The sequence below is a fragment of the Bradyrhizobium sp. CCBAU 21365 genome (genome assembly GCF_015291305.1).
In the GTDB taxonomy this organism is placed as follows: domain Bacteria; phylum Pseudomonadota; class Alphaproteobacteria; order Rhizobiales; family Xanthobacteraceae; genus Bradyrhizobium; species Bradyrhizobium elkanii.
In genome coordinates this window covers 2,680,655-2,737,526 of sequence record NZ_CP030036.1, presented here as the reverse complement: position 1 = coordinate 2,737,526, position 56,872 = coordinate 2,680,655, and the positions used below count along the sequence as shown (strand labels likewise).

General features: G+C 61.0%; 49 protein-coding genes and 3 pseudogenes (2 of these 52 cut by a window edge). 18 read left to right on the top strand and 34 right to left on the bottom strand.

Going from position 1 to position 56,872, the window contains the following annotated elements:
* The 5 genes from XI02_RS12540 to XI02_RS12520 form a co-directional block, all read right to left on the bottom strand.
* Positions 1 to 273 carry the 5' portion of an AlpA family transcriptional regulator gene (locus XI02_RS12540; protein ID WP_075968518.1) on the bottom strand. The gene continues 6 nt to the left of window position 1, outside the view, so 273 of the gene's 279 nt are visible here — the first part of the coding sequence; it begins with the start codon at positions 271 to 273; its stop codon lies off the left edge, out of view.
* 793 nt (positions 274 to 1,066) lie between these two features.
* Complete coding sequence (nopM, locus tag XI02_RS12535) at positions 1,067 to 2,809, bottom strand: T3SS effector NEL-type E3 ubiquitin ligase NopM (RefSeq protein WP_028343865.1); 1,743 nt, start codon at positions 2,807 to 2,809, stop codon at positions 1,067 to 1,069.
* Between the two features lie 138 nt (positions 2,810 to 2,947).
* Positions 2,948 to 3,760, bottom strand: a complete 813-nt coding sequence (gene istB, locus XI02_RS12530; RefSeq protein WP_018269937.1) for an IS21-like element helper ATPase IstB — start codon at positions 3,758 to 3,760, stop codon at positions 2,948 to 2,950.
* The gene (gene istA, locus XI02_RS12525; RefSeq protein WP_080650313.1) at positions 3,757 to 5,307 is read right to left on the bottom strand and encodes an IS21 family transposase; all 1,551 of its coding nucleotides are present in this window, start codon (positions 5,305 to 5,307) and stop codon (positions 3,757 to 3,759) included. Before istA (XI02_RS12525) ends, istB (XI02_RS12530) begins: the two co-directional genes overlap by 4 nt.
* Positions 5,308 to 6,482: 1,175 nt before the next feature.
* Positions 6,483 to 7,847, bottom strand: coding sequence for a hypothetical protein (locus XI02_RS12520; protein ID WP_016841760.1), 1,365 nt, complete (start codon positions 7,845 to 7,847; stop codon positions 6,483 to 6,485).
* Positions 7,848 to 8,201: 354 nt separating this feature from the next.
* Between XI02_RS12520 and XI02_RS45335 the strand changes: the two are divergent.
* Positions 8,202 to 8,388, top strand: a pseudogene (locus XI02_RS45335) (IS630 family transposase); the annotation flags it as partial.
* A gap of 12 nt (positions 8,389 to 8,400) precedes the next feature.
* On the opposite strand, the gene XI02_RS12510 reads toward XI02_RS45335, so the two are convergent.
* The 8 genes and pseudogenes from XI02_RS12510 to XI02_RS12475 form a co-directional block, all read right to left on the bottom strand.
* Positions 8,401 to 8,832, bottom strand: coding sequence for a hypothetical protein (locus tag XI02_RS12510; protein WP_018270293.1), 432 nt, complete (start codon positions 8,830 to 8,832; stop codon positions 8,401 to 8,403).
* Between the two features lie 141 nt (positions 8,833 to 8,973).
* Complete coding sequence (locus XI02_RS12505; RefSeq protein ID WP_028343864.1) at positions 8,974 to 9,897, bottom strand: DUF2493 domain-containing protein; 924 nt, start codon at positions 9,895 to 9,897, stop codon at positions 8,974 to 8,976.
* 337 nt (positions 9,898 to 10,234) lie between these two features.
* On the bottom strand, positions 10,235 to 11,335 hold the full coding sequence (locus tag XI02_RS12500) for a toprim domain-containing protein (protein ID WP_035633030.1): 1,101 nt from the start codon (positions 11,333 to 11,335) through the stop codon (positions 10,235 to 10,237).
* Complete coding sequence (locus tag XI02_RS12495; RefSeq protein WP_028343863.1) at positions 11,335 to 15,663, bottom strand: strawberry notch-like NTP hydrolase domain-containing protein; 4,329 nt, start codon at positions 15,661 to 15,663, stop codon at positions 11,335 to 11,337. Before XI02_RS12495 ends, XI02_RS12500 begins: the two co-directional genes overlap by 1 nt.
* Before the next feature lie 246 nt (positions 15,664 to 15,909).
* Positions 15,910 to 18,032 (bottom strand): annotated as a pseudogene (locus tag XI02_RS12490) (ParB/RepB/Spo0J family partition protein).
* Positions 18,033 to 18,449: 417 nt separating this feature from the next.
* Entirely contained in the window at positions 18,450 to 19,643 is a 1,194-nt protein-coding gene (locus tag XI02_RS12485; RefSeq protein WP_028343862.1) for a hypothetical protein, read from the bottom strand.
* Between the two features lie 135 nt (positions 19,644 to 19,778).
* Complete coding sequence (locus tag XI02_RS12480) at positions 19,779 to 20,330, bottom strand: hypothetical protein (RefSeq protein WP_016841709.1); 552 nt, start codon at positions 20,328 to 20,330, stop codon at positions 19,779 to 19,781.
* 314 nt (positions 20,331 to 20,644) lie between these two features.
* On the bottom strand, positions 20,645 to 20,965 hold the full coding sequence (locus XI02_RS12475) for a DUF736 domain-containing protein (protein WP_018270286.1): 321 nt from the start codon (positions 20,963 to 20,965) through the stop codon (positions 20,645 to 20,647).
* Between the two features lie 576 nt (positions 20,966 to 21,541).
* Between XI02_RS12475 and XI02_RS12470 the strand changes: the two genes are divergently transcribed.
* From XI02_RS12470 to XI02_RS12445, 6 genes are all read left to right on the top strand, one after another.
* A complete protein-coding gene (locus XI02_RS12470; protein ID WP_155258731.1) occupies positions 21,542 to 21,802 on the top strand; it encodes a hypothetical protein in 261 nt (86 codons plus the stop codon).
* 362 nt (positions 21,803 to 22,164) lie between these two features.
* Complete coding sequence (locus XI02_RS12465; protein WP_016843182.1) at positions 22,165 to 22,419, top strand: hypothetical protein; 255 nt, start codon at positions 22,165 to 22,167, stop codon at positions 22,417 to 22,419.
* A 941-nt stretch (positions 22,420 to 23,360) separates the two neighbouring features.
* Positions 23,361 to 23,528 (top strand): hypothetical protein, encoded by a 168-nt coding sequence (locus tag XI02_RS12460; RefSeq protein ID WP_155258730.1) that lies wholly within the window; start codon positions 23,361 to 23,363, stop codon positions 23,526 to 23,528.
* 613 nt (positions 23,529 to 24,141) lie between these two features.
* A complete protein-coding gene (locus XI02_RS12455) occupies positions 24,142 to 24,597 on the top strand; it encodes an Hsp20 family protein (protein WP_016843181.1) in 456 nt (151 codons plus the stop codon).
* Positions 24,598 to 24,674: 77 nt separating this feature from the next.
* Positions 24,675 to 25,172, top strand: coding sequence for an Hsp20/alpha crystallin family protein (locus XI02_RS12450; RefSeq protein ID WP_016843180.1), 498 nt, complete (start codon positions 24,675 to 24,677; stop codon positions 25,170 to 25,172).
* Between the two features lie 70 nt (positions 25,173 to 25,242).
* Positions 25,243 to 25,437: a hypothetical protein gene (locus tag XI02_RS12445; RefSeq protein ID WP_035633041.1), complete on the top strand. Its 195-nt coding sequence runs from the start codon at positions 25,243 to 25,245 to the stop codon at positions 25,435 to 25,437.
* Here XI02_RS12445 and XI02_RS12440 read toward each other — a convergent pair.
* Entirely contained in the window at positions 25,412 to 25,777 is a 366-nt protein-coding gene (locus XI02_RS12440) for a response regulator (protein WP_233475806.1), read from the bottom strand. The two genes, XI02_RS12445 and XI02_RS12440, sit on opposite strands and share 26 nt — an antisense overlap.
* Positions 25,778 to 26,069: 292 nt before the next feature.
* Here XI02_RS12440 and greA point away from each other — a divergent pair, with 292 nt between their 5' ends.
* Complete coding sequence (gene greA / locus XI02_RS12435; protein ID WP_028343859.1) at positions 26,070 to 26,549, top strand: transcription elongation factor GreA; 480 nt, start codon at positions 26,070 to 26,072, stop codon at positions 26,547 to 26,549.
* 88 nt (positions 26,550 to 26,637) lie between these two features.
* Here the strand turns inward: greA and XI02_RS12430 are convergent, their stop codons facing one another.
* From XI02_RS12430 to rpoH, 7 genes are all read right to left on the bottom strand, one after another.
* Positions 26,638 to 27,735 carry a trypsin-like peptidase domain-containing protein gene (locus tag XI02_RS12430; RefSeq protein ID WP_038375289.1) on the bottom strand — a complete coding sequence of 366 codons (1,098 nt, stop codon included), beginning with the start codon at positions 27,733 to 27,735 and terminating at the stop codon, positions 26,638 to 26,640.
* Positions 27,736 to 27,868: 133 nt separating this feature from the next.
* The gene (locus XI02_RS12425; RefSeq protein WP_016843176.1) at positions 27,869 to 28,201 is read right to left on the bottom strand and encodes a hypothetical protein; all 333 of its coding nucleotides are present in this window, start codon (positions 28,199 to 28,201) and stop codon (positions 27,869 to 27,871) included.
* 138 nt (positions 28,202 to 28,339) lie between these two features.
* Positions 28,340 to 28,795: an Hsp20 family protein gene (locus XI02_RS12420; protein WP_038375292.1), complete on the bottom strand. Its 456-nt coding sequence runs from the start codon at positions 28,793 to 28,795 to the stop codon at positions 28,340 to 28,342.
* Positions 28,796 to 29,322: 527 nt separating this feature from the next.
* Positions 29,323 to 29,655 (bottom strand): hypothetical protein, encoded by a 333-nt coding sequence (locus XI02_RS12415; protein WP_129964896.1) that lies wholly within the window; start codon positions 29,653 to 29,655, stop codon positions 29,323 to 29,325.
* Positions 29,656 to 29,852: 197 nt separating this feature from the next.
* Positions 29,853 to 31,475 (bottom strand): chaperonin GroEL, encoded by a 1,623-nt coding sequence (groL, locus tag XI02_RS12410; protein ID WP_016843172.1) that lies wholly within the window; start codon positions 31,473 to 31,475, stop codon positions 29,853 to 29,855.
* A 35-nt stretch (positions 31,476 to 31,510) separates the two neighbouring features.
* A complete protein-coding gene (gene groES / locus XI02_RS12405) occupies positions 31,511 to 31,825 on the bottom strand; it encodes a co-chaperone GroES (RefSeq protein ID WP_038375291.1) in 315 nt (104 codons plus the stop codon).
* A 561-nt stretch (positions 31,826 to 32,386) separates the two neighbouring features.
* Positions 32,387 to 33,277, bottom strand: a complete 891-nt coding sequence (rpoH, locus tag XI02_RS12400; RefSeq protein WP_016843170.1) for an RNA polymerase sigma factor RpoH — start codon at positions 33,275 to 33,277, stop codon at positions 32,387 to 32,389.
* A 457-nt stretch (positions 33,278 to 33,734) separates the two neighbouring features.
* On the opposite strand from rpoH, the gene XI02_RS12395 reads away from it, so the two are divergent.
* Both XI02_RS12395 and XI02_RS12390 read left to right on the top strand, forming a co-directional pair.
* Entirely contained in the window at positions 33,735 to 34,166 is a 432-nt protein-coding gene (locus XI02_RS12395) for a hypothetical protein (RefSeq protein ID WP_050999402.1), read from the top strand.
* A 602-nt stretch (positions 34,167 to 34,768) separates the two neighbouring features.
* Positions 34,769 to 34,987, top strand: a complete 219-nt coding sequence (locus tag XI02_RS12390) for a hypothetical protein (protein ID WP_051448167.1) — start codon at positions 34,769 to 34,771, stop codon at positions 34,985 to 34,987.
* Between the two features lie 324 nt (positions 34,988 to 35,311).
* On the opposite strand, the gene XI02_RS12385 is transcribed toward XI02_RS12390, so the two are convergent.
* The 3 genes from XI02_RS12385 to XI02_RS12375 all read right to left on the bottom strand — a co-directional run bounded on the left by XI02_RS12385 (position 35,312) and on the right by XI02_RS12375 (position 37,272).
* Positions 35,312 to 35,491 carry a hypothetical protein gene (locus XI02_RS12385; protein ID WP_016843164.1) on the bottom strand — a complete coding sequence of 60 codons (180 nt, stop codon included), beginning with the start codon at positions 35,489 to 35,491 and terminating at the stop codon, positions 35,312 to 35,314.
* A gap of 1,099 nt (positions 35,492 to 36,590) precedes the next feature.
* On the bottom strand, positions 36,591 to 36,758 hold the full coding sequence (locus XI02_RS12380) for a hypothetical protein (protein WP_016843161.1): 168 nt from the start codon (positions 36,756 to 36,758) through the stop codon (positions 36,591 to 36,593).
* A 241-nt stretch (positions 36,759 to 36,999) separates the two neighbouring features.
* Complete coding sequence (locus XI02_RS12375) at positions 37,000 to 37,272, bottom strand: hypothetical protein (RefSeq protein ID WP_075969288.1); 273 nt, start codon at positions 37,270 to 37,272, stop codon at positions 37,000 to 37,002.
* Positions 37,273 to 38,788: 1,516 nt separating this feature from the next.
* Between XI02_RS12375 and istA (XI02_RS12370) the strand changes: the two genes are divergently transcribed.
* On the top strand, positions 38,789 to 40,096 hold the full coding sequence (gene istA / locus XI02_RS12370) for an IS21 family transposase (RefSeq protein ID WP_050999401.1): 1,308 nt from the start codon (positions 38,789 to 38,791) through the stop codon (positions 40,094 to 40,096).
* Positions 40,096 to 40,953, top strand: a complete 858-nt coding sequence (gene istB, locus XI02_RS12365) for an IS21-like element helper ATPase IstB (protein ID WP_018269000.1) — start codon at positions 40,096 to 40,098, stop codon at positions 40,951 to 40,953. Before istA (XI02_RS12370) ends, istB (XI02_RS12365) begins: the two co-directional genes overlap by 1 nt.
* A gap of 344 nt (positions 40,954 to 41,297) precedes the next feature.
* On the opposite strand, the gene XI02_RS45330 is transcribed toward istB (XI02_RS12365), so the two are convergent.
* Complete coding sequence (locus XI02_RS45330; protein ID WP_028344470.1) at positions 41,298 to 41,597, bottom strand: cysteine hydrolase family protein; 300 nt, start codon at positions 41,595 to 41,597, stop codon at positions 41,298 to 41,300.
* Between the two features lie 1,173 nt (positions 41,598 to 42,770).
* On the opposite strand from XI02_RS45330, the gene XI02_RS12355 reads away from it, so the two are divergent.
* Positions 42,771 to 43,283 (top strand): ferritin-like domain-containing protein, encoded by a 513-nt coding sequence (locus XI02_RS12355; RefSeq protein ID WP_038379334.1) that lies wholly within the window; start codon positions 42,771 to 42,773, stop codon positions 43,281 to 43,283.
* A gap of 263 nt (positions 43,284 to 43,546) precedes the next feature.
* Positions 43,547 to 43,645 (top strand): annotated as a pseudogene (locus tag XI02_RS12350) (low affinity iron permease family protein); the annotation flags it as partial.
* Positions 43,646 to 43,950: 305 nt separating this feature from the next.
* On the opposite strand, the gene XI02_RS12340 reads toward XI02_RS12350, so the two are convergent.
* The 4 genes from XI02_RS12340 to XI02_RS12325 are packed head-to-tail and all read right to left on the bottom strand — an operon-like array spanning position 43,951 to position 46,634.
* A complete protein-coding gene (locus XI02_RS12340) occupies positions 43,951 to 44,661 on the bottom strand; it encodes a hypothetical protein (protein ID WP_028344472.1) in 711 nt (236 codons plus the stop codon).
* Positions 44,658 to 45,074: a phage holin family protein gene (locus XI02_RS12335; protein WP_038379332.1), complete on the bottom strand. Its 417-nt coding sequence runs from the start codon at positions 45,072 to 45,074 to the stop codon at positions 44,658 to 44,660. The genes XI02_RS12340 and XI02_RS12335 overlap by 4 nt, the downstream gene beginning before the upstream one ends.
* A complete protein-coding gene (locus XI02_RS12330) occupies positions 45,071 to 45,640 on the bottom strand; it encodes a hypothetical protein (RefSeq protein ID WP_016846832.1) in 570 nt (189 codons plus the stop codon). The genes XI02_RS12335 and XI02_RS12330 overlap by 4 nt, the downstream gene beginning before the upstream one ends.
* 10 nt (positions 45,641 to 45,650) lie before the next feature.
* The gene (locus XI02_RS12325) at positions 45,651 to 46,634 is read right to left on the bottom strand and encodes a hypothetical protein (RefSeq protein ID WP_038376411.1); all 984 of its coding nucleotides are present in this window, start codon (positions 46,632 to 46,634) and stop codon (positions 45,651 to 45,653) included.
* Positions 46,635 to 46,825: 191 nt separating this feature from the next.
* On the opposite strand from XI02_RS12325, the gene XI02_RS12320 reads away from it, so the two are divergent.
* A complete protein-coding gene (locus XI02_RS12320; protein WP_016846830.1) occupies positions 46,826 to 47,785 on the top strand; it encodes a sensor histidine kinase in 960 nt (319 codons plus the stop codon).
* 637 nt (positions 47,786 to 48,422) lie between these two features.
* On the opposite strand, the gene XI02_RS12310 is transcribed toward XI02_RS12320, so the two are convergent.
* On the bottom strand, positions 48,423 to 48,878 hold the full coding sequence (locus XI02_RS12310) for a TspO/MBR family protein (protein WP_050999403.1): 456 nt from the start codon (positions 48,876 to 48,878) through the stop codon (positions 48,423 to 48,425).
* Between the two features lie 192 nt (positions 48,879 to 49,070).
* On the opposite strand from XI02_RS12310, the gene XI02_RS12305 reads away from it, so the two are divergent.
* Both XI02_RS12305 and XI02_RS46365 read left to right on the top strand, forming a co-directional pair.
* Positions 49,071 to 49,274: a hypothetical protein gene (locus tag XI02_RS12305; RefSeq protein ID WP_307724583.1), complete on the top strand. Its 204-nt coding sequence runs from the start codon at positions 49,071 to 49,073 to the stop codon at positions 49,272 to 49,274.
* Positions 49,275 to 51,288: 2,014 nt separating this feature from the next.
* Complete coding sequence (locus tag XI02_RS46365) at positions 51,289 to 51,549, top strand: hypothetical protein (protein ID WP_035633761.1); 261 nt, start codon at positions 51,289 to 51,291, stop codon at positions 51,547 to 51,549.
* Positions 51,550 to 51,566: 17 nt separating this feature from the next.
* On the opposite strand, the gene istB (XI02_RS12290) is transcribed toward XI02_RS46365, so the two are convergent.
* The 3 genes from istB (XI02_RS12290) to XI02_RS46360 form a co-directional block, all read right to left on the bottom strand.
* Positions 51,567 to 52,376 carry an IS21-like element ISBj11 family helper ATPase IstB gene (gene istB / locus XI02_RS12290; protein WP_016842034.1) on the bottom strand — a complete coding sequence of 270 codons (810 nt, stop codon included), beginning with the start codon at positions 52,374 to 52,376 and terminating at the stop codon, positions 51,567 to 51,569.
* Positions 52,373 to 53,923, bottom strand: coding sequence for an IS21-like element ISBj11 family transposase (gene istA, locus XI02_RS12285; protein ID WP_172648935.1), 1,551 nt, complete (start codon positions 53,921 to 53,923; stop codon positions 52,373 to 52,375). Before istA (XI02_RS12285) ends, istB (XI02_RS12290) begins: the two co-directional genes overlap by 4 nt.
* Before the next feature lie 614 nt (positions 53,924 to 54,537).
* Complete coding sequence (locus tag XI02_RS46360; RefSeq protein WP_018270246.1) at positions 54,538 to 54,699, bottom strand: sigma factor-like helix-turn-helix DNA-binding protein; 162 nt, start codon at positions 54,697 to 54,699, stop codon at positions 54,538 to 54,540.
* Between the two features lie 309 nt (positions 54,700 to 55,008).
* On the opposite strand from XI02_RS46360, the gene XI02_RS12280 reads away from it, so the two are divergent.
* Positions 55,009 to 55,182: a hypothetical protein gene (locus XI02_RS12280; RefSeq protein ID WP_018270245.1), complete on the top strand. Its 174-nt coding sequence runs from the start codon at positions 55,009 to 55,011 to the stop codon at positions 55,180 to 55,182.
* Positions 55,183 to 55,561: 379 nt separating this feature from the next.
* On the opposite strand, the gene XI02_RS12275 is transcribed toward XI02_RS12280, so the two are convergent.
* On the bottom strand, positions 55,562 to 56,872 hold the 3' portion of the coding sequence (locus tag XI02_RS12275) for a glutamine synthetase family protein (protein WP_016841940.1). It continues 24 nt past the right edge of the window; only the last 1,311 of its 1,335 coding nucleotides appear in the window; its start codon lies off the right edge, out of view; the stop codon is at positions 55,562 to 55,564.

Sequence of the window (56,872 nt, the reverse complement as noted above, 5' to 3'; positions counted from 1 at the left end):
CCGCTCTTTACCCGCATAGGGAATTGGCGCATGCCGCTTTGCGGGCAGTACGGTGCCGGCACCGGGATCGGAGGTCGATTTCTTTCTGCCCAGTTTGGCCCAGGCTGTCAGGTCGGCTACTGAGTAGACCACACGCCCGCCGATCTTGTGGTATTCGGGACCGGTTCCGTACGTTCGATGTTTTTCCAACGTGCGGCCGGACAAACTCAGAAAGCGCGCGGCTTCGGACGTGCGAAGGTACCGCGGCGGTTTATCCGTGTTCAGGTCGGACATCTGAAAAGCTCCGTGATCGTCTGGAGCGCGAGCTAGGTTCGCCGCGCATCGACGGCCACAATCGCGGAGCAGCAGTGATTATGGGGATGCCGAAGATGACGGGGTCATTTTCGATACCCTCACGGAAGACGTATTGGTTCTCGCGCTCGGACCGCAGAAGCTTGCGACGAGATGCACAATCAGCCTCGAAATGTCTGCGAGCAGATCGCATATCGCGACATCGCATAGCTATCCGGCGTCTCGACCAAGAAGCAGATCAGCGTCGAATTCAACCAGAAAGAATTCCTCGACATCCGGCGGGCGAAGGAACAGCTTGAGTCGATCAAGGTCTGGGTCCAAGACCGCAGCCGGATGACGATCAAGCAAATCGGCAACGAGTTCCGAGGCGCCGGTATGGCCCGAAGCAGTTTTGCATCGGACCACTTCAAGCTAGTTGAGCCGGAACGGGAGCATTGGAACGTTGACCGGACCGTCTAATATGCGTCGGCCTACAGGAAGGATCTCGCCAAGGAGCTTGACGGTGTCGTCTGGCAACTTGCGCAGCTCACTCGTGAAGGCCAGCGCGGCGTTGAGACAGACAGGACCGTGTTGCCCCCAGCTGGAAATTCGGCAGCGGCGATATCTCCGGCGGCGGCCGTCGAGAACAGCGATTTTCGTCATCGGCCTGGCGATCCCCAAGATCTGGCTCCGCGACAACGAGCCGGAGCCGGCATCGGAAGACAATGCGAAAAGGAAGTGAGCAGCGCGATCGCTGGCGGAGGGAACGCAAGATGTTGCGGCGGTTTCGCAAGTCTCACAGTTCAAGGCCACGTTCTGCGAGCACATTGTGCATGACCTCGCGTTTGATCTCGCCGGCGACCTCGTTTCGAACCTGGGCGCCGAGCACGCGCTCGGCATCCGCATCGCCTAGCAGACCATGCTCGGCCAATCGCTGATCGAGCCGGCTCTCAAACTCCTCGCCCATGGCTTCGATCAACCGGTCTTGCATCGCTTCATATCGGTCCGGAGCGATGCGCCTCAGCACCGTCTCCCAGGGTTGCCAGCGGGCTGCCATGTAGTCGTTGAGCTGGTCCGCTTCCTGCTCCCGGACCAGGTCTAGCGCCCGCGCCGCATCGTCCTGGCTTACGTCAGAGACCGCCAGGAAGCTCATGTCGGGCGCGACGTGACTGAGCTCCAGCGGCTCGCGCAGCAGATGTTGGTAGGCCAGGTAGACTTCGACGTCGTCCACATTCGGATGGTCGCCGGCGAGCAGGTTGACCCTATCGCGCGCGATCTCGTCCAGCGCCTCCAAGCGGAACGCAATACGGCCGCGCTGAATCAGTTCGCCAAGCCGATCGTCATATACTCCCTCCTCGACGTCAGCGTTGAGGCGCGCAGTCTGCATGCCGTTCCAGTGCAAGGTAACACGATCGTCGCAAGTCTCGTTGGCCTCGGAAGCCTGTGCAAAAAACTGCTCGCGCAATCTCGGATTGGCCGCCGCCTGCCGCAGATCATCAGCCACTGCCTGCCGAAACTCGTCATTGCCGTAGTTCACGTTCCCTCGCAGCCTCCCCAGGAACCGTGCGTAGTCCTGGGCGCCTGCCTCATCCGCAAAGTGCTGCCATTCGGCCAGCGTCGCCGGGTCCTCGGCGAGCCAGTGCGCGGCAGCCTCATACAAAGACTGCTGAGCAAGCTGCGGTGGCGTTCCGACCGCCGCCAGATTAGCGAGGACATCGTCCGGCAGTGGGTTATCCTCCAACTCGAGGGTCTCCAAATGCGGGTAATTGAGACCAAGATGCGGTGCACTCTCGACGAGACCCTCAGGCAGGCTGGTCAGCTGGTTACCGCTAAGATTGAGCGATTGAAGCGTGCTGGGAAGGGTCGCCGGCAGGTTCGCCAATTGATTGCGGCTGACATCGAGTTCAATGAGACCCCATGGGAGAGATTCGGGGAGCTCGGTCAGCTGATTTCCACTAACCGCGAGCGAGGTGAGACGGCTCGGGAGAGCGTCGGGCAGGCTACTGAGTCGGTTGTCGTTTGCATTCAGCATCTCGAGCCCAGCCGGAAGGTTGGCGGGCAGACTGGTCAAGCTGTTATCGGCCACCTCTAGCCAGGAGAGGGTTGCCGGAAGAGCGTCCGGCAAACCCGTCAACCGGTTATGGCTAATGAGAAGATGCTGGAGACCGGGTGGGAGCATAGCGGGCAGGCTGCTTAGCTCGTTGTGCCTGGCGTACAGTTCCTGCAACCTTGGCGGCAGGGCAGTGGGCAAGGCGGTCAGGGACAGAGACGACAAATCTAGCGAATGCGAGCTCGTGTTGTCCGAAGCCCTAATTCGCATGCGCCCCTGTCGTCGGTTCTCGGCATCGCCCTGCCCCTCTTCGGCAACCCAGTTGTCCAGGATCCCCGCGCGCACGGAGGCGGGGGTCCGATACCCCGTCAAGACTTCGAACAAATTTGCCACGGCACGGTTGAAGCCGGCGAGGTAGCTTTCCTGCTCCTCTTCTTCAAAAGTGTCCGGATCTGAACGTGTGCTCCGCTGTGTCTGTCCTGTATCCATCAACTTTCTCTATAGCGCGACAATCTGGGTGGGAAGCGCACGACAATCAGGATGGCGAGTCGGTGTCGCGGCGAGGTGATGATTGCCGCGTTGATTGTCGCGCGCAAGAGTTTTTTGAACTCTGATTGTCGCGGAGCGTCAATCAGAGACGGTTTTGGGTGTCGCGTGTGACGGCGGGCGTCCAGGTCCGCGTTTTCGTTCGAGCGCGGTCCGCCTGCGATAGCTTTCGACGTTCATCTCGACGATGGTAGCGTGGTGGACAAGCCGATCGATGGCGGCGAGGGTCATAGCGGGGTCCGGGAAGACCCTGTTCCATTCGCCGAATGGCTGATTGGCTGTGATCAGCATCGAGCGTCGCTCGTAGCGTGCGCTGATGAGTTCGAACAGCACGCTGGTCTCGGCCTGGTCCTTGGTGACGTAGGCCAGGTCATCGAGGATCAGGAGATCGAAGCGATCAAGGCGGTTGATGGCGGCCTCGAGGTTGAGCTCGCGCCGCGCCACCTGGAGCTTTTGCACGAGATCGGTGGTTCTGGTGAAGAGAACGCGCCATCCGTTCTCGATCAGAGCGAGGCCGAGAGCACTTGCGAGATGGCTCTTTCCGCCACCGGGCGGGCCAAACAGCAGCAAATTGGCGCCCTTGCCCAGCCAGCCGTCGCCGGCGGCGAGCGCGGTGACCTGCGCCTTGGAGATCATCGGCACGGCCTCGAAGTCGAAGTTGTCGAAGGTCTTTCCGGCTGGCAGCCGTGCGTCGACGAGGTGCCGCTCGATGCGACGGCGGCCGCGTTCGGCGATCTCGTGCTCGGCAATGGTGGCGAGGAAGCGGGCCGCCGGCCAGCCTTCCTTGTCGGACTGCTCAGCAAATTGCGGCCACAGCACCTTGATGGCGGGCAGCCGCAGCTCGTTGAGCAACAGATTGAGGCGCGCGGTGTCGACGGTGTTGGCCGTGTTCATGCGGCACCTCCGATCTCGGCGGTGCCGATAAGGCACTCATAGGCGGCCAGTGGCGCGAGATGCACCACGACCTGCGGCACACGGGCAGGATCGGGCGCGAAGTGCGTGCGCAGCTGTCCGAGATCGGGCAGTTGGCCGGCGTCCAGGTCGGCGGCGAGCTGACCGGCGAGTTCGGCCTCGCAGCCGCGCTCGTGCGCCAGCGCAAGCAGATCGACCATGAGCCGGCAGGCTTTCTTGTCCGGCAGCCGTTCGCGCAAACGATCGAAGGTCTTCCGATAGGCATCGCGCGGGAACAGCCGATCACGGTAGACGAGATTGAGCAGCGCCATTGGCTTGCGCCGCAAGGAATGGATCACGTGCCGATAATCGACGACCTGGTCGTGCTTGCCGTTGGGATGCGGCCGCCCACGCGGCAGGGTGACGAGATGGGTGCCGCCGACGAACGTGTCGAGACGATCATCGTAAAGGCGCACCCGCAGCTGGTGGCCGATCAGGCGTGACGGCACGGTGTAGAACACCTTGCGCAAGGTGAAGCCGCCGCTTGACGTCACGCGGACAATCACCTCCTCGTAGTCCGAGGTGCGGCGATCTGGCAATGCCTGCAGGGTGGCGCGCTCGTGGTCGATGCGCTTGGCGTTGCGGGCATTGCGGCGGCTGACGATCTCGTCGATGAAGCCGCGGTAGGCCGCGAGATCATCGAAGTCGGCAGTGCCGCGCAATAGCAGCGCATCGGCGATCGTCCGCTTGAGATGGCCATGCGAGCTCTCGATCGCCCCATTCTCATGGGCGATGCCGCGATTGTTGCGGGAAGGCCGCATGCCGTAATGGGCGCAGAGGTCCTCGTACCGCCGGGTCAGATCGTCCTGAGCATTCCGGTCCAGATTGCAGAAGGCGGCCGACAGACTGTCGGTCCGATGCTCCCGCGGCGCGCCGCCGAGCGACCACAGAGCATTCTGCAGTCCTTCCGCCAAGGCGACGAAGCTCTCGCCACCGAGCACGACATGGGCGTGCTCAAAGCCGGAATAGGCCAGCCGGAAGTGATAGAGGCGATGATCGAGCGGCACGCCCGCGATGGTGACCCCGAGCTCGCCCATGTCGGTGAAGTCGGACAGGCCGACCTGACCCACTTCGTGGGTCTGACGGAAGATGACTTCCTGCTCCTCGCCGTGGATTGCCCGCCAGGCGCGGATCCGGCGCTCCAGCGTGCGGCGGATTCCAGCCCCGAGCTCAGGGTGGCGGCGTAACATCTCCTCGAAGATCGCGACAGCCCGCACGCCGGGGGCCGCCTTCAACATCGGCACGACCTCGGTCTCAAAAACACTGGCCAACGGGTCCGGTCGGCGCCGGCCGCGGGCTCCCTTCTTCTGCAATGGGAGCCTTCGATCCTTCTCAAAGCGATACGCGGTCGAGGTACTGAACGACGCCTTGGCGGCGGCCACTGGCGGGGTATCGGTCTGACGGTACTTCATGTAGAGCCTCATCTGGTGATCGGTAACGTGTCGGCCTGGCAAGCGAGTGATTCCTCTTGGCGGAAGAACCACTTGCACAACCAGCCGGCCGCGATCACCAGTCGGCGCGGTCCCCTGTGGATCGCGCCGACGCCGGGCTCGTAACTCCGGTCGGGCTACGCCCTCCCTGCGTCACGAGCCCGGCGAAGCTCTCTCATCCTGATTGACGCTCCACTGTCACCCTGATTGCCGCGCGGCATTTCTCCGCCTTTAGAAACTAAAGAGTACGCCTGCCACTTCGTCAGGCTCCGAAGGAGGTCGCTGCGCGCCAACGCAATAATTATTCGGGCGAGTGCCACGTGCGCTGCAGCGCCCACTCCTGGTCGAGGTGGTACAGCGTCACGCGAATCCCACAGCGGCCAATAGATCGAGTGCAGGACCCCTAACGTGGGAGCGTTCCGTCCTTTGCAGGCCTACCTGTCGATCAGCTGACGAGTATTGCCGTCGGGGCGACCCGTTCGCTCAACCGTTGGCACCGCTGGTGATCGAAGCCTTGCGATGATGGCCGTTTGCTTAACGGCTGGTCATATGCAACGCCGAATTTGACGCTTGATGGCGATTTCGACGTAAGGGCAATATGTGACTTTAAATCTGCGTCGGAAACGCCACGATTACAAATGACAGGAGGATCTGGCCGAGCGAGCGAGTTTATGCGCCCGTTACGACGGCGCCATCAAACCGCGGCGATGTCTCAGCAAGCGTCGCCATGCTCGGACAATTTGCTGAGCATTGGGATCGAACCGGGAGATCGGCTCGAAAGGCGCCGCGGCTTCGTACGCCGCCTCTCGCCAGCCGCGACGCGCCCCGCCGCCGATTCCAGTCAAAAACAACATGCTCTCTAAGCTCAGCCGACGCGTGTTCAATGGGGCGCCGGAAGCAGCCTCTTTACTCCCAGGATGCTTCCCCTGTCTCGGGGCTTGAGGAGGCCCCGATTAATGGCAGTGCTGTAAAACGCAACGGCAATAACACCGTAGGTGTTCTTCGCAGCTTTGGCCGCCGGCTCTTCGGAACGATCAAAGGGCGGTGGCCGTGCGGCTCAACGAGGAGCCGCATGGCGACGACGCGCGCAAGTTAATCGGGCCGGTAGCGCTCACCTGCACCGCCCGGAGCCGCGCCAAGCTCGCAAGAGTCGCTGGAGCAAGCTATGGTCCATTAACAAGTCCAATACCGGAGCTGTGTGGACGGGCTCCTAGCGTGCGATTGTCTCTCGGCATCTACATTCCCGGGTGATGAATGAGCCAAACGTCATTGGGGCCTCCAGGCCCCAAGCGGGCGGTGTAACGCTCGCCTCGAAGGTCGTATTCTTTTACCGGCTGCGTCTCGTCCGGCAAGAGGCCCCAGCGGCCGAGCTTCGAGAGCATCGTGTCCGGCGCGGGTTGGGTGCCGTGCGAAAAATTCTCGGGAACGGCGAATGATGCAGCATAAATCTCGCGGGCCGCGGGGGGCGTCCTCTCAGCCCTGGAGGACGCCGGAGCGGCATGCTCCATCGAACGTCCAAGCAGCGCTAGTGAGGCTCGATTCGCAGGCTGCGCGCTGGGCTGCGGAACGTGTTCCGGTCGAGATCCGAGAGGAATGGCAGCGCCTGGCGCATTGAGTGGGGTGCTTCGCCTCATCGCCGCCGCGGGCACGAATAGCGCCGTGTAGCGGTCATTGTGAACGATAAAGCTGTTGGGTCGGCTGTCCTGGCTCGGCGGGATGCTGCTACCGTCAAGCGCCGCCGACGCGTGCTGGTCGCCGTGCCGGAAGTTGAAGCGACGAACGACCGCTCCTAAATTCGGGGTCTGCTGATGGCGCGCGGTTGGCTCGAGAGACGATGATGGGCCGGCGTCTTCCACCATCGCCCACAGCTGATCCTGATCGTAACCTTCCTCAGGAAGGACCAATGGCGAGCCGACCGCTGGCCCGAGAGGCGACGGTGCTCCGGCGCTTTCCATCAGCACACGAGCCATTGAAGTGCCCGGCTCGCTCAGCTGGCGCTCAATGGCATCCAGTTCCGCATGGCTTAGCGTCCTCTGCCTCTTCGCAGGCCTCAGGTGCCCGCTGTAATCCTCACCCATGAGGGCCGCGTGACTTGAAGGGGGGGCGCTCCCGGTCAGCTCGTTCGGAGCCGGCTGGTATCCGTCGCTCCAATTGAAGTGACGAACGGCTAGTCCGGGATCCGGTGTTTGGTGATCGTGCGCGGTTGGCTTGAGAGACGATGCTAGGACGGCTTCGCCGATCATCCCTCGCGGCGAATCCTGATCGTGACCTTCCGCAGTCAGCCCGCTCGGCCAACTCGAAGCTCCCCGCGCGCTGTGCTGCGCAGCGACGTGCCCGACGCTTCTGGTGACTGCGTCTTCGGGATGAGGACCGCCGGCCCCAAGTTCCAACGCCTCGGTGAGTCTACGGTCTTCGCCAGGCAGATGAGGATAGTAGCGATCTGGAGAAACAGGAACCCCTGCGACGGCAGTGGTATCAAGCTGCGGCACTTCATCCAGGTACGGCTCAAACTCCGCTTGCTGCTGTTGCGGTTGTGTCACCGCAGCGTTGTAAGCAGCGAAATCCCGGTCGAACGGGTTGATGCTGTTAAATGGGTCCATATCCCCTCCGTTTGAGTCGGTTCGCAATCCTAAGCAGGTTCACTCTCTGGTTCTCCCTTTATTGGGATCAGCTGTCGACAAGCTGACGCGCTTAGAATTCCGACTTGGCTGTGATCGTCTCTGGAGTGCCGTTTGGACTTAGAGAGCATGTTGTTTTTGACTGGAATCGGGGTTCCCGGAGCGGGCGATTTCTGATTCAAGCTCCATGCTGGAGTGCGGAGGCCAGCACGGATGATGCGCCCCTATTCGAAAGACATCCGTGAACGCGCCTTGGCTCGCGCTGACGCGGGCGAGATGGTTCGGTCGATCGCAGAGGCGCTACAGAGCCCCTCGTACGCGCCAGACCACCGTATCTTCTTGCCGCCCTACAGCCCTGACCGCAACCCGATCGAGCACGTCTTCGCCAAACTCAAACATCTCGTGCGAGCCGCAGAGCCTCGTGACGTGGAGGCAACCTGGCGGAAGGTTGGTGAACTCCTCGATCTTCTCCCAGGAGGAGTGCACCAACTACTTCAAAAACCCAGGCTATGCTTCCGTGTAAATACATCATGCTCTAGCCGGCTCGAAGTGAAGGGTCACCGCGAGCAAGCACAGTCAAGCGCGTCCACGTCGTGCCGCCTACGCAAAGCGCGCCGAGGTAAGCGAAGGCCTCACGCCAGGCCAGCGACGGCACTGCGATCTGCGACAGCGCGAGCACCACATTGTAGCCGGCGATGGCAGCTGGGACAGCGAATATGGTCGCGATCATGACGCGCCGGGCCACGGATCGGCTACCAGCGAAGGTGATCTCACCGACGGCAAATGTCAGCACGCCAGCGGCAATTGCGACGAGCAGCGCGCCGATGACGCTGGCGCCACCATGGAACGCTATCATCCCGAAATTAAGTGCGACGAAAAACGGCAAGGCATACACTGCCAGCGCGAAAACCGCCCAGCAGAACAAACCGATGCCGAGTGCGTTGAGAACAAGCCCAAGGGCGGGCATGGTGGCGGCTCCAATTGCATGGATTTGCAAGTCGCGCCTTCCACCACCACCACGGCGCGACTTCGGATATAAGGTCTGAACGAGGCGGAGTTGCGGCGCGTACAACTCCGCTTTGATGGTTTGGAGGCGAGACGACGGCGCTCACGCGCCGCCGAATCTCCAAACGGGGATGCCGAAACGCCTCGCCTTGTCGGCGAGGTTGTCCTGGATCCCTGTACCCGGAAAGTGCATGACGCCGATCGGCAGCAGTTCGAGCATGGCGTCATTGCGCTTGAAGGGAGCCGCCTTGGCATGCTTTGTCCAGTCGGGCTTGAAGACGATCTGGGGTACCTTGCGGGTGGTCGCCCATTTGGAGGCGATCAATTCGGCGCCTTTGGGCGAGCCGCCATGGAGCAGGACCATGTCGGGATGCTTGGCGCGAACCTTGTCGAGGCGATCCCAGATGAGGCGGTGGTCGTTGAAGTCCAGCCCGCCGGTGAGTGCGATCTTCACTCCCGGCGGCAACATGTCCTCGCTCTCGGTACGACGCTTGGCGGCGATAAAGTCGCGGGAGTCGATCATCGCTGCGGTGAGCGTGCGGTGGTTGACCAGCGAGCCCGACCGAGGACGCCACGACGAGCCGGTGTGGACCTCAAATCGTTCGATCGCCTGATCGCGAAAGATTTCCAAGCAATTTCGGCGCTCGATCAGCGTGATGCCCTCGGCCATCAGGCGCTCAAGCTCGACCGATCGCACCTCCGACCCGTTCTGCTCCCGTTGGCTCTTGTGCTGAGCTTGTTCATTGTCGTCGAGCTGACGTTCAATGCGGTCGACGGCACGATGGAACAGGTTGACCGTCGACCAAAGGAGTTCGTCGAGGTCCGGCTCTAGCCGCGTATCGCTCAGCGTGGCGACCAGGGCGTCGAACATATCGACGATGGCACCGGCGATCGTTTTCGCCTCGGGAAGGGGTCTTGGATCTGGCTGGTCGTCGAAGGGACGATAGCCGAAGAGCTGCAATTCGCTCAGGACGTGGTCGGTTGGAGACGCCGCCTGCGCCGGTTCGATGTCGTCGTGGTCGGTCATGGGAAGAGGTCCTTTGCCGGATTGGCCGCGCCCATCGCGGCCTTCGTGGCGATCACTCAGACGGCGGGCGGAACGGGCCAGAACCCGGAGCGGCTTGTCCGCCGAAGCCCGCTAGGGCGCAGGCGGAAGCGGAGGGCCGAAGCGGCAGCGGAGGATGGCGAAGGCCGGCTATTTTGCTTCGCGATGCAAAGCGCGCCGGTCGGATCGCTGGCGTGCCTTCTCATCGCCTGCGCGCGGCGGAAAATAGCCGGACGCAGCCATTGCCGGCCCGAACCGCTTGGCGTCCGATCGCCCTCTAGAAGGCCGTGGTCGCGTGCCCTTCCGGCATTGGCCCAATCTACCACCGATCCATCGCGATCGATCGAACGATGTCGGCTTTTTCCGCGGCCGGCGGGAGCGAATGCAAGAAGCGAACGACATCTTCTGGTACGAGTTGAAGCCGCAACGCTGCTCGGAGCGCTTCAGGGCCTAAGATGTGCAGATCTTCATTGAAGTCGCCCAGCCGAGGCGACAACGCGATCGCTTCAACGCCGGCATCTTCCGCGCGCTGGGTAAGGTTAGCTTGTACGGCATCTCCGGCGGCATCGGCGTCGCGGGCGATATAGAGCCGACGTAGCCCAGACGGCAGCAACATGGCCGAGAGGTGATTGGCCGACAGCGCCGCTGTCATCGGCAGGCTCGGCAGGAGGTAACGCAGCGACAGCATGGTCTCGATACCCTCGCCGGCAGCGAGCACGTCGTCCGCCAGGCCGAAACGAACGGCATTGCCGAGCAGGTCACCCATGGCCCGTCGTGGCGTGTCGACAGGGGCCTTGCCGAGCCGGACGCGATCAAATCCGTCAGGATCGAGCCAGGTGCGATGCACGCCGGAGATCCGCCCGGCGAGGTTCGTGACGCAGGCGATCATCGCTGGCCATGTTTCGGTCGGCAAATGATCGTCCGGTCGATAGTAGCAACGTGGGTGGAAGCGCAAGCTGCCACCATGGTGGATGCGGGCTATTCCGCGACGTTGCAAATAAGCTTCGACCACAGTCCCGTCGATTGGGCTGGACATGGCAAAAAGGCGACGGGCGGCTTGCTGCGATCCGGCCAGCACGGCTGGACCCACCCGTTCCGGGGTAGGTTGCCGCTCGGAACGAGGTAGCTTCAGAAAGCGTCTCGCCTCCTCGGCCACCTCGCGAAAGTCTCGCAAGGCCAGACTTTCGCGGATGACGTCGAGGAGGTCACCATGTTCTCCGGTCGCGGCATCGGTCCATTTGCCGGCGGGTCCCTTCGGCGATTCCTGGAGCCGTACGAACAACGAACGGCCCGGCGTGTTGCGGACGTCGCCGACCACCCAGTACCGTCCGGCCCGCTTACCATTGGAGAGATAGTGCCTGCATACCGCCTCGGCCTCGCGCGCGAGGCGGCGTGCCAATTCGGAGGCGTCGCGGGGCATCACGCGGCCTCCCGTCCACCGACGCGCGCGACCGGATAGCTGTCGAGCACCTTCGCCAGGACCTCCACACCGCTTGCGTCCGTGGGCACGAACATGCGGAGCTTCCAGGAGATGATCTCCCCGAACAGACCATAAGCCCGCAGGCGATCGCGCATCGTGTCGTTGAGTCCCGACAGTTCGATGCGGGTTGCGCCCATCAATCGGACACGGCGAAGCTGGAGGTCTTCGGCAAGATCGAGGACGATCTGTCCCTCCATCAGCGCGGCAAAGGCAGCGTCCGGCGTCAACGTGGGCGCATCCGCGGCAAGGACGTTCGCGACCCAGGCGGCGGAGACCTTGCGGCCGATGATGCGTTCGCCCGCGTCGGTCTGGAGCCGATAAACTCGGCTTGATTCGTTCGGCAGCCGCTTCCAGATGGGTAACAGCAAGCCGGCCACGACGTGGATCGTACTCTCCGAGAACTCGGGTAGCTCTGCGAGTTCCGCCAGCCAGGCGGCGGCAAAGCGTTCGCGATCCGATTCGGCCCAATGGCTTTCCGCCATCATGTTGAGGGAGACGCTGTGCTGCTCCATCGGCCGTATCAAGCGGATGCGCCGCTCGATCTCGCCGTCGTCGAGCATGAAACTTGGCGCCGGGAGCTGCACGGCCGCACGGGCCGAGCGTTCATTGAACAACGGAATCGCGCGATGATCGGAAAGCCGAGCCAGAGCCTCATCGAGACTTAAGGGATGATTGCGCCAGCGCTGGGTCAGCGTAAGCAGGCGGGTCTGCGCCCCCGTGCCCGGATGGGTGTAGACCGTCCGCCGGTCGCAGACGACAAAGCTCTCGGCGCGGAGCGTTTCCAGCCCAATGTCATAGGTGCCGGAAGCAACCGCGCCCTCGATCCGAGCCATCAAGAGCTGTTCGAAGACGGTGAACAGGACGTTCTGTAAGTCGATGGTGAGCGCCAGCAAACGATTGAGGAAGGTCGTGATCGGCGGCAGCTCATCCCTCAGCCCATTGGCATCGGTCAGTTGCAGGCCGGTCGCATCCTCGAACCTCTCGAGCGAGCAGCCGTCGATCCTGCCGCGAACGAGCAATGTGTAGAGTTGACGCAAGGCATCACGCCCGTACCGGCTTTCGAGATTGTCCTCCGGCCGAAACAGGCCCTGCCCTCCAGTCTGGCGCTGACCGCGTGTGATCGCGCCCAGCGTGTCGAGCCGCCGCGCAATGGTGCTGAGAAAGCGTTTTTCGGCCTTCACATCCGTCGCGATGGGACGAAACAGCGGCGGCTGCGCCTGATTGGTCCGGTTGGTCCGGCCAAGCCCCTGGATCGCGGCATCGGCCTTCCAGCCGGGCTCGAGCAGGTAATGGACCCGCAACCGGCGATTTCGGGCCGACAGTTCGGCATGGTAGCTCCGTCCCGTGCCGCCCGCGTCGGAGAACACGAGGACGCGCTTGACGTCATCCATGAAGGCCGAGGTTTCCGCGAGGTTCGCCGAGCCCGCTCGGCTCTCGACCACCAATCGGCCATGCTTGCGAACGATGCGGCGCGAACGGCCGGTCACTTCGGCGACCATGTCGGTGCCGAAACGCTGGATGACCTGGTCCAACGCCCCAGGAACAGGCGGCAGCGAGGCGAGCTTTTCGATCAAGCGATCGCGGCGCAAGACAGCCTCCCGGCTCTCGACCGGTTGGCCGTCGCGATAGACAGGCCGCGAGCAAGGATTACCCTCTGAATCAGTGAAGGGCTCGTAGAGCTGCACCGGGAAGGAAAAAGCGAGATAGTCGAGGACATACTCGCGGGGCGTAATGTCGACCTGGACGTCGCCCCAGTCTTCGGTCGGAATTTCGGCCAGCCGACGCTCCATCAGCGCCTCGCCCGTTGAGACGATCTGAATCACCGCGGCATGGCCGGCGTCGAGATCACGCTCGATCGATCGGATCAGCGAAGGCGTCTTCATCGAGGTCAACAGATGCCCGAAGAAGCGCTGCTTGGCGCTTTCGAAGGCGGATCGCGCCGCCGATCTGGCCTGTCCGTTCAGCGTTCCGGTTTCGCCGGTGATGTTGGCGGCCCGCATCGCGGCGTCGAGATTGTTATGGATGATGCTGAACGCGTCAGCATAGGCGTCGTAGATGCGAACCTGCTCGGACGTAAGCTGGTGCTCGACGAGCTCGTACTCGACGCCCTCATAAGACAGCGAGCGGGCGGCATAGAGACCGAGCGCCTTTAGGTCACGAGCCAGGACCTCCATGGCCGCCACCCCACCCTCCTCGATCGCCTCGACGAACTCGGCGCGCGTGGCGAACGGGAAGTCCGCGCCGCCCCAGAGCCCGAGGCGTTGCGCATAAGCGAGGTTGTGCACTGTGGTGGCGCCCGTCGCCGACACATAGACCACCCGAGCATTCGGCAAGGCGTGCTGGAGCCTCAGGCCCGCGCGCCCCTGCTGAGAGGCCGCCCGGTCGCCGCGCTCGCCCTTGCCCCCGACCGCATTCTGCATGGCGTGGCTCTCGTCGAAGATGATCACTCCTTCGAAGTCGGAGCCCAACCATTCAACGATCTGGCTGACACGCGAAAGCTTCTCGCCGCGCTCGTCGGTGCGTAGCGTGGCATAGGTTGTAAATAGGATGCCTTCCGAAAGCCGGATCGCCGTCCCCTGGCGAAACCGGGACAGCGGCGTCACCAGCAGGCGCTCCATGCCGAGCGCCGACCAGTCGCGCTGGGCATCTTCGATCAGCTTGTCGGATTTGCTGATCCAGACCGCACGGCGGCGGCCCTTGAGCCAATTGTCGAGCAGGATTCCACCGACCTGACGTCCCTTGCCCGCGCCGGTGCCATCGCCCAAGAACCAGCCACGGCGAAAGCGGATGGCATTCTGAGCGTCCTCGCACGCGGCGGCCACAACATCAAAGGTCGGATCGACGGTCCAGGAGCCTGCCAGGAATTCGGAATGTGCTCCGCCGGCATAAATGACGCTCTCGAGCTGAGCGTCCGACAGAAGTCCATCTGTCACCACACGTGGCGGCAGATGCGGACGGTAGGTCGGCTTCGGTGGCGCGACGGATGCCATTGCCGCGGACTGCACGAGTTTGGTCGGATGTGGATGCGATCCGGAAATCCGGATCGACTGCAATTCGTACTCCTCATAAAGCGCATCGGTCAGTCGGGCGCTTTCCGGCGGAGACCAATCGACTGTCTCGTAGTTGAGCTCTACGCCTCTTGGCGCCACACGTCCCGACGTGGACGGTAGACACGGTACAGCGGCGGCGGTCGATCTCGCCTTCGCTGGACCACAACGAATAAGGTCGCGCCCAACCGGCGTAGTGACGACGGGTAGCCTCGACGGCACATGCCGGGCCACCCAGCCAAATAAGGTGGCGACATCGCTCGCCATGCCCGGTGAAGCGGGAAAGATTTTCGGATCAGGCGCAGGCAGCTTGTCGATCACAAGCAGCCTTGTGTCCGTTTGTGTCCCGTGCTTGGCGTAGACGGCGCCGTCAATGGCGGCAGAAAACGCAACCCGCCCGCGTTCCTGGAGACGAACAAAGGCTTCCGTCCATGCCGGATTATCCGGCGCAAGGCTCTTGCCGACGATGACGACAAGACGGCCGCCGTCGCAAAGGCGCGCCAAGGCTGAGGTGATGTGCCGGAGAGCTGCGTCCGGCATCGGTCGTTCGACATTCGCCACAGCCGAGAACGGCGGGTTCATCAAGACGACGCTCGGGGCAACCCTCGCCTCAAGGTGATCATCGATCTGGGCGGCGTCAAAGCGGGTGACCTTAACGTTGGTGAACAGCTGATCGAGCAATGTCGCGCGCGGCTCGGCCAACTCGTTCAACACCAGGGCGCCGCCCGAAAGCTCGGCAAAGATCGCAAGCAAGCCTGTCCCTGCCGAGGGCTCGAGAACGCGATCGGCAGGCGTAACGCCCGCCGCCACAGATGCAACAAGGCCGAGCGGAATCGGCGTCGAGAATTGTTGAAGTGCCTGGCCATCCTCGGAACGCCGCGTATGGGTCGGCAGACAGCTTGCGATCCTTGCGAGCATCGGCAGCATGGCAGCCGTCGAACCCGCCTTGGCGCGCATGGTCGGGCCGAACTTGCGAAGGAATAGAACGGTCGCCGCCTCGCAGGCGTCATAGGCGGTCTTCCAATTCCAGGCACCGGCCGCGTCCGAGCCGGCGAAGGCAGCCTCCATGGCGCTACGCAGGACAGCGGCATCGATGCGACGACCGCGTTCGAGCTCAATCAAGAGCTGCTGTGCAGCGCGGAGAGCCGCAGAGGTTAGACTTGCAGCGGCACGCATCGAGAGCGGCGCGGCGGCAGCGCCGCCGGTGAGAGATTCGGTCATGGCAGGATGTCTTTCGGAGAGCGGGAACGGGTCGAGCCGGCTGGCGCTCTCTCTGGACCGTGCCGGCTCAAACCCGTCTCGGCCGCTCTCTGCCTCTCAGGAGGCAGCCGCGCGCCCTCACGCCGCGCCACCACATTCGGCCGGGCGACAAGACGAAATCACTGCCGGACACGGCGTGGACGGGCGCGGGACGAGACGTGCGAAGGAAGGCGTACGGGACGGCCGGAGCCGTCCCGCGATGAGGCGTCATTCGGCGGCATCGAGCTGTGGTTCAGCCTCGTCGCCACCCTCCTCCTGCCCTTCGTTGGCGAGGAATTCGGGGAGCGAGCCAGCCTCCCCTTCCTGTTCGACTGGCGAGGCGGTGGCGTCGACCGGGCGCAGCAGCTCCGGCAACCAGCCCGAACCCTCGAGAAGACGCTCGGCCTCGCTGGCCATCTCGGACTTCTTCAGGTGATCGATCAATTGCGCGGACGATTCACCTCGCGCCTCCCGCACCGCCTCCAGGATACGCGGCTTGGTGACGCGGCCGAGATAATTGTCAACAGTCGGTCGCCAGCCGGACTGAACCATGTCGAGGCCGACAGCACGCGCCAGCACATCGGCCTGATCGAACCGAGAGCAGACGCCGTGAGCATAGACACGGCCCTGATTGTAACGGTTGGCCGGCTCATGGACGGCGTTGACCGCAAATGACGCACAGTGAGCGAACAGGGATGCCTGTGCGGCACCGTCAAGGGCCGTGAGCGCATCCCAGAGATCGTTCTCGCTCTTGGGCAGCCGGGCCTTCCAGGACTCGTGCCGGGCCTCAACTGCCTTGGCAGATGCGCTTTCCCTGAGCCCGGGGGCTTGAGCGGGAAAGGTCGGCGTACGAAGTCCGATCTCCAGACATGTGTTGGACGATCCGTACCGGTAAAAGGCCGTCAGCACGAAATTGTGCAGCACCGCCTGGAACGCGATTGCCGGATGTTCTGCCAGCGCGTCCCGTAATGCCAACGTACGATGCGCCTTTCGGTGATGAGTCGATCCGGCAACGGCCTTGCCGCATCCTCATCATGCTCCTCCGGCTCGGTCGATGCACCGGCGAGCGAAATCGCCGTGCGCTGGACCGAAGCACCGGGCTCCTGCCCTTCAGTCACCGCTACATCGGTGCCTCGCTCGCCTTCGACACCGGCCGCAGGCTCCTCGTCCTCCGGTCGGACATAACCCCGATTGACAGAAAGCCGTCCTTCGCAATCGATGCTGACGAAGACGCCGGCTCTGGCCATCTGGTCCGGCTCGAAGATGTCCGGCCGGTTGTTGAACGCTTCGAGCGCCTGCTCGAGTTCGCCGAGCCGCGCGTCCACCTCACCGGGCAGTTCGTCAGCGCCTTCAAATCTTGCCTCAAGCGCGTCGTATTCAACCTGGAGAGTATCGAAGCGCGCCTGCTCTTCGGCGGTGAGAGCCGCCGGATCTGCCTCGAGCCGGCGGAGCCCGTGGTCATGGCCGTAGGGAAAGCTGGCGGCGGTCACCTCTATCCACTTCCAGCCTTCGGCGGCGATCGCCTCAGCTTCTGCCCGCAACTTCTCAGCCACGAGACGCTCCAGCAGCGCAACGTCCTCGAGCCAGCCGCCGCCATCTTCTTCGAAGAGATCGCGCAGCACGCCGCCGCCGGCCGCTTCATAAGCGGCGAGGCCGACAAATCGGGCGCGCCTGTCGGAGACCCGCACCGCACGCTCGGTCAGGAGGCGCCTGATCTGATACGGCTCTTCATAACCCGACTTGTTGACGGTCTCCCAGACCTGTTCCTGCCGGCCGTGATCGGCGGTAACCGAGAACGCCATCAACTGTTCGAGCGACATGCCGTCGTCGGCGTAAACCTCGAGCAGCTTCGGGGACACCGCCGCAAGCCGCAGCCGCTGCTTCACCACGTTGACGGATACAAAGAAGATGGCCGCGACATCTTCTTCGGACCGCCCTTGCTCGCGCAGGGTCTGGAATGCGCGAAACTGGTCCAGGGGATGAAGCGCGATGCGGTGCACGTTCTCGGCGAGCGAGTCTTCTTCCGCGGTGATCACGTCAGCCATGTCACTGACGATGCATGGGACCGGCGCGGTCTTCGCCAGACGCTTCTGCTTGACCAGGAGCTCAAGTGCGCGATAGCGGCGACCTCCGGCCGGCACCTCGAACATGCCGGTTTCCCGGCCTTCGTCGTCGAGGACAGGCCGGACGTTGAGACTTTGCAGCAGGGAGCGCCGGGCGATGTCCTCGGCAAGATCCTCGATCGAGATGCCGGCTTTGAGGCGCCGCACATTATTCTGGCTCAAGATGAGTTTGCTGAAGGGAATGTCGCGCGACGACGACAGCTTGATCTTCTGAACGGCCTTTGCCATGTCAGTTTCTCCGAAACGGGCGGCCGGGAGCCTCTCTCTCGGCCTCCAACCCGTTCACGAACATGCCTGCCCCTCTCTCGCTCTCGCTTTCTTGCTGGCGCAATGGCGGTGGTTGGCGGCTGCCGCGCTATCGGAAAACTGAGTTGCCCGAGCTCGGATGCGATCCAGTTCACCTCTCGTTTCAGAAGTCGAGGTCACGTGGGTCGAAGCTGCAAGCGAGTATCGCGACACTTGGCGTGCATCTTTCGGTGCCGCGCCGGTTTTGGCGACGGCGCTACGGTCTCCGAGCCGCCGCGGAATTGCCGGCCCGCGACGGACATCAACGTCTCCCCGAGAGGCAGCGCCATCCCCGAACTGGTGAGCCGGAAGAGCGCAGACAAGCCAAGCCGGAGAACGGAATCCCCGGCTTGGCCGCAATTACGCCACGCGGTCGAGCAACTTCTTGGCCTTGGCCTCCATGTCCAGGCGGACATCCTGATGCGGCCTGTCGCGCGCGACGGCGGTGATGCCCTGCACGAAATCGAAGATGCTTTCAGGCGGGCGGCCTTCCTCCGCCAGCACCGCCTCAATCACCTTGCCTGTCTCGGCCTTGGAGAAGCCGCGGCGGCGCAGAAACTCGGTGCGATCCTCGTCGCTGCGTGCCACGATCCGCTCGCGGGCGGCCTTGATGCCGTTGACAAAGGGCATGGGTGAGGAGTCGGCGAAGTTCAACAGTGCCGGGGCTGCCTCGTGAGCAAAGCGGGAGGCTGCGTATTTGGAATGGCGGATGGTCATCTCCTCGAAATCTTCCACGCCCCACAGATTGCGATTCTGACAAACCGCACGAAGATAGAAGCTCGCCATGCCGAGCGTCTTCGCGCCAACTTCCGAGTTCCAGCAATAGAAGCCTCGGAAATAGAGGTCGGGCGAGCCGTCCCGGAGACGACCGGCCTCGATGGGATTCAGATCATCGACCAGAAACAGGAAAACGTCCCTGTCCGACGCGTAGAGGGTCGTCGTGTCCTTGGAAATGTCGACGCGGGGATTGTAGATGCCACTTGACCAGTCGAGCGCACCAGGCACCTTCCACCGTGTATCGCCTGTGCCATTGCCAGCGATGCGTTGTACGGCCTCAACCAGCTCGTGGTCGTAGATCCGGCCATAGTCGGGACCGGTGACAGCGCGAAGCTCGATGCGGCTACCCTCGGTCTCGAGCGTTTTGATCTGCTCGACCCGATTGTCGGTCAGGCCATATTGCAGGTTGATTGCTGCGAGTGCCGCGGGGAGCTGCCGCAGGTAGGTGGCCGGAGCGCCAACCTGGCTTGCAAGCTGGCCGAAGCTCCAGTGGGTCGGGGCGAGCGGCGTGTCCAAGCCGGGCAGCATCAAGGCCAGGCGCTCAGGATCGGCACGGTTTGCCTCGACATGGATGAGCGCGCTTTCGACCACGCGCGTCCGGCTGCGGTCCGCGCGATCGCGCACCGTGCAGGCCAGTTCGTTGAGCGACAGATAGCGCTCATCCGCCGGACGACAGAACCACTCCGAGGACACCCGACCAATGCGCTCGCCGCGGCTCACATCCACTCTGTAACCGAAACTGGCGTTGCGGCTGGCATCAACAATCTGCGTATTCATGGGAGCAATCTCCATGACGGGCGCCGGAAGACTCTCCTCCGACCCTCAACCCGTCATGGCCAAGGCCGCTCCCCTCTGCCTCTCCTGTATCATCGGTCGCCAACGGCAACGTCCAAGACGCGCGACCAAGGCCTTCTACCAAGACCCTTGACCAAGACCCTTGACCAAGACCCGCGACGGCGGCATCCGCCGCGTCGCAGCTTCCGTCAGGGATGGAAGCCCGAAGGGTGAAAACCCGGCGCAAGCCGGGGTTTCAGCGCCAGCCGACAGCCCGGTCCCGCAGGGAGGCGGCAATAACTCAGCCAACGCTTGACAAGACATTTTGAACACGAGTGGCCAAAAGTCTGACGTCCCTGGCAGATTGTTGCGGACGCGATGCCGTATCGAATTCTGCCCGGAGTTCGCGAACTGGAGTTCGGTATCGACGGCATCGACATAGGAGATTTTGTCCGCCGTGGGCAGATTGAGTTCGGGTCCCAACAGCCATTTATAGAGAAACCAGATGCGACGCGTGTAGAGCCCGATCGGCGTCTGCTTCACAAGCTCCGCAATCTCCTCCCGCACGGCGAGGAAAAGCCGCTTCAGGATGGCGAGCTCTATTGCTTCGTTCTTGAGCGCAAAAGTCAGATTTCTCTCAAGGGTCGCGGCAGGCGCATGACGCGGCGTGTAGATGCGCCATCTTCTCACAGTCGAGCGCGAGCGGCCGGCTGTTTGCGCTTTTGCAATTCGAGGACGAGAAGGTTCTTGCCCAAAGCCAGGCCCGCCTTCGCCGACTCGCTCCGCCTCGCAGAAGGCCGCGCTTATGCGCGCACAGGCGGCGACGAACGCCCCCGTGTTTGAGGCCGCTAAGACGCGCGCAAAACCTGGGCGGGGCGCCGGCGCCGGAGGAGCCGGCCCAGATCGATCCGTGCAACCTATCCAACAGCGAGATATTCTCGCTGGCTCGCGCAGAAAAACGAACCCCGCCCAATAGTCTGAGCGGGGCTCTGAAGGATCGAGGCTCACTCGCCGTTCTTGCGCGGGCGCGACCACAGCAGCGTGTAGCCCTCGCCGCCTTCGTCGTCGAACAGGTTCGCGTAGATCGGTGCGTTGAACGAGGGGTCGTCGAGCTTGAGCGAGAGGTAATCGCGGCCCTCTTCGGAGCGCTTCGACCAGGCTGCGCCGATCTCGGCCCGGCCTACATAGATTCGGTGGCTCGGAGCGTTGTCGTTGGAGCGGTTGGTCTCGGCGACGATGCGGACGCCCTTTGCCTGCAGGCTCAGGGTGACAATCTCGCCCTGGAAATCGTTGCCCAGCTTCTTGAAAGAACCGATGTTAGCCATGTCACTTCTCCTGTTGTGTTTCGAGCCCGCGACCACCGCGGCCTCGATGGCGATCTAAAGGCCGAGGACGATCGGCGACGCACCCGTTCGGGCCGGAGCGCAGCGGAGGACGGCGTTGAGGCGACTTTCTTGTCTCGCGAGGAATGGGCGAAGCCCAGGGGAAGAAAGTCGCATCAACGGCGTTGCGGCTCAGACGATCGAGGCGAAGCCGGTCTTCGGCCAGATCAAGCCATCAAAGAGGCCACGTGCGTCCGCGTGCTGAAGCGCAATTTCAAGGAGAAGATTGGCCAATTTCGGTTCAGCTGCACAAGATGTTGGAACGATTCAGCGAAGAAATAGAAACGATCTGCTGCAAAGGGCGGTATCGTCCGTGAACGAACATCGAGAGCGCGCAATCCGCCACCGCGACGAGTGGGCTAGGCCGAGATTGCTGCAGCCTGGTCGAAGCGCACCGAAGAGGCGGATTTGCTTCTCGTTCTCGTCATCTTGACCCCGCATTCAACGAACCGATCTACCCGAACTTGTTCGACGAGGAAGGAGACGAATGATCATCCCTCGCGTGTGGCGGCCGTGAGAATGGTTGAGACGGCTCCGCCAAGTCTAGCCGGCTCGAACGGACGGCTCACCGCAAGCAAGCACAGTCAAGCGCGTCCGCGTCCTGCCGCCAACACGAAACGCGCCGAGGCAAGCGAAGGCAGCCCGGCAAGCATTGCGATCTGGGGCAGGCAAAACATCTGCCTCTCGATGGCCATCTTCCGTTGGACGGTTTCGAATTCCGAGCATGAGCAGCTCGCCATTGCCCAGACCAACGAAAATCCACGTTGCCAGAGAAATTAGGCCTATTAGCCAGCGCGCTGAAAGACGCTTTCGTCAAGCCGCTTGAGCGACAGGCCCAGACCTGCACGATCCCGGAAGAGCAGCCTGATACCACATAAAAAACGGCCCCGGGAACGGCGGACTGATAGTCAAACTGCAGAAATCGCTTGAACCTCACGCCACGTCAGGGCGTAGCCTGGAAACCGTCGGCAGATCCTGATGACGCGAAGCATCGGATCGGGACGTCACACAACCAAATGACAGAGCTGGTTCGGCGTCATCGTGAGTATTGCGCCGTTCGTACCCCTCAACGCGAAGCGAACGGCGCAGCCGCATTAAGCCAAAATCGCTCCCTCGCAAGCAATTCGATCCAGGAGACATGGATGAAATTAGCGAAGACCTCTGTAATCGCATGCGGCATTTCCGCTTTCCTCGCATACTCCGTCATTGTGCAAAGCCTCGCCACCGACGCCAGGGCTCGCAAAGGCATGCAAGACAGGAGCGTACAGAGCGGCATGAGTGATGATGACGATTCTTTGCCCAAACTCAGGACCGCGGGCGGGAAAGTGGGCAGGAAATCGACCAAGGGCGCGAAGAGTGCAGCCGGCGGCAACGCACCGGACAAGGAGACTGATTGATCCGCAACCAGCAGCACACCGGTGGGTGGGAAGCGACTGACGCGAGGCCGTGTCCGGGTAACCCTCCACTCGCACCCGCTGGCCGGAGGTTCAGCCGCACCAAGATGAACTGTGACGGTCGTCGATCTTCAAGGAATACGACAAGGACGAAGGTTCAGCCATTTAACTCGCGCGTTTGCCGTGGCCGCCCGACGGAAGCCATGAAACTAACCCTGATCAATAGCAGCGCAACGGCCGCAATGCTCAACTGCCCGATCGAAGAGGAGCAGTTGCAAAGGCTGAACGGTGACCCGATGCGATCGTTGTGCACGATAGCATTGGGTACTGCCCTCCGATCTCGTACGACCGCGTCAGGTTACCGACATTCATGTTCGGAAGCCGCCCGAGGAGTTGGCTGGCGCGGCGTGAAAAAGCACAACTTTTTGGTCTCTCGTCGGTTCTTCACGGTCTGGCACGCCGGTTGCTGAGTGATGCACGGCTTGGTTGCTCAATCACGACCTCCTGAGGCCCAAGCCGCTTCGTAGCGCAACTCGTGCGGGCGGATCTCCCGCCGCCCGCACGTTTTTCATGGCTTCGACCTGGCGCCGCGCTTCATGAGCTTATGTTTGCCCCGTGAGGAGGCTGCGCGCGCCCGTCTGGCACGCGAGTTGCTCGGAGGAATACGGCTTGGCCCTCATGTATCGCGCCCCCCAGAGATGGCCAAGCTTCCACCCAGACTAGCGCGGGTGGTCCCCCAAGCCGCTCGCGCGACTTTCCATTCGCCGCGGGTCTGCCGAGATCGGGCCCGGCGAAACGCTGTGGAGATTATCGGCATGATCCGTGGAGAGCTTTAGAATCGCTAAAGCAAGCCGCTCATAGACCAGCCACTCACAGTTGCTCACGGAAACGCGTTGTGATGGAGAACGGAGTGGACGTCCGATGCATCTTAAGTATTCAATACCGTGGGCGCAGCAGCAGCATTAGCGATCGGCGCGCACGATGCTCTCGATGTTGCGCCGAACGTCGGCATCATGCTTGGCGCATTATTGATTGTCGCCTTTCCGGCATCGGTGATCGCTAGCCTTTTAAGTTGCTGTCAAACCGAACGGCGCGATGACAGAACCGGTTGATGATCGCCTATTACTCTTAGATTTCTGCCGGCTCGACCGACATGGCTCCGCCGGCGCAGCGCTATGCCCCCCGGCAGGAGCCTTCGTTCCGAGATCTCACGATGCGCGGCTCTCGTGACTGTCCGACACCAGGGCTATTTGTCGCGGTCTTCCGCTCAGCCGCGACCGAAGGTGGGAGTTTCATCTCCAGGAGCTGCGCGCGCGACATACCAAACCGGCCAGGAGATCCGATGGTGACGCCGAGCGCGGCGAAGCACGGCGGGTCACTCCCGAAAAATGATTCCAGAAGCGCCGTGTCGATCACGTCGTTTTGGACTGCTGCCATGGTCACTTTCGTTGGCGAGTACCTTTGGAGGAACCGGCTGAGACGCAGCAGGACGGCAGGAAGTCCTTCCACATTCGCCTCAGCCGGATCCGACAAAAACATGGGTGCGGCACTGCCGCTTTCGCAAGTGCCTGGAAGGCCTTGAAACGATACGCCCCCCTTCTAATTTTATGGGTAGCCACGCAGTAATTGCACGGCACAATCGGGCGCCTGCTACGGGGCGCGTGCAGGCACCCGGCAAGCGTCCTGGGTGCTCTTATCCATGTTGCTCAAAAGGAGGATATGGCTATGACCACGCTTGATCTCGCTCCCCTGTGGCGATCGACGGTTGGATTCGATCGTCTGTTCGACCTTCTCGCGGACTCCGGCCGATGGACCGGCGCGGACAATTACCCGCCCTACGACATCGAACGTGTCGGTGAGGACCACTACCAAATCACGCTGGCTCTTGCCGGCTTCCCGCCTGACACGGTCTCCATCACGGCCGGGCAGAACACACTGACCGTTGAGGGTCGCAAGGCCGACAAAAGCGGCCATCAATATCTCTATCAAGGCATCTCTGCGCGCCCGTTCCGACAGATCTTCAATCTGGCCGAGTACGTGCAAGTGAAGGGCGCCTGGTTCGAGAATGGCATGCTCAAGATCGATCTGGTTCGGGAGGTTCCCGAGGCGATGAAACCGCGCCAGATTGCGATCAACACAGGTGCTGATCACCAGAAAGATGAGAACAAGCATGCGGCGTAACACCGCCTGCTCACAATTGAATTTTGCGGCGAGGCTTTATCGCGTCGCGAATTTTGGAACAAAGAAGGAGAAAATCCATGGCTATCACCGATCTGCCCCCCTGGGGCCGCGGTCGTGATCTGACCACCCGTCGCTCCGAAAACTACAATCCGGTTCTAACCCTGCACCGGGAGATGAACCGGCTATTCGATGACGCCTTCCGCGGCTTCGATGTCGCGCCATTTGGCGGCAGCTTTCTCGAGCAGTCGATGAATTGGCCGAGCATCGAGGTCAACGAGAGTAACCAGGACGTGAAAGTCACGGCGGAGTTGCCAGGTCTCGACGAGAAAGACGTCCAGATCGAGCTCGCCAATGGCGTTCTCTCGATCAAGGGAGAGAAGAAGACTGAGACGGAAGACAAGGATCGCAGGTTCAGCGAGCGGTACTACGGCAGGTTTGAACGGCGCATCCCGATCGAAGACGTGGACCAGGACAAGATCTCTGCTGCGTTCAAGAACGGAGTTCTGACTGTCACCATGCCAAAGCTGCCGCAAGCAGAATCCAAGGTGAAGCGTATTGCGATCAACTCGAAATGACACAAATCGATGGGAGCGGTCTCCGCTCCCGTCCTATTTCCAATAAGAGCGGGCGGGGGTGTGCCCGACCATGGACACAAAGCGGAAATCCAGTTTTGCAGGCGCTGCGGATGTTGTTGCGCATGCAAAGATCGCGGCTCAACACATCGAGGAACTGAAAGTCGCCTGTGCGAATGGAGATAAGAGCGCGGCCCGCCGTTCGCTGCGCCAGGCTATCAGCGAACTCGAGCTGGCGCGCGCTATGGTGCGGACCGGTATTGATTGAGTCCGCGCGGATTTGGCGCTGCGTCCGAGTCAAGCAGACGGCTGGTGCGTAGCATCGCTTCCAGCTTGGCTGAGAGTTCCTGGGAGAAAAACGGCTTGCTGAGGAGCAGACTGTCGTTCATGTGTTTGCTAGGCTTTTCGATGAGATCTGGATAGCCACTGCAGTACACGATCGGCAAGCCCGGCTGCTGCCGTTGAAGCTCAAGTCCGACGTTGAGTCCAGAAACGTCGGGCATCGCCAGATCAATAATCGCCACATCGATTGCTTGATGAGAAAGGGTCGACAGCGCGGCATCCAGATTATCAGCCGCAATCGCCTGGTATCCGAGATCGTCAAGCATGTTCCGTGACGTTTCGCGGACGCTCGCGTCGTCGTCCACAGCAAGGATGTACTCCCGTGCGCCCATGCAAGGAGTGCCCAATTGGCTCATACAACTGCACTGGTCGATATTCGCACGGCAAACCCGTAGACCTGCGACAACCCAAGTTCCGTTCCCTTGTCGGGCTCCTTGGACCGGGCGGTCCTTGGAACAGGTAAAGGCCAGCATAGTTGCCAGCCCATAGTACCGAGATAGGTAGGCCCGGCAGGCGACCGCGGCCGCTCGCGGTGCTCTCACAAGGCGGTCCGAATTGATGCCAACCCTCCCCATGACTGCGGCCGGTCATGCCGCCCTTAACGACGAACTGGCCGACCGCACTAGAATCAAGCGGCCTCATCTTGCCGAGCGCATTCAGCAAGCGATTGCCGACGAGCCCAACCTTATTGAGAATTCGGAATATCAGGCTGCGTTGGGCGAGCAAAGGCTCAACGAAGCTCGCATAGCCGAGTTAGAAAGCAAGCTTGCACGTGCAGAAATCATCGAAGTGTCAAAGCTCTCCGGCGAGACCATCAAATTCGGCGCGACGGTCACACTGACGGACCAGGATACGGGCGAGGAGCGAATTTGCCAAATCGTTGGCGAGCCGGAAGCCGACCCGGCAAAAGGCAAGATCTCGTTCAGTTCCCCGCTCGCACGGGCGTTGATAGGCAGGTCCAAAGGGTCAGTCGTAGCCGTCCAGACGCCAGGCGGTGACAAGAGTTACAAAGTTGAGCAAGTAAGATGGCTGCCCTAAAAGCAGAGGGGCTGGGCTTTTGAGCCAATACGTCTGCCAGAGCATGAATTTGGCAGTCGACCGGCCAGATTGTCTTGAACCTTTTGCATCAATGCAGCAGGCGAGTGGATGTGCTGCTTGCCTGGACAGGCGGAGCAACTTTCACGACGGCGGAACTGGTTTGACCGCCCCGCACGATGGTGAGCTTCACATCTTGACCGACACGCGCCAGGCCGATCTTGTTACGAAGTTGCGACGCGCTGCGGATCCGACGGTCGTCTGCCATGACAACAATATCGTCCTTCCGCAAGCCGGCCCTTGCAGCCGGAGAGTCTGCCGCGACCTCTGCGATCACCGCGCCTTCGTTGCGCCCTTGTTTGGTCGACGGTTGGAGTTCGCGCAGTGAAACGCCAATGCGGCCTCGCTCAACGTGTCCCTTATCTACAATCTGCTCCATAACGATCCGGGCCATATTCGCGGGAATTGCAAAACCGATCCCGACATTCCCTCCGCCCGGCGAAATGATCGCGGAGTTGATGCCGACCAATTCGCCGCGGAGATTCACCAATGCGCCGCCGGAATTTCCCGGATTGATCGCAGCGTCGGTCTGGATGAAGTCCTCAAAGCCTTCCTTGCTCAAGCCAGTGCGACCCAGCGCACTGACCAGGCCGGACGTGACGGTCTGGCCGAGTCCAAAGGGATTGCCGATCGCGAGCACGAAATCTCCGACCTCAAGCGCATCACTGTCGCCGAAAGGAAGCGCCTGAAGGCCGGCAGGGTCTTGGATCTGCAGCACTGCAACGTCAGTTGGCGCATCGCGCCCGATTACCTTCGCAGTTAACTGCCGGCCGTCCTTGGTCGTGATCCGAACGACCGAGGCGCCTTCGACAACATGATTGTTGGTCAACACATAGCCGCGCCTGGCATCGACGATGACTCCCGAACCGGTCGAATTGATTTCCTTCTCGACCTGCTTGGGAATGTCGAAAAACTCACGAAAGAACGGGTCGCGGTAAAGCGGATTGTCCTCACGGACACGGCCGTGCACGGAAATATTAACAACCGCGGGTGTCACCTGTCGAACTACCGGCGCCAATGTTGGCACAGAACCACCCGTCTTCAGGTCCGGCACTTGGGATATAGCCGGTGAAGCCCCGAATAGCGCCACAACCAGAAGCCATGCCAATATTGTTCGCTGACCCAACATTCCGATCACCCTTGCGTGCTTGTGGGATCGTCAATCTGAGGCAGACGCGTTCCTTCCAATGCTAGGAGCGGAATTGCCCAGGCTGCTGCGGCATGGCCAAGCAGCACGATCGCTAGAACGGCTTCCGTGACCATCACAGCGCCCTCCGCTGTGCGGCGGCCCAGGGCCGCCGCAGCCGCATGGGGACGCCACCGCCACTGGGCGGATCATCATCGTCGTCTCTGTCGAGTTGCCGCAACGCTGCCAGTATGTCGGCCAACTTCACAGCGTGGCCCATTCCGGGGACCTCCCGCATGCCGGGACAGGATTCCACGGCGTACATATCCGACGCCCACGAGGACAGGATGATTCGCTTCTCAGGCGTCGAGAGCTCAATGTCATTCAGGACTTCCGCCGGAGAAATGTAGCGAGCGGCGGGGTGGAAGAATGGGTGCAGATCGCCGCCGTCGATTTTTACGTTAGTCATGGCTCGCCTCCCTGTTCACTCCTTTCCAGGGGATGGTGCTCGTGATTTGGGTGGCGGCGTAGTCGATGCGCCACCCACGTTGAGATGAGATCGGTCAGGAACGTCCGATGACATCGCCGGTCCACGGATCGAAGCTACCTAAGCTGCCTTCTTCCGCTCAATTTGCGACGAAGCAGCCGTTGCACCGATCTGGATCTTGCGCGGCTTCATCGTCTCCGGAATCTCTCGAACGAGATCAATGGTCAAGAGACCGTCCCGGAAGGATGCCTGCTTGACCCGGACGTACTCGGCCAGACTGAAGACTCTCCGGAACGGTCGCGCCGGAATACCTTGGTAGAGATACCGCCGCGCATCCCCGTCGGACGTCTTGCCTTCGATCGTGAGCGCATTTTGCTCCGCCGTCACGGAGATGTCACTAGCGCCGAAACCTGCTACGGCCAGCGTGATTCGATAGTGATCCTCACCGGACCGCTCGATATTGTATGGCGGATAGCTATCCTCATTCGGCCGGCGCGACATGCCGTCGATGAGGCCAGCCAAGTGATCGAAGCCGACGCTGGTGCGCCACAGTGGCGTAAAATCAAGTGTCCTCATAGCCAAGTCCTCCAAAGAGCAATATGGATACGAAGCAAGGCAGGATCGGAGTTTCGATTATCGTCGAACACCCCCGGTCCAGCCTCGTCGAGCCCGGCCTGGCGCTCGACATACCGCAGTCGCGGTCGAGAAACGAATTAGAACTGACACTCGTGAATTCAAGAGGCCGTGCGCTTTTTTCTGACCGAACCTCGCCTGGCGGGTCAGCGACTACGCGGCCAAGCGATCCGGGTAAGCACCCTGGCGTAGGACATCCATCACTCGCTGCTCTCGCTCAATCCGGGCTTGATAGAGCTGCCGCCTTGCTCGCTCCTGGCAGTTGAGAGCAGGCGCTCGTAGTGACCGATCACCTTCAGACAACCTCGGATGAGGAAGTCGCGGACGGCAAGCTCAACTGTTGCTTGAGGTTGCATCAGAGTTCCCGCGCACGGAATGCCTCGCCGAACTCAGCCCGGACATGAGTGCCGCTCGCTCTTGACGAGATTGCGTAAGGTAGGGAGCGGCCTTCGCGGGCCGCTCTCTGAGGTTCAGCTTGTTGCCGCCAGTCCCGCGGGATGGGGCGACGGTTGCGGCCAGATGCCGGTCGGCGCGGAGGTCGGCGGCAGCAAGATGTCGATCTTCATCGTTGCCGCCGCGGGCTGCCATTTCAGCCACGGCATCGTGTCGAGATACGGGATTGGCGGCAGTGGCAGTCCAGTGAAGGTACCCTGTGTGGCCTCGGCTCCCCGCGGGCTTTCCACGCCGTAAGCACCGAAGGCCGCCAGAGACATTGCGCCGGCTACTACTAAAGCAAGCAGGCTTCGCCGCAGATTGCGGTTGGTCTCCGTCCGGTCGGACAACGTATGGTGATAACTCAGCATCTATACTCCTCCCATCGTTCGAAAACAGATCCAGGCAATGGTGACAAAACTCAGGGAGAACATGAACCAATGGATCGTGTCCTGCCTCATCCTGAGCCGACGACGATTAGGCTTGTTCATGGGACACTCCATCTTTGGAAGCGGTCTTCTCTCCTCTCATCGGTGGAGCCCGGCCTTGATCGGCCGGGCTCGGTTGTTCAGAAGTCCATGGCGGGAGCTGCCGAAGCGGATTCAGCCTTCTTCGGCTTTTCGGCCACGAGTGCCTCGGTGGTGATCAGCAGCGAGGCCACCGACGCAGCGTCCTGCAAGGCGGTGCGCACGACCTTGGCGGGATCGATCACACCGGCTTTCACAAGATCCTCGTACTCGCCAGTTGCCGCGTTGAAGCCCCAGTTGTAACTCTGGTGCTCCAGAAGCTTGCCGACAACCAGTGAGCCGTCTTCGCCGGCGTTCTGCACGATCTGCCGAGCCGGCATCCGGATGGCGCGACGAACGATGTCGATGCCGGCCTTCTGGTCGGCGTTCGCGGTCTTGATGCCGTCGAGCGCTTCGAGGGCACGCAGGAGGGCAACCCCGCCTCCGGGGAGAATCCCCTCCTCCACCGCCGCTCGAGTCGCATGCATCGCGTCGTCGACACGGTCTTTGCGTTCCTTGACTTCGACCTCCGTCGCACCACCCACACGGATCACTGCGACGCCTCCGGCAAGCTTGGCGAGGCGCTCTTGCAGCTTTTCGCGATCATAGTCGGAGGTCGTCTCCTCGATCTGGAGCCTGATTTGCTGGGCGCGCGCCTCGATATCCTTCTTGGCGCCCGCGCCCTCAACAATGGTGGTGTTGTCCTTGTCAATGACGACCTTCTTGGCGCGCCCGAGCATCTTCACTGTGACGTTTTCCAGCTTGATGCCGAGGTCCTCGCTGATGACATTGCCGCCGGTCAGGATCGCGATGTCCTCCAGCATGGCCTTGCGACGATCGCCGAAGCCAGGTGCCTTGACGGCCGCGACCTTCAATCCGCCGCGCAGTCTATTGACGACCAATGTCGCAAGCGCTTCACCTTCGATGTCCTCCGCGATGATCAGGAGCGGCTTACCGGACTGAACGACCTGCTCCAACAGCGGCAGCATGGTCTGCAAGCCGGACAGCTTCTTCTCGTGAATCAGAACGTAGGGATCCTCGAGTTCGACACGCATCTTCTCGGGGTTCGTGACGAAGTAGGGCGAGATGTAGCCGCGGTCGAACTGCATGCCCTCGACCACTTCGAGCTCGGTGTGCAGGCTCTTGGCCTCCTCGACGGTGATCACGCCTTCATTACCGACCTTGTTCATGGCGTCGGCCAGGAAGCGGCCGATCTCGGTATCACCATTGGCGGAGATTGTGCCGACCTGGGCGATCTCGTCATTGGAGGTGATTTTCCTGGCGTGTGATTTGAGGTCGGAAACGACGGCGTCGACAGCCAGGTCAATCCCCCGCTTCAGATCCATTGGGTTCATGCCGGCGGCGACGGATTTGCTGCCCTCCTTGAAGATGGCCTGAGCGAGCACGGTCGCGGTCGTGGTGCCGTCGCCCGCCAGATCGTTGGTCTTCGAGGCGACCTCGCGCACCATCTGCGCGCCCATGTTCTCGAACTTGTCCTCCAGTTCGACCTCTTTGGCGACGGTTACGCCATCTTTGGTGATGCGCGGCGCACCGAACGATTTCTCGATCACGACGTTACGCCCCTTCGGACCGAGTGTGACCTTCACCGCGTTTGCCAGTGTGTCGACGCCCCGCAGCATGCGCTCTCGGGCCTCGGTTGCGAACTTCACGTCCTTGGCAGCCATTTTGATCTCTCCTTTCCTCTATGACTGTCAGCGCGCTAAGCTGCCTTCTTGACGGTCGCTGTCTTGTCGACAACACCCAGAAGGTCGCTTTCCTTCATGATCAGGAATTTCTCGCCGTCGATCTTGACCTCGGTACCAGACCACTTGCCGAACAGGACACGGTCACCGGGCTTGACGTCGAGTTGAATGAGCTGGCCCTGTTCGTTGCGTGCGCCGGGGCCAGTGGCGACAATCTCGCCCTGCTGCGGCTTCTCCTTTGCTGTGTCTGGAATGATGATACCGCCGGCGGTTTTCTCTTCGGCGTCGAGACGTCGCACGAGCACGCGATCGTGCAAGGGACGGAAATGCATGCACATCCTCCTTGGGTAGGTTCAGCGATGTCCAAAACCGGGTCCATAACGGCCCCCGGGCAAAAATCCACCTAGGAGCGAGGGTTCTACTTTCAAGAGGTTGGAAGAAAATTTTTGCGGCGAAAGCCGGATCGTCGATATTGCTCGCGGCTCGTAACCGGAGAGCATTCTCCTGCGTCCGGAAACGCTCAGCGCACCTTGAGAATTGAAACCGTCAAACCGAGACGTTGTCTCGGCTTCAGAACAACTCTGCGCGGCAAATTGGAGCATCGTCGAAAGGAGGGTAACCAGAGATGTGGAGCTTAATGGTACTTGCTGCTCCAATCGGGATGGTGATCTCGCTGCAGGCGAAAGAAGCGGATTCGTCGCGAGCAGTGCGAAGCTCCGAGGCCACCGTTAAGCAGCTTGTCAGTGATCAAAGCGGCCAGCCCCCGGGCAAGAACAAAGTCCGGCGGCCGCAAGGACCGTGATTTCTCGGCGGGAGCCATCGTGCTTGATATCTGCACCGGCTGCTGATTCATCGATCAGCAGCCGGCCAGCAGTTTCTATGTTCTGCTTCTACTATGCGCTCGCTGAAGCAGCCGCAAGCTCCGGAAGGCGTGCGCACAGCGTCGACTTGATACGCTGCAACGCACGCTGCTCGATCTGGCGGATACGCTCACGCGAAATACCGAAGGTATTGGCAAGATCGTCAAGCGTTCTTTGCTCATCTGCCATGTAACGGGCTTCGACAATGGTGCGTTCTCGCGGAGAAAGCGCACACAGCGCCTCCGAGAGTGCGGCCTTCTGCCGTTCTCGGTCTCCGGCCTCCACGAGCAGGGTTTCAGGATCAGGAGATGAATCTGCGACCCTGTCCTGCCACTGTTCGCCTTCCTCGTCACTGAGTTGAACATTCAGCGTCATGTCGCCACGGATCCGCCCGTTCATCTCGACGACGTCGGTTTGCTTGACCTGAAGATGGTCAGAGATCTGCTTCACCTGCTCCGGCGAAAGCTCGCCATCGTCCGGCGTTCCAAGGCGTCTCTTCAACTTTTGAAGGTTAAAGAACAGCTTTTTTTGCGCCGCGGTTGTGCCGAGCTTGACGAGCGACCATGATCGCAGGACGAATTCCTGTACGGACGCCTTGATCCACCAAGCGGCATAAGTCGCCAGGCGAAATCCCTTCTCAGGGTCGAACCGCCTGACGGCCAGCATCAATCCGACGTTGGCTTCCGAGATGAGGTCGGCGATGGGCAATCCATAGCGCCGATATTTCAGCGCGATCTTGGCAGCCAGTCGTAGATGGCTCGTCACCAGACGGTAGGCAGCTTCGCTATCCCCGGCATCCCGAAGACGCCTTGCATACATCACTTCTTCGGAGGCATCTAGCAGCGGGAAGCTACGGATCTCGTGCAGGTACCGGGACAACCCGGCTTCCGAATGGATAGCGGTGAGGGCTGACTTGATTGACATGACTTGCCCTCCTTCATAAGCCGTCGCCGCTCTTGAGTTCTAACGAGCGGCCAGACGGAAGATGCAGCTGCGAGACCCCGCCGAGGCGAGTAAGGCTGATCGGCTGCCAAGCGACAATACGGGTCGTTTTCATATCCAAATCCTCCACGGAGCAAAATGGTACGAGCCGCCGTGTCGCCTGGCTTAGCTGGGCCATGAGGCGCCCAGCGACACTCGGGCCGGCGGCGCCAAAAGAACTACGAAACCAACAGGTTGTTCCTCGTATCAGCTAGCCAATTCGTCGGAAGCCATACTGCCGCTGCCCGATGAGGCGGAGGAGGAGCCCGACGCCTCAGGCGGCTTCCGAGTGCTCAGTCCGTCAAGGGTTCAAACACCTCGTAGACTTGGGACATTCCGAACCTTGGCCGAGACGTATACCTATCGAAGTCGGGTAGCGGTGCGGCACGGCTAAGTTTAAATGGATTGCGCCGCCGGCGAGGCGCTCATCCGCGAGGCCGACGATCTGCTCTGCCAGAGCTGGAACAAAAAGATCTGCGCCGACGGCGGGCCCGGTCGACGCATCGCCGTCGATCGACCAGGCCATCAAGCCGGCTATCCGTGGCTCGAAATCAATTGCTCGCGGTGCAAGACACCGCTCGCGGTCGCGCCTAGCCGCGCTGCGCCACGTTCCGACCACCAACGTGCGCGATCTCGCCGGTCGCCTGCGCTGCGTGAAGTGCAGTACGGCGGGCAAGCGGCCGGCCGCGGAGCTGCTGCAGCTGTGGCGGCGCTGCCCGACCGGAGATGCGACGTGACCGAGCTCACGCGTCGGCGCGACAGAGCCGCAGCCGGGCAGAAATGGAACATCCTCTATAGCGACGTCGTCGTTGGCTCAATCGGGCTGCGCTGAGGCCAAGTCGTCATGTCATCACGAGAGGTAGGACGCTCAGCCGATCAGCAGCCAACTTACGCTGACGATGAGCGCCACAAACGACATTCCAGCGAAGCTGAGAAAAGCCCTATTCAACACCAATCTATGCGATCGAAGCTGGACATGGATCGCCGGCAGCGCCATTCCCGCAGATAAGCACGTCAGCGAGGGTGACTCAGCTTTGGGGGCCTAGAGGCCGGTGCTGAGGCCTGTCACCGTGATGAATCGGGACGTGACCCGAGGCGTGGAAGCTAACACGGCTGTCAGAAGTTGCTAGTTTTTCCCGCGCGATCCGACGAAGCTAGTTTTAGTACGCTCCTGTCCAATTGCCACGCGTCAGGCTAGGAACCATCGCGAGGAGATCAGCGTCTAATTGGCGCTTCTGGTCAGCCAAGGTGCCCCCGACTGCCAGAGGAAAACCCGTATCGTTCGGGTTAGCGGCCCCCGGTGGGGGCCGTTTTCAGTTCGCCGCGAAAGCCGAGTGGTGCTTGTCCAAAGTTGATCGTCACGATTCACATAGTTCAATGCCGCGCGCTCCATCCTTCGAACTAATCGACGCGCTCGTATTTCGCAGATGGTGGATGCAGATGGAATTTACTGGACGCCCGATGCGGGGACGTTTCCTCGTTCGGCAGGGTGGCAACGGATGGATGGTCTACGATAGCGAACTCAAAGGACCGGCGCAGATAGAAAAGAACGGCGCGTTCGCCGAGAAGCTGACAAAAGAGCAGGCTGAGACTTTGGCGAAGCTGTTTACGACTCGCGACAAAAAAGACCCCAGCTCCCGGGGAGAGTGCTGAGGCCGGCAAGTAGTCCCACGTGGTTACTCAACGTCGTTGGACTGCTGCTTGTTCCCCGAAGCGAAACGGCCCCAGCGAGGTGCCAGCCGGGACCGCTCCAAACTGATCGAGAATATGCCCCGGGTCTTCGGGGGCAAGAGCCGGGGTCCTGAAGGCGCTGGCGAAGTCTAGCGGCGTTACGAGGCAGGCCGCGTAAAAGCTGGCGCGCAAGCTGCACGGCGGGCTGTCCGGTCGCTGCCTTGCGAAGCGCCTTTATGGCGAGCGCAGCATGGTCGGCGGCTTCATCGTTTCCAGCCTTTCTAATGTGCTCCAGCGTAGGTAGTCTCACTTGATTTCTGGAGGGCTTGGTTTCGGCAAACCATATTTCGCCGCACGCATCTCTGCCAGATGTCGGTATGCCGAGGCTTGCTTTAACAGCTCTGCCTTGAACGCTCCATTCTGCTCAGTGACCGCTAACTTCTCGAACTCAACGGCGCGTTCCAAGTATTCCGTAAGCATCTTCATGATTGAAAACAATCCCGCGAGCGCCCTGACAGCGAGCTTCGCGCTTCTGAACTAGGTAGTCAATCACATCGACGCGGAGAGTAAATCGAGCTTGTACCTTCAAATTAGTCATTTTAGCTTTCGTTCTGCGACCCAGTCAGACAGGGCGTTTGCCCGAACTAATAGCAGCTGGTCCACTTGTGCGTCGGAGAGGCCGACGACCGCGATCATGTGCTGGACCAGAGGATCTGCGCGGCGGATTTCGGTCGCGAGATCCGACTCGTCCTGGACGTTCGCATTCGCCGCGATCACTACCTTGAGCCGCGGCCCATGTGCCGAGCTCGTCAAAGGCCCGTTTCAAGCCGAGTTCGGTGCAGGAGGACGGCACCGGCGCCGGCGGATTAAGAAATCCAATCACCGCCGGGTCGTCGTCGGCGATCTGCTCGGTCACCATCGGCGCCAGCTGCTCACAGACAAACCATCCAACGATGATACCATCGCTGTTTCGCTCTACAAATCCCATCAGCTTTATCCCTCCAACGGATCGAACCATCCGCGGGTAAAGCAGCGGTAAGACGTGCTCGCATTGGATGATCGCGCGGCAATCTGCGCTGATGTATCAATCCAAATGCGCAGATCATTTGCGTTGCCGGAAGTGGTGGTTGATGCTTCCAAACCGTTCCCGCCGACAGAATAGCTAGGTGCGCTGTCGGTAAGGCCGGTTTCGTGCGTTCATTAAAAGGTGTTTTGCGTGGGATTCCCCGCAATGATGTTCACCAGAGTTTGCATCCTAACGCCGGTCGGACAACTGGCGAGCGAAAAGGTCCGCAACGTCGTCCCGACAGTCGCGTTTATATCCGGCGCTGAACCAGGTCAGAAACATTTTCTACCTCGCTGCAAAAGTCGCCGCATGACCTGATGGTCGACATAGCTCTCGAATGCCGCTGCGAACTCGACCGTCTCGCCTTCTTCGATCGTTTTGTGATCTCCGGAAATCGCCCCGATGGGATTTATGTGGATCTTCCGGTTCAGGTTCAGAGATTAGGTGGTCGCACAGCTGCGAGCGTTGGCCGAGGGCTAGCGGAGTCCTAATCGTTTCGGGACTGGAATTTAGCCCTTGCTAGCAGCTAGGGCCAATCGAGTTTACTTGGCTTTCGTCGACGTCACGACCGGCAGCACGCGCCTCGATCGTCGCGATATCGGCATCGACCGGCAGCTGGATCGGATCCGTGGTGCGCTTGCCGCGGCCATCGCCATTGCGGCGGCCGTTCTCGTTAAGTGCGGTCAATCGCGCCGATCTCCTCGAGCCAGGGCAAACCGCGACCGTATCCTGCGATAGGTCGCAATCCGCCGCCAGCGACGGGATACCGACCCAGCACATGCCGTCGCCCTCGACATACTCCCCGAGCGCGCGAAGCACGCTTTTTGCGGGAGCAAATGAATTCGCGCGCGAGAGTTTCCTCTCGCGCAGCGAGCGACGTATCGCGGGAATTGACAGAAGGCCCGGCCGGAGCCGCGCCTTCTCCTCGTCACCAGCCGTACCAGTAGGGATAAACCGGCCGATAGTAGCGGACGACCCGATACGGGCGGCCGTAGTAGTAGGGTGGCGGGCCGTAGACCGGTCCATAATAGACCGGGGGTGCGGTGGCGGCCGCTAATGTTCCAGCGAACAGCCCGAGAGCAAGCCCGGGGCCAATACCCGGACCGCCCCAACCATGGTGACGCCAATGGGCCGAAGCCGGCGCAACCGTTCCAATGAGGAGCGTTGCCGCCGCGACGACTGCAAAAGCAAGCTTTCTCATGTCCCTTTCCTCAACTTCTTAAGCGCTTACGCGCTTGCCTCTTATTATGCTCCAATTAGCCGAAGCTTCGGTTCGGCCATACATTGAATTAGAACCGTCCGGGCCGAGTTCAAGTAACCCGTTGACCAAAGAGGGTGAGATCCATGCTGACGTGACGCGAAGACGATCTGGCAAGCCTAGAACGGCGGCGCCTATTCGGGAGGGAGAGCGACGTCAGACCACCGGAGGCTTTCCTTCGGCAGCTCCTTGATCGGCAGGTCAACATCGCTCTTTCCCAGCGTCTCCTTCAGGGAGCTTGTTTGCCGCGCGGTCCAGACCGCATATTCAGTACGCCTTGGTGCGGCGGAATACCTGGTCCAACAATATCCTTTACCTAACGGTCGAAAATTGCGGCGGTCTTCTCCGCGTAGCCGCGCTTGTGGTCCGGGTCAGGCCCGCGGCCATGTTCTCAAGCTCAAGTGACCAAAAGCTGCTCGTCTCACGCATGATGATTTTATAGCAGCTGTATGACGAAGCCCTCTAAACTCTTGCAATCCACAATGGTGATCAAACCTTTGGCCCATCAGCATCGGCTGCAGTTTCGGCGTCTTGTGAGCAATGAAACGAGCGGCTTGACTTCTGCGCTTCCTCCAGTCGAGAAAAGCTTTCCGGCGCCCGCCGTTAATATGGAGCTGGATACGCTAGCCATCGTATTGATCTCGTGCAGGTGGTTCCCCAAGTGAGCCTTGCTCCGCAGGCGCGCGAGCGGGTTTAATGAAGCCCGGCTTCACAGGCGCACTGCTTCCAACTAAAGCGGGCCCCGCCTGGTTCGCGACCTGGCGAGCGGGTCGCCCCTTTATCGAGCGGCGCACCCGCTGAATGGAAGGCCGGGATCGATCATGACCGGCTCAGAAGCGCGTAAGCGGCACCTACTATAAGTCCACGAAGCCGGCAAAGACGTATTGGCTAGTCCTCGAATGGACAACAGAGGGCTAGAAGATGAGGTCAAGCAACAGCACTGCGCCGGCAATGCTGAGAAAAACGATAATGAGGGTCCAATCGCGGCCTTCTTCCGACATGGTCCCACCTTAGAAACGAACGGCCCCGGCGCACTGGGGAGCACCGAAGCCGTTAAGTAGTCCCACTCCATCGTGGAGAGATAACTTCGCGCGCTACTGCTTGTTCCCGGAAAGAAACGGCCCCAGCGAGAAGGTAGCTGAGGCCGATCCGACGCCAAGCGAATCAAAACAGTACCCAAGACAGCATCAAAGTCGGCAAAGACCTATTGGCCGACAAGAAAGAGCCCCAACTGCGAAGCTGGGGCCAGTGTGAGGCTGGGCGTCTCAGTGCCGGTAGCGGTGCGGCACCGAACAGGCGGCCAATGCCGCGGCATGCGCTTCGTTCCTATTCACAAAAAGGCCCCAGCATCCGGATCATGCTGGGGCCAGGCCGGATCGCCCTGTCGCGCGCCATGGAAAACTGCCCCCTCGGCGCCACGAGGAATTGCCCCCTCCTTGGATAGCCGAGGAGAGAGCGAATGAACGAGGAACGAATCACGGAAGGCTCGTCGTGGATTGATCCACGGGGGCAGGTGATGAAGACGCCGGATGACGTGGCGGAGATGTTGCGCCTGAGGGCGTGTGGGTGGGGTCTGAAGCGGATTGCGCGGCAGCTGGGGTGCAGCCATCACACGGTGAGGGACTACGTGGCGGCGGGCGGGGTGAAGCCGTTCAAGTCGCTTGAGCGGGCGAAACGACTCCATGGCCTCGAGGGTTGGCTGCGCGAGAGGTTCATTCGGCATCGCGGCAATGCGGATGTAGTGCGCCAGGACCTGTTGGCCGAGCAAGGCGTGGCAGTCAGCCGGCGGACGCTGCAACGCGCCGTGCAGCCCTATCGCCAGGCGCTGAAGGCGGAGGCGCTGGCGACGACGCGGTTCGAGACGCCGCCCGGCCGACAGCTGCAGATCGACTTCGGGGAGCGTCTGGTCGAGATCGGCGGGGTGAAGATCAAAGCATTCGTGTTCGTGGCGACGCTTGGGCATTCGCGGCGGCTGCATGTGCGTGCGTTCCGGGCCGAGAAGCAAGAGCACTGGTTCGCCGGGCTCGAGAGCGCATTTACGACCTTCGGCGGCGTGCCGGAGGAAGTGCTGATGGACAATCCACGCGCGCTCGTGGTGCGCCACGACGCGGTGAGCCGGTCGGTTCAGTTTAACGACAAGCTCATCGCGTTCGCGAAGCATTGGGGCTTCCGTCCTCGCGCCTGCGCACCGTATCGGGCGCGCACGAAGGGCAAGACGGAGAATGGCGTCGGCTACGTGAAGAAGAACGCGATCGCGGGGCATTCCTTCGCGAGCTGGGACGCATTCGAGGCGCATCTCGCCGAGTGGGAGCGTGAGGTGGCGAACGTGCGTATCCACGGCACGACCGGCGAGGCGCCGATCGCTCGCTTTGCGCGTGACGAGGCACACCGGTTGAAGCCGCTCGGCGGGCAGCCGTCGTTCGGATCGTTGCGCGAACTGGCCCGTGTCGTCGGCAACGATTGCGCCGTCGAGATCGACACGAACAGCTACTCGGTGCCGTGGCGGCTGATCGGCGAGCGCGTGGCGGTGACAGTTGCGGCGGGCGAGGTGCGCATCCGCCATGGCATGCGCGAGGTTGCGGTCCACAAGCAATCGGAGGGTCGCCGGCTGCGGATCGTCGATTCCGCCCACCTCGACGGGGTTGCCGGTCGCGATGGCGCGGTCTGCCGACCGGCAAACGAACCGACAGTGCCGGGGTCGTCTCCACTGCCCTCGTTGTTGCGTCCTCTTGCCGAATACGAAGCAGCGATCGGAGGGAGCTTCTGATGGCGCGCACAAAGAAGGCTACCGAAGCACCAATCGATCGGCTCGAGGCCATGCTGGCGCGATTGCAGCTCTCCGGCATCCGCGACCAGCTCGACAACCTGCTCGACGAGGCGGCGCGCGCGAACCTGTCGGCGCGTGAGACGCTGATCCTGCTGTGCGAGCGCGAGATCGCGCGCAAGGATCATCGCCGCATCGAGATGGGGCTGAAACTCGCACACTTCCCGACCGTGAAGGAGCTTGCGGGCTTCGACTTCGAGGCGCAGCCATCGATCGATCCGAAGCAGATCCGCGACCTGGCCGCGTCACGTTGGATCGCCAACGGCGAGAACGTGCTGCTGCTCGGCCCGCCGGGCGTCGGTAAGACGCACTTATCGATCGCGCTCGGGCGAGAGGCGATCCTGGCCGGTTACACGGTGCAGTTCACCACGGCGACGACCCTGGTCGCTGGCCTGGCCAAGGCGCATGGCGAGCGACGCCTGGACGAGAAACTGCTCGCGCTGGCGAAGCCAAAGCTGCTGATCATCGATGAACTGGGCTACCTGCCGCTGGAGCCCGACGCGGCGCATCTGTTCTTCCAGTTGGTCAGCCGCCGCTACGAAACCGGCGCCATGCTGATCACGTCGAACCGCAGCGTTGCCGAATGGGGCACCGTGTTCGCCGATCCGGTGGTCGCCACTGCGATCCTCGACCGGCTCTTGCACCACAGCCACGTGCTGACCATCCGCGGCGACAGCTACCGGCTCCGCGCCAAGCGAAAGAGCGGCCTCATCAAGCCGCCCGCCGCTGACGGCCCTCCGGTCGGCTCCGCCTCCCTCCGTCCCGTCAGCGGCGGAGCCAACCCTGAACCGACATCATGAACCCGAGGGTGGGGGCAGTTCTTCATGACGCAAAGGGGGCAGTTCCGGATGGCGTTTGACAGCCCGAACCGCTGTCCACCGAGAGGAGGCAGCGGTCGTCGTTTTAGGGCTGAAAGAATACGGAATAAAAAATTGCCTGCTCTATTGCTCGGATAATGCAAACGACGCCGGTTCCGGAATAACCCATGTGAACTCTGGAGAGCGAAAGTGCCGCTTTTTCCTGCCCCTTCACGGGATTGCCGAAGACAGTTTCACTTGGAGTCTCAGCTCTCTCCAGGCTGAGAACCCCTACCGTGCAAGGCGAGGCCCCGTAGGACCCCACAACGGGCCTCGCTGCGGATTGGTTATGTGACGGTGGGCCGGCAAGCTGTAGCAACTCGACTTGACGTACCCAAGCCAAACTTGGCTCTTGGTTTTGCGTGGAGTTGCGTTATGCGCTGGTCCCGTTGGACACCCTCGATAGCGCCAAGCATGGTCGCCAGCACGCACACATCCGTCTCTCTGCCAGTGATGATGACCGTATCGATGCCATCGCTGCATAGCTGCTGGTGAAGATCGCAGCCTGTCCACGGCGAACAAACATGTTTGTCGAAGTTGCGGGCCGCGGGAGCGAACTTCGCGAGGTCGGGTACCAATTCCACCATCTGGCCCGATGATGTCGATTGTCATCGATCCCCAGCGTTCGTAGTAGTGCCGCCACGTACACGCGCCCTGGCCCGGCTTGCGGGCAGGAATAAAGCGAGTGAACAAGGTTTTCTCGGGACGAGCAGCTGTTGCGGCGAGGATATTCGGGAGGACGCGCGGGAGCCAGGGCATCTTCCAGTCGGTGGCTTCAGCGAACATTACTGCATATCAACGCAGATATGAACCGCGCTCTCACCGGGCGGCCCGTACCAAACTTCATCGTCCTTCGCCATTGTCTCAAAATCCCGGAAAGCGAGCCCCAACGGAGCGAGACCCGGTTAGTTCCTGCGTGCTCGAGGGTTGTAGCCAGCGACTCGCCGGGCCCGGTAGCAAGTGGACGTTGCGTGACAGATCTTAGCAAAGATATCGACGTGGTCCGGGCTATCGGAGCGGTCGCGACCATACTTGAGGACGCCAGCAAGGCAACCGATCCGGGTGGGCATGACGACGTTCACCGAATCGACGGGCTCCCGCGAAATGTGCAATTCGTCTATATCTTGGGATGCGAGAAGATAAGCGCGCGGAAGACGTAGTTCTTGCACTGGAGAAGCATCGCACCCAAAAAAAGCGCGTGGGCCCCGCTCCTGAGATCGCCGGAATACCGCGCGCCTTCGGCTACGCCGACAATTCCTTACCAACAGCGGCAGCTGAATTGCCGACCTTTTCTATCGCTTTCCTTCTATCGCTTTCCGCAACTCTTCTGGACTTGCCTGCAATGCTTGACCGGACAATGCCGTACGTCCGGGTCACGCATGTTTATCCTACGCGGTCCGGCTAGAACTTCTGAGTTAGGCCAGACATTCGCACCTCAGTGGTGCATTGCAGGAATAATGATGATCGGAAGCGGTATGCGATGAACCAGAGAAGCGCCCCTTTTCCGAAACCCACAATTTCCGCCTCACGTTTGTGAATGGCGCCCGGGTAAAAACCCGACCTCGAAATCGTTGTTCGTGCAGCCGGACAACCAAGTCAGCCACAGTCAGTGCCGCCGAATGCTGAGAAGCCCCTTCCAGAGCTTCTTGCTCCTGACTCCCTAACGCATGACGCGCGCTCAGCCGAGGGTCCGCCATTGTCCTAATTGGAACCGGGTTTCCCGCCAATTGTTGTTGTGCGCCACTTAAGAGGAGCAGCGCATGGCTAGGAAGCCGAAGAAGCTGGAAGACCTTTTCCACGAGACGTTAAAGGACATCTATTTCGCTGAAAACAAGATCCTCAAAACCCTCCCGAAGATGGCCAAGGCGGCGCAGTCGCCCGACCTCAAGGCGGCGTTCACGCAGCATGAGCGCGAGACGAGGGCCCAGGTTAAGCGACTCGACCGCGTATTCAGGATCATCGGCAAGCCCGCGCGCGGCAAAACCTGCGCGGCCATCAACGGCATCGCCGAAGAAGGCTCCGAGATCATGAAGGACTTCAAGGGAATGCCCGCGCTCGATGCGGGTCTTCTCGCAGCCGCCCAGGCCGTCGAGCACTATGAGATTTCGCGCTATGGCACGCTGTCCACATGGGCTGAAGAGCTCGGCTATGATGAAGCGGTCCAGCTGCTTGAAGAGACCCTGACCGAAGAAAAGAACACTGACAAGACTCTGACGGGCATCGCCAAGTCGGTTGTCAACGTTGAAGCCGAGAAAGAAGAGGAAGACGCCTGACTGATGTCAAGCGCGACCTCTTAGTCTGGCCGACGCCGCTCCGACAGGCGTTCTAGCAGGCGATCCATACGGTGCGGCTGCCTCGATCGTCGAGAGCAAAGCAATCGCACGAACGTGCGAGCGCTCTCGCAGCCTGCGCGTCAGAGAGGCGAGCAAGCACGGCGTTCCAAGAGCGCGCCCTGAGCGAAGGAACCACACCGGCACTTAATCCGGCCGGTCGCGAGGCGAGGTCGTCGAACGTGTCAATCCGACGAGAACTTCCTGTCACCTTCCTTATGGTTTTCCTGATCCAGAATTCGCAGAACCGCGACAGCGCTGCCATGCAGGTAAAACTCGATCGCGGCGAACAACAGCGCGCCGACGCCGAGAACCGTCGCCAGAATGCCCTCGGCGGGGCGGCTGGCTCCCGCCAGCATCGCATCGATTGCGTTGGCTCCGGTGTCCCCGAGCATGTCCTTCAAGGAGGAGGTGACTTGTGAGGTGACGGCGTCGTAGCCGAAGAACAGCCCCGCGCTCGCAATCGCCATCACGATAATAGGACCCAAGGAGAACACCGAGTAGTGTGCAAGGTCGGCGCTCTGCCGCGCATCCTTGTGGCTCGACCAACTGGTCGCCGCCTCTTTCCCGACCGTCCGCCACATTGCAGCTTGTCCGGTTCGGTTCAGGCTTATGGCGACCTCACCTTTTTCCGTGCCGCATCCGCCGCATCGATGCCAGCCTGCTTCACCCGATCGATGGTTTCGGCGCCGACGTCGCCGACTTCGGCGCTCAGCGTATCGGTGGCTTCGCGCAGGCTTTGCGATACCGCGCCGGCGCGCGTGTTCAAGTCGGCTTTGACATCGTCGCTGAGCTCGCCCACCCATTCGTTCTCGAGATCGGAAGCCCGGAACGCACCCGCGATTGCCGCTCCGATTGTCAAGCCCACGGCGCCGAGGACGAGCGGCTGCCGGTCAAACATGCCGGCCAACGATGACTGCGCTTTCGTGAAAGCCTCCTTTCCGGGCATGCTGAGGTTCTCGCGCGCATAGGCGAGGCCTTCGTCAAACCGGTCCTTGATCTTGTCCGCCGCTTCCGACATGGCGTCCGAAGCCGCGCTACCGGCCTCGCGTGTGGTTTCCGTGGCGTCATCATGATCCATTTCTGGCGCGGTCGGCGGCGCCGCGGTCCTTTGGAGTCCGGACGCGGCCGCGCGAACATTGCGCGCGCCGAGATCAACGATCGGCGAAGCCGCCGCTGTCGCCGATCGCGTCGCGCTCTTGAGCTTCTCGTCGCCTGCCAACAGCCAGAACACACCGCCTCCGATCAGTGCTGCGGCGAGCGGGTTTTCCCGCACCGCCGTTACGAGACTATCGAAGAAACTCGTCTGCGTGCTGCTCATTGCACCATCCCTTTCACGGTATCCTTGTCGTTATCGAGCTGCCGCATGGTTTCCCGCGGCACCAGACCGCGGGCATCTAGCCGGTTGATGCCGATCGCGAACAGTATACCCGCGATCACCGCGGCCACGATCGCCGACGTCAAATAGGAGAGCGGCTGTGACCATCCTGCGCCGATCATCGCCGCCGATAGGGCGAACAGCGCCATCACCAAGGCTGGGATCACCAGGAGGGCACCGCCGGCGATGAAGACCAGCGCGCTGCCGACCTTCTGAACCTTTTCGCCTAACTCGGCTTTGGCGAGATCCACCTCGTTCTGGAACAGCTTGGCGAACTGCGACAACGCGTCGCCGAGCAGCGTCGAGATGGTTCTAAGATCGTTCTGACTTGTCCTGATATCGTTTTGGATGCTCATGACACGTTGCTTTGCTGCGAGGATGACGATTGTTCGCGGTGTTTCGAAGGTGAGGAACGCCCGCCCGACGCCCTCAGAAAACGGACTGCCGCGAACCCGGCAAGGACCGAAATCCCTAGAAACGCGGCCGGCTGCCGCTTCGCAAAATCGGTGGCGCCGTCGACCAGGTCGCGAAAACTTCCGTGGCGGACTTTATCGGCCGCGTCATCGACATATTCGGCGGCAGAAGTCATGCCACGAGCAGCAAACGGCGCATCGCTCTCGAAGGCGCGGGCCGCTTCACGAATGTTATCGGCAAGGCGCGCCATGAAGTCCGCGCCCGACCGCTGCTTGTCGCGCGCCTGGTCCTCGATCTGGTCCACTGTCCCGGAAGCCACGTCTTTGGCGGCGTCAGCCGCTTCCTTGAACTTGTCGCTGGCGACATCGGTCGACGCTCGGAGGGCGTCGCCGGCGCGCTGCTTCACCTCTGCGCCGGCATCGGCCATCTGCTCCTTCAGGGTCTGCGAAGGGCCGGTATTCTGGTTCTGCGTGGAATTCGTCTCTTTAGTCAGGTCCACATCGCTCATGATCGTTCTTTCAAGTGTTTGGGTTTGGGGAAGGACTGAAGGCCGCCCTGACGACGTCGTCGGCAGCCTCTTTGAGTCTGTCCGCCACGTTTTCGGTCATGCGGCTGGCATGCCCACCGAGATCGGCCTCGCCGACGCTTCTTGCCGCCGCGTCGGCCGCCGACATCGTCGCATCCTTGGCTGCTTCGAAACCGGATTGTGCAGCCTCCCCCGCCGCCCGTTTCATGCTGTCGCTCGCCGGGCCCATCGCCTTGGCTTCGGCGGTTGTTTCGGGAAGAGCCGCGGCAAGGATGGCGCCGATCGCGATCCCAAGGCCGGCGATCAAGGCGGCATTGTCGCCGATGACCTGCCGGGCCTTTGCAGGCGCCGTGGCCGCCGCGTCCTTGACCGCGCCAGCTCTCCCCTTGACGGCATCCATGCCGCTCTTGAGCGTATCGCCGACAGTGCCGGCGGCCTGCGCCGCCCGCTTGCCAAGATCGTCGGCCAGGCCCGCAGCGGCATCTTGCGCATCGCTGGCCATGTCGCTGGCCTGACTCTGAGCCAAATTCAGCCGATCTCTCATGTCGCTGCTCGGCGCGTCCACTCGGTCGGCGGGCTGATCCAGCATCTCTCCCGCCTTCTCCATCACCGGTGCGGCCGCTTCCGCGGCCTGCTCGCGCACCGTCTTCGAGGTCAGGGCAAGGCCAGCCCCGATCATCAGAAGTGGTAGTGGAAAACCGCGCGCCAGGCGCAGCAGCGGGATTGCGACCGCGGTGCCCGCAGCGACCGCCTGCATCGGATTGTCCATGGCTTGTTGCTTCAGCGCCTCGACCCAACTCTGGGTCTTGTTGCTGATGTAATCGGAGACTTCCGACTTGATGTGTTGGGGCGAGACCTTGTGACGGAGGTCGTCAGCGGTATCCGATATCCGCTCCCTCAACCTATCGACCGTCGCCGCGAACTCGGCACGGCTTCGCTCGCACTCCCCCCTCAGCTCCTCCACTGATCGCGTCATGGAATTACCCTCTTGGATTTTTGTTCGGTTCTTTCGGGACGAACTCACGCTTTGTTGAATCGTTCCTCAGGACCAGAAGAGAGACAGGCCCAGAGCACCCCACTTTGGTTTAGGCTCAGCAGTCCGCGCGCCGGCCGAAGCGCTTGAGGCAAGCGACAGGAACACGCCGACAAGCCGGTTCGTTGCTTTCCATGGACCGGCTCCTGCTTCGCTTCATGTCCGTCACGCCCAGATATCCCCTGTGGGTGCGGTACCTCTTGAGCCTCGGGCTTGTCGGGTTGGCATTTGTCGCCAAGCTCCTGCTGGACGATCAGTTGAGACCCGATCCGCTGATGCTGTTCATCCCGGCCATTTTCCTGGCCTCAGTCATCTTCGATCGCGGCTCAGGCTTTCTCGCCACCGGCGCGAGCGCGGCGCTGGCGGCGCGATACTTTATCCCTCCGCCTCCGAGCGCCGCTATCGCGCCCCTCCTGATCTTTCTCGCTAGCGGGCTATGTCTTGCAGGGGTAACGGAAGCCCTGCGCACGGCACTCCAGAAGCACTCGGAGGCAAAGGCCTACGCGGACGTTCTCATGATGGAGTTGGCGCACCGGACCAGGAACGACCTCGCGACGATCATGTCGATCCTCCGTCTGCAGGCGCGATCGGACCCTAATCCCGCCGTGCAGGCAGCGATCACCTCCGCGCTGGCGCGGATTGAGGTTGTCGCGAAGGTTCATGATCGCCTGCGCGACACGCCGGTCAACAGCTCGGTCGACCTCCCCGCTTATCTTGAGGCGTTGTGCGGGAGCCTTTCGGATCTGCACCGGGGAGTGCGCCCGATCGCGATACGGGTGTCCTGCGACGAAATCGCCGTCAAGAGCTCGCAGGCCGCATCCGTCGGTTTGATCGTCAACGAGCTGGTGACAAACGCGTTCAAGTACGCGTTTCCGGAGGGGCGCCCGGGCGTCGTGGAAGTCGACGTCCGGAAGAGAAACGAAAAGGTCGTGATCACGGTGAGGGACGATGGAATCGGATGCCCCACCGAGGCGAAGAGCGGTTTGGGAACCCGCCTGATCAATCTGATGGTGGCCCAGATGCAGGGAGGCATGACCAGGGCGCCGATGGCGCAAGGCTGCGAGGTGGAAGTCGTGGTCGTCATCGAAAGCTGATCACGAACGCCTACCCGAAGTTGGGGAATTCAATCGCTGATGCATCCGACTCTCAACATGCGAGAAGCCGCCTTGGCTTCGAGCTTCTGCACATAGTCCGCAAGGCTGAATTGGCGCTTGAAATTGCGGGTTGAAATGCTGCGATGGAGGAACTGGCGCTCGCCTTTTTCAGGCTTACTGCCCTCGATGGTGACTGATCGGCGTGATCGAGATGTTCTCAGGCGCGAAGCCCGCCACGGCCAGCGAAATCTGGTAACGGTCGTCATCCGCTCGATGTTGTAAGGCGGGTAATTGTCCTCGCCCGCCCGCTGGCCATTTCCGCGAGGTCAAGATCGAAACCGATGGTCGAGCGCCGGAGAGACGAAAAGTTGTGACTGCGCAAGCCAAATCCTCCAAAGAGCACGATGGTTACGAGCGGCAGCGGGCAGGACCGGTGCCCGTCTCACCTGACCAAGCCTCGACGCCATCCTTTGAAGGCGACAAAAAAGCAAAGCGGATTTTGGTTTCAAGAGGGACCCGAAAAATTTCGAAGCCGTCGCCCCCAACCGGGCGTGCCGGGTGCCGGGCTGGATCGCTCAAAGCGCCGAGCCCGCCCGCCGGCGGCTCTTAACTCGCGTTTAGCAGGTCCATCAGGAATTCAATTAAGGCGGTACAAAGCAAAGTTTAAAAGCGATGCAAACGCTACCCAGCCCGCATACGGGATAAATAAGAGCGCAGCAAGCCGATTGGCCCGCCATTGCAGGCCTATAAATAACAGAATCAGGCCCAGCAGCAGAATGATGACCGAGAGCCCCATGGCCAAGTTGTGCAAGCGGAAAACAATAGGAGACCAAAGAAAATTAAGCGCCATCTGTCCGAGCCAAACCTGCAAGGCCAGGCCATTGACCTCCTGCAGGTAGGTGCGCCAGCCCGCGATTGCGATCATCACATACAGAATTGTCCAAGTTGGCGCGAACACCCAATTCGGAGGATTGAATGTCGGCTTCTGCAGTGCGGCATACCATGCACCAGGCAAGTTGGTTGCGCCAATTAGCCAACCAATACCCACGACGGCAACAAGAAAGATGAGCAGACTTCGATTTCGTGCTTTCATGATCCAATATTGCACGTTCAGCAGAGGCGGGAATAGGCAGTCCAGACATCGGCGGGCCAATAGTCCTGAGGCGCCCCTCGCGGCGTCTTGCCCGACGGTAAGCTATGTTGTCCGGCTGGAGCCGCGATCCGCCGGCATTTACAACAGGAACCATCGATATCGACGTCTGTTTTGTCTCGTATGAGTGAATCGTTGCCAGTCCTCGTGGAGAGGTCGATCCAGATCGCCTGGGACTTGCTCGAACGCTCCGGCGAGATCACAGATCCTGGCGATGTGAGCCGCTTTCTTCTCAGAAATATCGATGACATGGTGCGGGCTGGAGAGCATCGGCAGCTCATGCTTGCGAACAATGCGATCGACGCTTATCGCCGCTACAAGCGTCTGCTTGCGGCATGATCAACTCCAATTGTCCGTTCTGCGGCGGCTGGGCTGGCTCCGTGAAAACCATTCGCATCTGACGAGACCCGCGCGACTTGCAGTGTAGTGCAGCAACGAGGTGTGCAACCGTTCCGACGATATTGACCAAGGCGTGGAGAAGCCCAATGTGAGCGGGCCGTTCGAGGAGAGCCGCTCGCCACGAACCAGCAGCTCGCGGTGTTGTTGCAGCCGTTGTAGGGTGATAGGTTGAGCGAGATACCCTCGCGCCAGCGTTCGAAGCCGCCTAGATTCCGTGTCGGTTTAGGGCTAGCGCAAACGGCATTTGTACTTTGGGCTGGCTTTGCGTGGGCCATTCTTGTCGAGGGCTACGGCGCTCTGCAAAAGATCATCGGCCGCTACGCTGTCGACCGTGCCGCTGAGATGAACCGCAGCGAAGCCGCGGTACGGCTCGGAGCCAAGTTTCTCAGTCTAACCTTGGCGGAAAAATTGCTGCTCTTCCCGTCCACAGCAACGGTCCTAATGGAAATGTGCCTGGTAAACCTATTCGTCTAAAGTCGATTGCCAAAATTCACATAGTTCAATGACCGCTTAGCTGGCGGAAAGCCCAATTGTGGGATTGCACCTGCCTATTGGGGGCGCCAGTGAATTACGCCGAACACCCTACGCAATCCAGATTCCTTGTTCGAATGGGAAGGACGGGCTGGATGGTCTACGATCGAGAACGCAAGGGTCCAGCACTGCTACAGAATGATGATCGAGCTGAGAAACTTACAAAGGAGCGCGCTGAGTTCATGAAGCAAATCTTGCAGAGCCAGGGCGACAGGTAAGAGACAGCACCCGCTGGACTTGGTGTTTGCGGAGCCATCCGATGAAAATGGTTGCCGAGTATCCAGCGCGCGCACGAGTTCGAGCGAACGGCTACGCATGAAAGTGAACTCAGGAAATGGGATTGCCGTCGCCAAGGACGGAAGGCCAGTCCAATCAGGCCTCCGGCTGGCTAGCTCACTCGGACCCGCGTTTCATACGAACGACTGGCCGATGGTCAGTCCAACGCTCGATGAACTCGTGGACATTCAGATATTAGCCCGCCTTTTTGCCTCGTCATCACCTTGGCTAGTGAACCCATAGTAGCCCGAAAAACGCCCGCAGCATCGAGGACGAAAGCTTCACAAACCCTTTAACCCATCTTTCGATAGATCAACAGGGCGCTCTAGCCCACGTAATGGAAAAGCGCTTGTCAACGAGCCAGAATGCGCCCCAGCCCTTTTGGGAGCAAGAGCCGGGGCACGTTCATCCGCCGATGCCGCTCTTCTTATGAGCGACGACCAACGCTCAACGCGCGAGCATCATTCCTAGCGACCTCTTCATTGCTGCTCCGAGCCGACGCTCAATCTGCTTCCGACCGGTACCGCCCTTTTGCGTTCGTTTTCGCCAATCGGAGCAAGGGATCTAGCCAAGGCGGATCGGCAACTGCTATCCGCCGAGCGATCCTTGGGGCACTGACGGGCGTTTTGATCCCGGCGAGGGATTTCGCTCAATCCCGATATCGAAGGTAAAGGCTGGCCGCTCTCCAGGGGGTTCGGCGCTGACGCAAGTCGAGACTTCGACTTAGTTCCGGCGCCTCACGGCTGCATCGAGCACTTATCGCTCCGGAGAAGCTTCGTGTCTTGAAATTGCCGTGGCACAAATTGCACTAGCGGCCACCCAGCATCCGGGCATAGGATTTCAACCTTAATCGCGAGGGTTGTGTCATGGGCAGTGATATACCTTTTAGTGCGCTCATCGTGGCGCTCGGGCTGAGCCCCATCGCAATCATGGCTATTGCCCTATTCATGTAGAACCAACGCAGGCCGCTTGACGGCCTCTTCTTTTGGCCTCAAGCAGCTTGATGAGCCGTGTGCCGGTCCTCACGAATGGGTGTGAAACTGTATTGTGGGTGCCGGTGAAGCTGCCTATCGTTTGACGAAGTATATCTCACCGGCGAAGGCCTCTTGGTGAAGACGAAGACTGGGTTAGCGACATTGCCATCGAAATGCAGATCGAGGACGGCTTGATCTGGGTCTATGGCGTCGGCGAAGATGGCGTTCAGGCGTTCACCGACTTTGGCATCGAAAACCTGGAGTTCGTCGGGTTACAAGGAAAACCCCAAGCTGCTCACGCGCTCGCAACGGGAATGATTATAGCGCGACGATCTGGGTCGGAAGAGCGCGGCGATCAGGATGGCGAGTCAGTGTCGCGGCGCGATGATGATCGCCGCGATGATTGTCGCGCGCAAGAGTTTTGTTTGCTTTGATTGTCGCGGAGCGTCAATCAAGCGAGCGTTTTTTGTGTCGCGTGCTCCGGTGGCCGCCCTGGACCACGCTTTCGCTCGAGGGCAGTCCGCCTGCGATAGCTCTCGACGTTCATCTCGACGATGGTGGCGTGGTGAACAAGGCGATCGATCGCCGCGAGGGTCATAGCTGGGTCCGGAAAGACCTTGTTCCATTCTCCAAAGGGCTGATTGGCGGTGATCAGCAAGGAGCGTCGCTCGTAGCGTGCGCTGATGAGCTCGAACAGCACACTGGTCTCGGCCTGGTCCTTGGTGACATAGGCAAGATCGTCAAGGATAACGAGATCGAAGCGATCGAGGCGGTTGATGGCACCCTCGAGGTTGAGTTCGCGGCGCGCCACCTGGAGCTTCTGCACGAGATCGGTGGTGCGGGTGAAGAGGACGCGCCATCCGTTCTCGATGAGGGCCAAGCCGATTGCTGCTGCCAGGTGACTCTTGCCGCCACCGGGCGGGCCAAACAGCAGCAGATTGGCGCCCTTGTTCAACCAGCCGTCGCCGGCGGCGAGCGCGGTCATTTGCGCCTTGGAGATCATCGGTACGGCTTCGAAGTCGAAGCTGTCAAAGGTCTTTCCGGTGGGCAGCCGCGCCTCGACGAGATGGCGCTCGATGCGGCGACGGCTGCGTTCAGCGATCTCGTGCTCTGCAATGGTGGCGAGGAAGCGCGCCGCCGGCCAGCCTTCCTTATCGGACTGCTCGGCAAATTGCGGCCACAGCACCTTGATGGCGGGCAGCCGCAGCTCGTTGAGCAACAGATTGAGGCGCGCGGTGTCGACTACGTTGGTTGTGCTCATGCGGCACCTCCGATCTCGGCAGTACCGATGAGGCATTCATAGGTGGCGAGCGGTGCGAGGCGCACCACGACGTTCGGCATCTGGGCGGGATCCGGGGCGAAGTGAGTACGTAGCCGGTTGAGGTCGGGCAGCCGGCCGTCGTTCAGGTCGGCCGTGAGCTGATCGGCGAGTTCGGCCTCGCAACCGCGCTCATGGGCGAGTGCGAGGAGATCGACCATGATCCGGCAGGCCTTCTTGTCCGGTAAGCGTTTGCGCAAGACGTCGAAGGCTCGGCGGTAAGCTTCCCGGGGGAACAGCTGGTCGCGGTAGACCAGGTTGAGGAGCGCCATCGGCTTGCGCCGCAAGGAATGGATCACGTGCCGATAATCGACGACCTGATCGTGCTTGCCATTGGGATGCGGCCGCCCGCGCGGCAAGGTGAGGAGATGCGTGCCGCCGACAAACACGTCGAGGTGATCGTCATACAGGCGCACCCGCAGCCGATGGCCGATCAAGCGCGACGGCACCGTGTAGAACACCTTGCGCAAGGTGAAGCCGCCGGACGATGTCACGTGGACGATCACCTCTTCATAGTCCGACGTGCGGCGGTCCGGCAGATCCTGAAGTGCGGTACGTTCGCTGTCGATCCGCTTGGCGTTGCGGGCATTGCGGCGGCTGACGATCTCATCGATGAAGCCACGATAGGCAGCGAGATCGTCGAAGTCGGCGGTGCCACGCAGCAACAGCGCGTCGCCGACCGCCCGCTTGAGATGGCCATGCGAACTCTCGATCGCCCCGTTCTCGTGGGCGATGCCACGATTGTTGCGGGAGGGGCGCATGCCGTAATGGGCACAGAGGTCTTCGTATCGCCGCGTCAGATCGTCTTTGGCGTCGCGGTCGAGATTGCAAAAGGCGGCCGACAGGCTGTCGGTGCGATGCTCCCGTGGCGCTCCACCGAGTGACCACAAGGCATTCTGCAGGCCTCCGGCCAGAGCGATGAAGCTCTCACCGCCGAGCACGACGTGGGCGTGCTCAAACCCGGAATAGGCCAGCCGGAAGTGATAGAGACGATGGTCGAGCGGCACGCCCGCGATCGTGACACCCAATTCGCCCATGTCGGTGAAGTCGGACAGGCCGCGCTGACCGGGTTCGTGGGTCTGCCGGAAGATGACCTCCTGCTCCTCGCCGTGGATCGCCCGCCAGGCCCGGATCCGGCGCTCCAGCGTGCGACGGATGCCGGCGCCGAGCTCAGGATGGCGTCGGAGCAACTCCTCGAAGATCGTGACCGGCCGCACACCGGGGGCGGCCTTCAGCATCGGCACGATCTCTGTCTCGAACACGCGGGCCAAGGGATCTGGCCGGCGACGGCCGCGGGGAGCCTTCTTCTGCGACGGAAGGCGTCGATCCTGCTCGATCCGGTAAGCGGTCGAGGTGCTGAACGACGCCTTGGCGGCGGCCACGGGCGGGCTATCGGTCTGACGGTACTTCATGTAGAGCCTCATTTGGTGATCGGTAATGTGTCGGCCTGGCACGCGAGTGATTCCTCTTGGCGGAAGAACCACTTGCATAACCAGCCGGCCGCGATCACCAGTCGGCGCGGTCCGCTGTGGATCGCGCCGACGCCGGGCTCGTAACTCCGGTCGGGCTACGCCCTCCCTGCGTCACGAGCCCGGCGTAGCCCTCTCATCATGGTCGACGCTCCACTTCCATCCTGTTCGCCGCGCGGCAAATGATCCACGAGCCTGCGGCGTACCCAGCAAGGGGATTACCCGCCGAGGCCGAGTCGACGTTAAGCCAAAGGATCGCCTTATTGGATGAGAAGAAGGCCGACGACGGGGAACGACGAACGATTTGCAGCGAAGCTGAGAAAGCCTCACGCCACCTGGTCGATATGGTCGAGCCTGACCGTGTTCGCAGGATGAGCTGGCTCTCTGTGAGCGTATGCTAATTGGCGCACAAGAGGCGGGCCGAGCAAGGGAACCGAGCTTTGCCACTTTTTCCCGTATTCTTACGGACGCGTTAACCATTCTTAGGTATGCGCGCGATTTGCATTTTGTGCCAAAGTGTACGTATCAGGATTTTGCCAACAACCTTCCTGGGGCTAGAGCAAGCGCCGCTCGCATGTATTTTAAGCGGGCGGCGTTGCGTTGAATCCTTACAAAAATTGGCTCCGCACTTGGGGTTAATCCGCCCTCTCCGCGGCGCGCTTCCTAATAAGGATCAATCGCCCGCTCACCGCTGCCTCAGTCCGCCCGAGCTTCTGAGCGATCTCGCGCTGCGTGAGGCCTGTTTCTCGAACCAATTGCAGTAGTCGCTGTTCGTCCGCTGCGGACCACGCGGGCATTGGAAACTCCCCAAAATTGTTCCGTCCTGAAATGTCGGAGAGGATCGCAGATATTGGCTAGCCTGTCTGTCCGGTTTTTCACCGGGCTCTAATCTGTCGCAGGGCGTGTCCTTGCCACAACGAGCACGAGTAGAGCGCTATCCGTATCCAGGCCCCGTGTCCTGATTTGATTCTTGGCGTGTCCTAGTTCGGATTAGACGAACGGGATGTGCTCAGCCCATCTTTTCCATCGGTCGCCGTCTGTTGTCATAGCTTGTTCCCGTCAGGTTCCCCATGAGATGATCCCCGCCTCTTGCGGGGAGGCCTTCCATGAAGAACATGCAGGCGCGCTTGGAAAAACTTCGGATCGAGGCGGAAGAGTGTGAGCTAATCAGCAAGCTGGCGACCAGTCCGACTAAGAAAGAGCTATTCGCCAAGCTGGCAGCTCATCATCGGACACTGACCGATGAGGTCGAGCGGACGATAAGAGCAACAAAGCCTTAGTTCCCTTAACAACATAGGATGCATCGGCGCATTGTCTGCGTCACGCTGTCGGCTGGGAGACCGAGCGCGCGCCCGCTGCCGAAGCAATAAGCGCGGCCATGGCCGACACCGATCGCGCTTCGCGCGTGCACCATGAGGCTTTCCAAGATTACGTAGGGCGCGTTTGTGAGCTGATCTCGCGGGCTGCGGAATTACTTAGAGTGCCAGGCCGGACGCCTTCATCGGCCGCAAGACGCGGGAGCCTTCCCTCCAAGGAGGAGGAGCAACTCACCAATTGGAGCGCTCGTCCGCCTGCTGCTAAATGAGAGCATGGATGACTTATTGAAACCGGCCGATCAGTTGATGCTTGGAAGGCGCCGGTCTGTACAGCTCAAGCTGGCTAAATGATCTCGAAATACCGCCGGCGTTCAAAGTCTGTGACCCGATGTTGAACGGCCTCCCATTCCCAACGGCGGGAGCAAGAAAACGCTTCAACAAACCTTTCACCGAAGACATCATTGGCTGCCGGAGACTGTGCAAACCGATATGTTGCCTCTGCCAAGCTTTGAGGCAGCCTCCCAGACGGAAGGCAGGCCTCCGCGCTTGCATCACCGACGATCGAAGCCGGGAGCGCCGCGTTTGTCTCGATACCCAATATGCCGGAACCGATGGCACATGCGAGGGCAAGATATGGGTTCAGGTCTGCACCGGGCAGCCTGTATTCGAGACGATGTGCAGACGGGTCTCCCGGAATGACGCGTACCGCGCAGGATCGGTTGTCGATTCCCCAGCTCGGATAGATTGGTGCCCAACAACCAGGTACCAATCTCTTGTAGCTATTGAAATTCGGCACAGCGAGCACACAGAAATCATTCATGTATTTCAATTGTCCGCCGATGAATTGCCTCATGAGCTTCGAGACGTTGCGAAACGCCTCACTATCGTAAAACACATTCTGACCATCTGCGGACATCGAGACGTGAATATGGCCGGACTGGCCCGGCCAATTCTCTGAAACCTTGGCCATGAATGTAGCCATCATGCCGCGCGTCTGCGCCCAGGCCTTTATCATCGACTTGAATATGATTGCTCGATCGGCGGCTTCCAGGGCATCACAATGACGAAGTGACGCTTCAATCACGCCTGGTCCCGTTTCAAAGTGCAGCCCGCTGAGAGGGATTCTGGACTTCTCACAAAGCGCCAGGATCTCACCGAACAGCTCCCTGTGCGCGACAGACCGCGCAATCGAGTAGCCGAATGGGCCCCGCGTCAAAGGAGCCCATTGGCCGAACGGCTTGTCTTCAATTATGTCGGCGTTCTCCTTGAACAGCATAAACTCAAACTCGAACCCGGCGCTGCAGCTGTATCCGCGGTCGGCAACCCTTTGCAGGACTTTACGCAGAATACCGCGCGGGCAGACGCTCTCATGTGCGCCCGCAAACTCAGCCAGATAGAGATATTGATCGCCGGCATAAGACACCGAACGGCCGGTGCCGGACAGAACGCGCAGATCGGCGTCCCCAAATACTGACTGCGGCTCTTGCGTGAAGCCCGCCGGAATGACGCGGTCCGAACAATCCCACGCGAGCACCGCTTCAGAGAACTTGATGACCTTATTCCCGACGGAAAGATCTTCACCCAGGACGTGTTTGCCTCGAAGGATGCCATCGAAGTCGCTCACACCGATCATCGCCGCAGCGGCTGAATTCGT

Excerpts from the sequence above, each read along its gene's own strand:
- nopM (WP_028343865.1), bottom strand. The coding sequence starts at position 2,809 with ATGGATACAGGACAGACACAGCGGAGCACACGTTCAGATCCGGACACT.
- istB (WP_018269937.1), bottom strand. The coding sequence starts at position 3,760 with ATGAACACGGCCAACACCGTCGACACCGCGCGCCTCAATCTGTTGCTC.
- XI02_RS12520 (WP_016841760.1), bottom strand. The coding sequence starts at position 7,847 with ATGGACCCATTTAACAGCATCAACCCGTTCGACCGGGATTTCGCTGCT.
- XI02_RS12510 (WP_018270293.1), bottom strand. The coding sequence starts at position 8,832 with ATGCCCGCCCTTGGGCTTGTTCTCAACGCACTCGGCATCGGTTTGTTC.
- XI02_RS12505 (WP_028343864.1), bottom strand. The coding sequence starts at position 9,897 with ATGACCGACCACGACGACATCGAACCGGCGCAGGCGGCGTCTCCAACC.
- XI02_RS12500 (WP_035633030.1), bottom strand. The coding sequence starts at position 11,335 with ATGCCCCGCGACGCCTCCGAATTGGCACGCCGCCTCGCGCGCGAGGCC.
- XI02_RS12495 (WP_028343863.1), bottom strand. The coding sequence starts at position 15,663 with ATGACCGAATCTCTCACCGGCGGCGCTGCCGCCGCGCCGCTCTCGATG.
- XI02_RS12485 (WP_028343862.1), bottom strand. The coding sequence starts at position 19,643 with ATGAATACGCAGATTGTTGATGCCAGCCGCAACGCCAGTTTCGGTTAC.
- XI02_RS12475 (WP_018270286.1), bottom strand. The coding sequence starts at position 20,965 with ATGGCTAACATCGGTTCTTTCAAGAAGCTGGGCAACGATTTCCAGGGC.
- XI02_RS12470 (WP_155258731.1), top strand. The coding sequence starts at position 21,542 with ATGGTTGAGACGGCTCCGCCAAGTCTAGCCGGCTCGAACGGACGGCTC.
- XI02_RS12465 (WP_016843182.1), top strand. The coding sequence starts at position 22,165 with ATGAAATTAGCGAAGACCTCTGTAATCGCATGCGGCATTTCCGCTTTC.
- XI02_RS12455 (WP_016843181.1), top strand. The coding sequence starts at position 24,142 with ATGACCACGCTTGATCTCGCTCCCCTGTGGCGATCGACGGTTGGATTC.
- XI02_RS12450 (WP_016843180.1), top strand. The coding sequence starts at position 24,675 with ATGGCTATCACCGATCTGCCCCCCTGGGGCCGCGGTCGTGATCTGACC.
- XI02_RS12445 (WP_035633041.1), top strand. The coding sequence starts at position 25,243 with ATGGACACAAAGCGGAAATCCAGTTTTGCAGGCGCTGCGGATGTTGTT.
- XI02_RS12440 (WP_233475806.1), bottom strand. The coding sequence starts at position 25,777 with ATGCTTGACGATCTCGGATACCAGGCGATTGCGGCTGATAATCTGGAT.
- greA (WP_028343859.1), top strand. The coding sequence starts at position 26,070 with ATGCCAACCCTCCCCATGACTGCGGCCGGTCATGCCGCCCTTAACGAC.
- XI02_RS12430 (WP_038375289.1), bottom strand. The coding sequence starts at position 27,735 with ATGTTGGGTCAGCGAACAATATTGGCATGGCTTCTGGTTGTGGCGCTA.
- XI02_RS12425 (WP_016843176.1), bottom strand. The coding sequence starts at position 28,201 with ATGACTAACGTAAAAATCGACGGCGGCGATCTGCACCCATTCTTCCAC.
- XI02_RS12420 (WP_038375292.1), bottom strand. The coding sequence starts at position 28,795 with ATGAGGACACTTGATTTTACGCCACTGTGGCGCACCAGCGTCGGCTTC.
- XI02_RS12415 (WP_129964896.1), bottom strand. The coding sequence starts at position 29,655 with ATGCTGAGTTATCACCATACGTTGTCCGACCGGACGGAGACCAACCGC.
- groL (WP_016843172.1), bottom strand. The coding sequence starts at position 31,475 with ATGGCTGCCAAGGACGTGAAGTTCGCAACCGAGGCCCGAGAGCGCATG.
- groES (WP_038375291.1), bottom strand. The coding sequence starts at position 31,825 with ATGCATTTCCGTCCCTTGCACGATCGCGTGCTCGTGCGACGTCTCGAC.
- rpoH (WP_016843170.1), bottom strand. The coding sequence starts at position 33,277 with ATGTCAATCAAGTCAGCCCTCACCGCTATCCATTCGGAAGCCGGGTTG.
- XI02_RS12395 (WP_050999402.1), top strand. The coding sequence starts at position 33,735 with ATGGATTGCGCCGCCGGCGAGGCGCTCATCCGCGAGGCCGACGATCTG.
- XI02_RS12390 (WP_051448167.1), top strand. The coding sequence starts at position 34,769 with ATGCAGATGGAATTTACTGGACGCCCGATGCGGGGACGTTTCCTCGTT.
- XI02_RS12385 (WP_016843164.1), bottom strand. The coding sequence starts at position 35,491 with ATGAAGATGCTTACGGAATACTTGGAACGCGCCGTTGAGTTCGAGAAG.
- XI02_RS12375 (WP_075969288.1), bottom strand. The coding sequence starts at position 37,272 with ATGAGAAAGCTTGCTTTTGCAGTCGTCGCGGCGGCAACGCTCCTCATT.
- istA (WP_050999401.1), top strand. The coding sequence starts at position 38,789 with ATGAACGAGGAACGAATCACGGAAGGCTCGTCGTGGATTGATCCACGG.
- istB (WP_018269000.1), top strand. The coding sequence starts at position 40,096 with ATGGCGCGCACAAAGAAGGCTACCGAAGCACCAATCGATCGGCTCGAG.
- XI02_RS45330 (WP_028344470.1), bottom strand. The coding sequence starts at position 41,597 with ATGGTGGAATTGGTACCCGACCTCGCGAAGTTCGCTCCCGCGGCCCGC.
- XI02_RS12355 (WP_038379334.1), top strand. The coding sequence starts at position 42,771 with ATGGCTAGGAAGCCGAAGAAGCTGGAAGACCTTTTCCACGAGACGTTA.
- XI02_RS12340 (WP_028344472.1), bottom strand. The coding sequence starts at position 44,661 with ATGAGCAGCACGCAGACGAGTTTCTTCGATAGTCTCGTAACGGCGGTG.
- XI02_RS12335 (WP_038379332.1), bottom strand. The coding sequence starts at position 45,074 with ATGAGCATCCAAAACGATATCAGGACAAGTCAGAACGATCTTAGAACC.
- XI02_RS12330 (WP_016846832.1), bottom strand. The coding sequence starts at position 45,640 with ATGAGCGATGTGGACCTGACTAAAGAGACGAATTCCACGCAGAACCAG.
- XI02_RS12325 (WP_038376411.1), bottom strand. The coding sequence starts at position 46,634 with ATGACGCGATCAGTGGAGGAGCTGAGGGGGGAGTGCGAGCGAAGCCGT.
- XI02_RS12320 (WP_016846830.1), top strand. The coding sequence starts at position 46,826 with ATGGACCGGCTCCTGCTTCGCTTCATGTCCGTCACGCCCAGATATCCC.
- XI02_RS12310 (WP_050999403.1), bottom strand. The coding sequence starts at position 48,878 with ATGAAAGCACGAAATCGAAGTCTGCTCATCTTTCTTGTTGCCGTCGTG.
- XI02_RS46365 (WP_035633761.1), top strand. The coding sequence starts at position 51,289 with ATGCAGATCGAGGACGGCTTGATCTGGGTCTATGGCGTCGGCGAAGAT.
- istB (WP_016842034.1), bottom strand. The coding sequence starts at position 52,376 with ATGAGCACAACCAACGTAGTCGACACCGCGCGCCTCAATCTGTTGCTC.
- istA (WP_172648935.1), bottom strand. The coding sequence starts at position 53,923 with ATGCAAGTGGTTCTTCCGCCAAGAGGAATCACTCGCGTGCCAGGCCGA.
- XI02_RS46360 (WP_018270246.1), bottom strand. The coding sequence starts at position 54,699 with ATGCCCGCGTGGTCCGCAGCGGACGAACAGCGACTACTGCAATTGGTT.
- XI02_RS12280 (WP_018270245.1), top strand. The coding sequence starts at position 55,009 with ATGAAGAACATGCAGGCGCGCTTGGAAAAACTTCGGATCGAGGCGGAA.